Consider the following 47,228-nt stretch of genomic DNA (forward strand, 5'->3'; position numbering starts at 1 on the left):
CATCCCAATCACGCTGGATTTTTATTAATTGCAGGATATTTAGCAGATAAATTAAAGTAAAGGATAGATGATGGCAACATCACAATCTTCCTGCAACCGCCAATACCGAATCAGATAATTTCTTCATAATAGCAGCTCTATCATATTTGGCTATAAAATCGGCACGCGGCTCAAACGAATATTTGATTTTTGACAACGCGGTTATTGCCTGTTGATAATCACAGGGGTGAAATACAGCGGCATTGTCTATTTCACTTTCAATAAAGGATTTGGCATAACCGCTAACACCTGCCAGCAACGGTTTTCCGAGTGCCGCATACTCAAACACTTTTGATGGTAAAACCTTGAGGAAAGCGTTATGAGCATTCAAATGCAAAAACAGGATGTCTGCTTTTTGGTAATAGTTAATCAATTCCTGGCGAGTTACCGGGTTCATTAACGTAACATTTTTCACGCCCTGTCTGTTTAGCTCCTCTTCCAGCACCTTACGGCGTCCGCCATCTCCGATAACAATAAAATCATATTGCTCTTCTACAGCCCGTGCCAAATCCGGAATAATTTTTTCCAATCCCTGCCCTTCACCAATATTACCCGCATAGAGCACTGTCTTTTTTCCTTCTCCTGATACCGCATTTCTATCCATTTTTTCTCTGGCGTCAAGAAACACCGCATCAATGCCATTGGTAAAAAAATCAAATTTTTCGCCGGAATAATCTTTCTGGAAATAGGGCAAAAAGCCTGGTGAGACAAGATTAATACGGGCGGCAGAAGAAAAAGTAAATTTCTCAATGCCAGATAATACCGGCAGAAAAAATTTCGACCATTTTTTCGGCATTACATCACCGATCGTGTCAACAAAAATATCTCGTATATCCATATACACCGGTGCTTTTTGTTGCTTTGAGGCAATAGCGCCCAGAAATGCAGTAAATAATCTTGAAGAAGTTGCATATACCAAATCATATTTTTGTTTTCTGAGGATTTTTAACACCCCCATAAAATAAACAAAAAAAGAACGTACCTGTCCTAACATTCCGCTTTTATGAGCAGGAATGGGAATACGGGTAATTCGTACTATTCCATCCTCTTCGTTTTCTGCCGCGGCGACATTATGAGAATGATAGCGATTAGGCATGCTTGTAATAACATGAATTCGGGCATCTGGCGGTAATTTTGCTTTCAACTCTTCAACGAGGCTTGTAGTGCGGAAAGAACCCGCGCACAAATCAGGCTTATAATAAAAACTCAAGACAAGTACATTTAATTTATTCACTTAATACCACTCTATATTTGTTTCCAAATGGGAAGAAAAATTCACTTTAACCAGTTTGTTGTTTATCTTCACTCCAAATTCAGGGCACCAATACCCCTCTTCCAGGCAGATTTCAGAATCTGAAAAAGTCATTTTAACTTTTACTTTGTCTGATACGATTTGAAGTGATTTGTTATTTAATTGTTCTATCTGTAAATCAGGATGAAGATGAAAAAAAGCGGTCGCAATACATGTTGGAGCATTAACCTTGTCATCTATTTTTAGTTTATTGTTGCTAAAAAGCCATTCTCGCCGATGAACAATTTTATTTTTTAAGCGCATATAGCCATTATGTGAGCAAGCAACATGAATAGCTTGAGGTTCCTGGACAATATTCAAATCGAATGGTCTTGCCCTTCTTGCAACCCGAAAACCGCCCCATATTTCGGACGAATTTAGATTATTGATTGCAACAGTATTATGGGCGCTGGTTGACCGCTGCCAATCCCTTTCAACCCCCAGGCCATATTGTGAAGTTCCGGTATTAACAAATACTCGCTGTTTTCCTACCGAGAGCTCAAACGATAAAGTATCTGCGTGAGCGTGTCCTGGTTGATAATCTGGCCCCACGCAACCGACATCGAGAATTGCAACAGCAGTGTCTGATTGAAATCGAATGTATCCGCTATCGGGCATATGGACATACGACAGCTCATTTGGTTCTTTGAAAATGGCTGGGACATCAATCGCGAGTAATGCAGCATACTCTTTTATCAGCGCCAACTCAGGCGCGTTTGAGAAAGCGGCATCATTAAAAAAAGAAATCCGGTCATCGGGATGCATCATTAATTCCAGCCATCCTATGCCCTTTTTCACCACCGCTTTAAGCTGCTCCACTTTAGATAATAAAAAGTTATTCTGGCTGCAATAAGCCAGATTAATGACATCAAGCACATTAAGCAGTAAATTGGCATGATACATAGGACTTAATTCAAAATGCGCCCCATCCGGCAAAAATTGCTCTTTGACTTCACGTACAAAAAGTCTAATCCCTTTTTTTAGCCATCTGTCGGCATCCTTACTTGATAACCAGCAACCGGCAAAAATCAACGCTTGTGCATTAACAAATAAATGATTTGCCAATAAATGATATTCAAGTTTTTGCTCCAGAACTCTTGCTTGTAATGCAAGGCTTTCATCAATAACTGGTGAACTGCAGGTATTTTTAGATAACCATTTAACCCAATTAACAATCCGCAGTGAAGTGGGATAGGGTTCCCAGCCATTGCCAGATGCTGGCGGGTTTTGGTTGATCCATTGCAGAATCCAGGATATGGCTAATTCAACTCGATTTTCCGCGCCAAGCGAGTCAAGATCATCAAAATAGTGTAAATTATAAAGCCACAATTTATCTTGACTGGAATCGTTCCAGCTGCTGGCTTTGTCAATCACTGACTCATGATTTAAAAAAGAGCATTTTTGATTTTCAAATAATGACTGCGTTTTATAAACCGGAGCATTCCAATGATGTGTCCAATGACGCCTAGCCAGTGATTTACCAATATTTAACCGTATAGGACAAAACGCTTTGTAAGCACGAAAATAAAACTGTTCCCAACGCAGATAACGTGCGGTATGAAAGTATTTTGATAATCTGTTTAATTTCACTTTGAGTTATGCTCTAGCCAAAAGTTAAAATACATTAATTGCCAGATTTTATAAGTTTCGTTACGGTTGCCTGAAAAGTGATTATTCACTATTTCCTTAACTACGTTCATATCGCAGATTGAAGACACTGGACCGCTATTTAATGTATTTAAAATTAAATCTTTTCCCAAATTGTTAATTTTACCATCCAAAGGCGGATTAAACCCAACTTTTTTTCTGTTAATCAACTCGGCAGGCAAACCTGCAAGCAGCATTTGCTTTAAAGGTTTTTTGCCTGTGTTTCTGTCAATAAGTTGAGAATCCTTGCTGTGAAAACCAAAATCAGCTAACTCATTGGACATTAAAGGAACCCGTACTTCAATACTTTGAAGCATGCTGGCTTTATCGGTTACCATCAGGTTATGCGGTAAAAAACCCAGACGATCGAAATACATCGCTTTTTTAAGCGGCGACAGGTTTTTTAAACGGGCAAGCTGCTTCTTCCCCCACTGCCACAATGCATCACAGGCATGATTGTCTTTTAACAGCCTGTTAACTTCGGAAGGAGAAAAATAGCCAATTAAACTGGTATAAGCCTTGAAAAAATCAGTTTGCGTTGAAAATCTCAGCAGCCGATCGGCTTTTTTAGCGAGAGCAGGAATTTTTCGCAACACCGGTGAAAATAACTTAATCAAAAAACCCAACGACATTACAAGTCGTCTGTTTTTAACGACTTGATAGCGTGGATAGCCGGCAAATAATTCATCTCCTCCCATACCGCTTAACATTACCTTATAGCCGTTTTCCCGGGCTTTGGCGGCTATACGTTCTGTGGCCAAAAAAGTAAAATCCGAAATCGGCTCTTCGGTGTTAGCTGCCACTCGTCTGAAATCGTCCAGAATTGCTGCCGGATTATCTTTGCCGGTTTCTATCCGAATTGTTTCAACCGGCATATTAATGTTAGAAGCAATTTCCAATGCGTATACTGAGTCATCCTGGCCTTCCGCATCATCATATTTAACAAATAGCCCATCGATTTGTCCTTTGGAAGCCAATGCTAAAACAGATGAATCAACACCGCCGCTAAAAAATAACCCTAGTCTGACATCGGCCAGCGATTGCAGCTTAAGCGATTCGGAAATTAAAAATTCAATCTCTTTATTCGGGGCAATACTGGTTAAAGGATTGTAGTATTCGATTTTTTCCACACGACCATTATCCAAATCATAGACAAAACAATATCCTGGCGGCACTTTCTCTACGTCCTTGAAACCAGTTTTGGGTTCGTACAACCAACCATTTAACAGAAACTCAGCATACTGGCTTTGATCCAGGGCAAGCTTTTCCTGTTTAACAGGGGACAGACCTCGAATCTCAGAGGAAAAAATAAACTCATCCTGATCATGATAGTAATAAAGTGGTTTTATCCCCAGCCGATCGCGGGCAAGTATAACCTGCTTTTTTTCAAGGTCTGCAATTGCAAAGGCAAACATCCCTTCAAATCTTGGAATGCAGTCAAGCCCCCACACTTTATAGGATTGTAAAATAACCTCTGTATCGGATTTGGTTTTAAATTGGAGTCCCAACTCTTCCAGCTCAGTTCGGATCTCCTGATAATTATATATTTCACCATTAAAAATCAGAGAATATCCAGTATCCAGGAAAGGCTGATTCGATTCATCTGTTAAATCAAGAATACTCAATCTTACATGCCCAAACCCCAAGTAAAATGCGCCCTCTTTTGTTCGCCATATACCGGAGGCATCTGGCCCACGATGACTAAGCGCCTCAAGTGATTGCTCTAAATTTTTATCACTCGTTTTACTGATATAACCACTTAAACCACACATCCCCTGGTATCCCCCATAGCAGAATCAAAACGTACACGGCTTGATTCAACAAACAGTTCTTGACTTGCCAATTTCTCATTTTGTCGAAGACAAAAACTTATTCCCCAAATAATGGCAAAGATCAGATTAAAAGTTAATAACCGAAAAACTGCAAAAAATAAAGAATAAAAAGTCATAGTCAACATAATCGAAACAACAAGAACTTTCAATTTCCAGGCTTCAGACGGCAATCGGGTTACATAGTACAAAGGGATAATAATAAAGCTGGAATAAAGAATAACACCAGCCAATCCTCCAACCATTAGCCAATAAAATATCCAGTTATGAATATACCCTACTTTTTTATGTATATACTGGCCATTGGATAATGGAAAATTGATATCATGTCGTGCACCTATACCAGCTCCAAACAAAGGTTTTTTGGAGAACTGAGACCAGGCTATTTTGTATTCCACTATTCGACTTAACAAATTATCATCTTTATTAGAATTATCGGAAGGTAAATAAACACTCCTGTCATTTACATGATAGATAGTTTTAAAAAATACCGATATCCGACCTAACCATACTGAATTAGTATCTAATGTACTAACAAATGTTAAACTTAACATGACTAATACAGTACATATTTTCAGATAAGCATTAATTAAGTCTCGTTTGTAAAAAAATAACCAAAGCCCAACCAGGCCAAGTACTATGATAGAGGATAACAGCATACTACGAGTGTAGGTTTCTAATATTGCAAACAAAGATAGCGCTGCACATCCCATGCTGGCTATTTTTATATTGGGCTTTTTTGTAAATAATGAAACCAGTGTAAAAACCACCAGACCAAGCGGAAGTAACTCGGAAGTCGCTTGTTGTATAGTTAATGTAATACGATCTAAAAATGGTCCTGAGAGTGTATCTGAATTCCATACCTCAGAATTATAAACTTTAAAACCATCCTCGTTCAGCCAATATATTTTATAAAAACCTTGGACAAAAAATACGCTATTTATATATCCAAGAATTAATAAAGTTAAAACGGCACAAGCGATAAGTACCCATTTTATTCGAAATGAAAAATCTTCTTTTAATGTTATTGATATTGGAATACTCAAATATAAAAGCAGAAAAGGAAAAATCCCGCGCATCCAATCCGCGAAAGATACACCTTGATTAGTTGCATAATAGCAAGATGCCAAAACAAGAGACGAAAATATGACACTGCTTATTAAAGGCGATTTCAATGCCTTAATATTACCTTTATAAATTTCATTAGTATAGGTAGCTAGTACATACAAAACCGCCATTACTGCTATAATAATTTCACTTGCTCCCACATCTTTAGGCGTAGGCTCAATACTAAAAAGCGATACAATTAAAGACAATAACAAGAGCCATGGCCTGAATACACCATACATAACAAGTACAGCAGAAAGTAAAAATGCCAGATTCCTCATATGACCAATTTCAAAACGAAGATTTAACGCAATAATAGCTGTCACTAAAATAAATATGCCAGGAAGCCAATTTTCTGATCTTAATTTTAGAAAGTTCAACATAAAGTCCCTCTTGTCTTTATCTAATTGCCAAATAATCCATTTCGGTGGATTTAACTATTTTTGCAGGGCTTCCCACTAAAACGGAGTTATCTGGGGCGCTTGATAATACCGTAGCGCCTGCTGCAATAATACAGTTATTACCAATTTTTATATCCCCAAGAATCTTGGCGCCTGCAGCAATATAACAATTATCGCCGATAACTGGCGCCGGGTTCACTTCTTTAGAAAAATATCCTTCTTTCGCTCCAATGGTTACCCCTTGACCTATTACACAATTGCGGCCTATTTTGGAATCTGAATGCAAAACTACGCCAATTGCCCCATAGGCAAAAACGGTTCCTTCCCCTATTTCCGCACTAACGGGAATATAGGAGTTATAAAGTAAAAACATACAATTTCTTATGAGAGTAGGAAAAAAAGGTATTTTCCGCTTGTAAAACATTCTGCCAAGCCGATAGAGTTTAATCGCATTCATTCTATTACTTCCTCAAAAGAGAGATGGCATTCTTATCAATTGGGCTAAGCGCAAATACTGAAAAGATACATGCTGTCAGCATCAGACAACCAAGAGAAACCGAATTCATAGCTACAAAAACTGAGAGTGGCGCGGATAAAGCAATTAAAGCAATCATCCGTTTTAGCCTGAATGATATTGTTGTCAGCATGAGCATCAAATAGGCGGCAATCCCGGATGCGTAAAGCAAAATCATTTGCGGTAATGTATCAACTTTCAGGACAGCAATACAAGCAAATATTGAAACGATAACATTAATCGTAATCAGCTGTTGTCTTCTTTTTATACCTAATAAATAGCGCTCAAGGATAACAGAAAGATGTAGTACAGGTAAAATGAAAAAAACCTGAGCAAATTCTTGATAGCCCTTATAAAGACCTATAAACAGGTAAGCAACAAACGCTAGTAAATAAAAATAATTCAGCGATAGCCTTGTCATTTTTTCAAGCAAGAACTCATCGCTTTCAGCCTGTACAAAATGGGCGGAAATTGCCTTTACATTCACCGGGAAGATTGCGACGACTGATTGCACTATCGATACCTGAACCCGAAATAATCCCAGTACTTGTGGTGGGAAAATGAACGATAAATAAAAAGGCAGGATATTGGTAAACAAATTACTAACTAACGTTAAAGAAAATAAAGTGGGTATAATTCTCAGCATGCTGGCAACAGAATGCCAGATTCCATTAAAAGAGACTTCAATTTTTTTGTTCAATAAAAGAAAAAGCAACCAAGCTGTTGCCGGTAAAGAATTGGTAATTCCAATTATTTCAGTAATTGTAATATTATAGAGGTTAAAATAAGCAACACTTAGAAGAATTATAAAAATAGCAATGAAAACGGATAAATAAGTCACTATTGCCATTTGGAGCCTTTGTGCATACATGACCAGCAATACGCTGCTGCTATATACCATTGAGGCTAAAAGCCATGGACTACCTGCTGAAAAAAAAATGTTGGTGCAAGAAAACAATACCAAAACAAACGCGCCGACTGCAAAAGATACAGGCAGCAATGCTTTTTTGTCAACATTGCTAATCAAAGGCTCACTGATAACATCAGTAAATTTATGAAACAGAAAAACCAGAATATTTGCTTTAATAAATAAACCATATTTTTCCAAACCAAATAATAGCGGTATGAAAAAATTGATCAGGAGCCCCGATCCTAATGTTAAGGCCTGAATAAGGATATTTAGCATATTATTTACTTAGAGCAAATTCCTCGAACATCAATCAATGCATGCTCGCCGATAAAACTACTGGCCATTTCCTTAAACGGACGATGATCAACCAACAATACCACAACATCAGCTTCAGCCAATGCATGCTCCCCACTAGTGAGCTCAACATGTTGCGATAATTCTGCCGGCAAAACACTAATATTGGGCTCTACTGCAACTATGCGTCCCGGATGGCTTAACGCAATTCTCTTTACAATTTCAACAGCAGGACTTTCACGTAAATCATCAATATCGGCTTTAAAAGCCAGACCAAAACAGGCAACCGTAATCTCTTTGGCTTTTTTCTCTGGTTTTTTGGCCAGACAATCCATAATTGCAGTATTTATTTTATCCAATACCCATTCCGGTTTACTGTCATTAACCTGTCTTGCTGTTGTAATCAGGCGCGCCAGATCAGGAGCGCTGCTTACAATAAACCACGGATCAACAGCAATACAATGGCCGCCGACACCAGGTCCAGGTTGCAAGATATTAACACGGGGATGGCGGTTAGCCAGCTTGATAAGCTCCCAGGCATTAATATTTAATCGATCACAAAGGATAGAAAGTTCATTGGCAAATGCAATATTAACATCACGAAAACTGTTTTCGGTCAGTTTGCACATTTCTGCTGTACGGGAGTTAGTAACCAGGCAGTCACCCTCAACAAAAATTTTATAAAGTTGTAAGGCCTGCTCTGAACATTTCGAACTCATTCCCCCAATTACTCTATCGTTATGTACCAGCTCCCGCAGCACATGGCCTGGCAAAACTCTCTCTGGGCAATAGGCAATTTGAATATCAGCCTGATCACCGTGGGTTTGGGGGAAACGTAAGTCCGGGCGTTCATGTGCTAACCAATCAGCCATCTGTTCAGTAGCGCCTACAGGAGAAGTAGACTCCAGAATAACCAGGTCGCCTTTTTTTAAAACGGGTGCAATAGCATAACTGGCAGATTGAATGTAGCTTAAATCAGGTTGATGATCATCTTTAAATGGTGTTGGTACCGCAATCAGGAAAGCATCCGCCGGCTCCACTTTAGTAGTAGCTTTCAGGTACCCTTCGGTTACCGCTGCCCGTACTATGATATCCAGCTCTGGCTCTACAATGTGGATCCGTCCCTGGTTAATGGTATCAACGGCATGCTGATTAATATCCACACCAATCACATTCACTTTTCTTGAAGCAATTACTGCGGCTGTTGGCAAGCCAATATAACCCAGACCAATAACTGAAACTTTGGAGAACCGACATTTTTCCTGATTAAAACCTGACATTTTTTTTCCCATAATTTCTAACAAATAACCAAATTTCAAACAGGCTCTGCTGCTCCGCTTCTTGAATCTTCAGCAGCCTGAAGATGAGACATAAATCTGGTAATAATATTAATAATTCGACTTGTTGCCTGACCATCGCCGTAGGGATTTCGTACGTGACTCATCTCCCAATAGCGTTTTTCATTGGTTAATAACTCGGTTATTTCTGTTACAATCCGCTGCGTATCAGTACCAACCAAACGAACAGCACCTGCTTTCACAGCCTCCGGTCGCTCTGTTGTATCACGCATAACAAGCACTGGCTTGCCAAGCGACGGCGCTTCTTCCTGTATTCCGCCCGAATCAGTCAAAATCAGGTAAGCAGATTTCATTAAATAGACAAAAGACAGGTACTCAACCGGTTCAATAAGATGAATATTGCTAAAACCAGCTAATTTGCGATTCACTGGCTCACGCACTGATGGGTTAAGATGAACAGGATAAACGATATCAACCTCAGGAAAACACTTGGCAGTTTCTATTAAAGCATTGCATATTCGCTCAAAACCGTCGCCAAAATTCTCTCGCCTGTGACCTGTTACCAAAATCAATCGGCGTTCACACGTTAAAAAAGGAAATTGCTTCTGCAGATCTGATGCAAGCTCCGGATTAGCATCAATTTGATGTGATATATCAAGAAGCGCGTCAATAACTGTATTTCCTGTGATGTGAACGGATTCCATGGAGACGTTTTCATTCAGTAAGTTATTATAAGCCAATTCCGTAGGCGCAAAATGGACCGCTGCCAATTTACCAATCAGGCTACGGTTTATTTCTTCGGGCCAAGGAGAGTAGATATTACCCGTGCGTAGGCCTGCTTCCACATGCGCGACTGGAATTTGATGATAATAAGCTGTCAATGCGGAAGCCATTGCTGTTGTTGTATCGCCATGAACGAGAATCAGGTCAGGTTTGTATGCGCCAGAAAGGAGAGTATTAAAACCGGTCATTATCTTTGCTGAAAGATCTGCCAGGCTTTGATTTGCAGCCATAACCTCCAGATTATAGTCAGGCGTTATATTAAAAAGGTCCAGCATGGAATCAAGCATTTGTCTATGCTGACCCGTAACGCAAACTTTATTACGAATTACAGGGTGACGCTCTAATCCCTTGATTATTGGAGCCATTTTAATTGCTTCGGGACGTGTTCCAAAAACGCAGAGCGTATGAATCGACATTGATTACTCTCACAAAACTATATTCAATTATTCATCTGTCCTAAGGGTCTCGATTATAGACACAAATCGTTTAAACCACAACAAAGAAAACAACTATCGCCAAAGCACCCCATTTAACGTTATACTGACCCAACGTTTATTCACAACTGGATAGCTGCATGTCCTTAAAGGCCATGTATAACGAATTAGCAAACCGCTATGCGACAGCTGATCGTTTCGGCTCCATCAGCCAAAGTCACAATGTGGCTATTGAACAAATAGAAGAAGAAAAACTGGGTACTCGGGCAGGTTATAAGGTTCTCGATTTCGGCGTAGGCAACGGTGCTTTTTTAAGTAAGCTCAAAGAAATTATGCCTGATGCTGATTTCACGGGTATTGATATATCCAGCGAGATGCTGGCAAGGGCACGTCAGCTTTTACCGTTGACCACTATTGAGGCCAGTGCCACAGAAGCCAGCCATTATTTGCCTCATAACAGCCAGGATTTGGTGCTTGCGCATTTTATTAATGCCTATATTCCAATTAATACCCTGTTTAATGAGGCGAATCTGCTAACGCGTGCCAATGGTTATTTTTCCATGATCACAACCACGTATGAATCCTTTCCGGTTGCCCAGCAGCATCTGGCTAATTTTATCGCGGAAGACACTCTGGTCAGTAGTGTTGTCGGTCATTACTATAAAGCCATGGTACGGAATACCACGGTTGCCACAGGTCAGGATCAGCTGCTGCATGCCTTTGCCGAACATCAGTTTGAAGTTGTTCACCATACCCGGCTGGAAATACCGGTTACATTGAATGATATTGAAGAACTGGCACGCTTTGGAATTGAGGGCACGTGGTTTTTAAACAGTATTTCGATGCGTATGCTGCCTAAAAATTTTCTGATTGAACGGTTAAAGCGTTTGTTTAGTAAGATATTTACCTTTCCATATCATGATACGCATATAATTGATGTGGTGTTGGCGAGAAAATAGGCTGGGCTGTGAAGCCCCCTTGTCAAGACTACCCAAAAAATGTAATTCTGATTAATCCGATAGCGTACACAAGGAGTTGTGTGGTGGAGCAAGCCGTGAATAATTTTTTGCCTCTCAGCAATATTCGGCAGAAGCAATCGAATAATATTGCCCTGATTACCTTCTGGAGCCAGTTTTCGGTTTATGCGCTAAATACCATCCTGATTTTATTTTTAACCCGCCCTTTTCTTGAACATGGTCTCGGATACAGTCAGGCTCAGGCGTACGCTTTTATCGGCGTTACTCAGGCTACTGGTTATTTAATGCCTGTACTCGGTGGTTTTATGGCTGATCAGGTGGTCGGAGTAAGGCGCGCAATTTTGTTTGGCAGCGTTATGCTTGCCTTTGCTTACCTGCTGGTTATGCTCAGCGGTTATACCGTTGGCACGTTCAGCGACAAATTATTTATTGCCGCTTACGCGCTGGTTCCAGCCACCAACTCCTTGCTCATGGGCACCGCTTCCGGGTTGATTTCACGTATTTACAGTGATGATGCCATTCAGGCCAAGTCAGCCATGACCTGGTATTATATGGCAATCAATGTCGGCGCTTTACTCGCTACTTTTATTGCCCCTGCTTTGCTTGACAGTCGGTTTGGCCCGTTATCAGTCCTGACAGTGACCTTTATTGGTAAATCAATCGCAGCCCTGAACTTCGCCCGTAATTATCACTTATACGATAATGTCATCATCGGTAAAGACAAGCTACCCATGACCGCAAAAACAGGGTACAAGCTGCTAGCCTATATTGCAATCATTTATCTCTTTACCTTATTAGCATACTCGCATATTTATCTTGCCAGCATTGTTATCGGAACAGGTTGCGCCCTGGGAATTGTATGGTTTTTTATAAAAACGCTTATCCTGCACGGCGAGCAGCGCACCAAACAGTTAATGGCAATTTTCCTGATACTGGAAGCGATTATTTTCTTTATTATCTATAACCAGATGAATAGTACCATGGTGTTGTTTGCCAAAAACAATTCTGATTTGCAATTAGTGGGTTTTAGTGTTTCATCTGCACACTACCAATTATTAAATCCTTTGTTGATTATTGCATTAAGCTTTTACCTGCCGGGTTTTTATAGCAAATTTCCCCGCTTTACTATTCCATACCAATTCGCTGCCGGAACGCTATTGGCAGGCGCTGCCTTGTTAATTATGGTCTTTGCTGCCAGACACGCCCACTACGGCCTGGTAAATGGCAATTACATCGCGTTGACCTATGTTTTTATCACCCTTGCCGAACTCTGGGTCAGCGCCATCGGTTTAAGTATGATTGGCCTTTATTGTGATCAGAATAATATGGCCTTCGCTATGGGTGTCTGGTATCTCGCAAGCGCATTGTCCAATGCCATCTCTGGCCGATTGGCGGCGCTGGTTGCAATTCCCGAACATATCACTAATCCCGAAGCCAGCTTGCTGATTTATCAACATTATTATTGGTGGATGGGGTTGGGGACTATTGCTATTGGCTGTGTTATGCTGCTGATTGCGAGACTTGTTCAGACAAGACTGGCTCGGAAAGGAATTAATTTAGCTTAAGGAGGAACAATGATTCAAGATAAAGTAGCGGCTCCTGAGGATTCTCAGGCAATTAACGATCCGGTCGCTCTGGTTTTAAAGTGGATTTTATTATTTACTGCGATTGTATGTTTTATAGTCCTGATATGGGGCACTTATAAGACGTACCAATTAGCTCCCCCGCTACCGCAGCAATTTCAAACCCAATCCGGTCAGATCATTATGACGGAAGCGGATATTTTTGAGGGTAAAGCAGGATTTCAACGGGCTGACTTGATGGATTACGGCAGTCTTTATGGAATGGGCTCCTATTTTGGTGAAGACTACACTGCCAAATATTTAGTGCGTTTAGGCCGCCTCATTGAAGATAATATGGCACAAAAAAATTATGGCAGCATTTATGCGGCTTTACCGGAAGAGAAACAATATTTAGTTCGAAAAAATATGCAGCAGGCGTTGCAACAAATTCAATTAACTGAAACCACCAGTATTTTGCCTGATCCGGTTGCCGAATCAATTTTACAACTGAAACAGGAAATTGCCCATACGTTGTTAAATCATGATCCGGAAACTGGCTGGACAAAGGCATATAGCCTGGATGAGCGAAGCGCTTTGCAAACTGCCGATTTTCTGATTTATTCCTCTCTGACAACGATTGCTCATCGTCCCGGTCAAAATAGCTCGTACACAAACAACTGGCCTTACGAGCCAACAATGGGAAATAATCCAACGCCCGGCACTTTTTACTGGACCTGGGTTTCTTTTTGTTTTGTGTTCCTGGGATTTGGCGCAATTCTGTACATTTATCATCGCTACCTGAGTGTACCAGATGATTCCCCAAAGACACCGATATTTACCCACTTTAAACCGCTTACTTCAAGTCAGCGTAAAGCAGGTCAGTACTTTATTGTTGTTGCGGCGGTTTTGCTGGTGCAGATAACCGTCGGCGCAATTATGGCCCATTATTATTCTGAACGTGAAGGTTTTTACGGTATCCCGATTAATGATTATTTACCGTTTAATTTTTTACGTGATGTTCATATCCAAACGCCAATCGTCTGGATTGCTCTTTCCTGGGTAAGTGCAGCTGTATTTATGGCGCCTATTATCAGTAAAAAAGAGGCGAAAGGTCAGGGCTTTTTAGTCAGCCTGTTATTTTGGGTAACTCTTTTTGTTGTCGGCGGCGCTATTATTGGCGATTATCTGGGAATAATGGGTTATATCAATCAATACTGGTTTTGGCTGGGCAATCAGGGACTTTCTTATTTGCAACTTGGCCGTTTATGGCAAATAGGGTTTTGTTTGGGATTATTCCTTTGGAGTGTTATCGTTTTTCGCGGCATGTGGCCTGGCTGGGCTACAGCAAAAGAGGCAACAGTCCAATTCTGGACCGGCCGTATTCGGTTAGAACATCTTTTCTGGGCCAGTACAGCAAACGTTGCGGTATTGTATTGTTTTGGAATGATTCCCTTAACCGGTATTGAAAAATCGTTCACTATTACTGATTTCTGGCGCTGGTGGGTTGTCCATCTGTGGGTAGAACAATCATTTGAGTTTTTTGCAGCTTGCGCTACTGCCTATATGCTCATGGGAACAGGCCTAGTGTCGCGTACTCTCGCCGAGCGAACCATGTATTTTGAAACCATTCTGATTTTTTTAGGTGGAGTCATTGGTACAGGTCACCATTGGTATTGGACAGGAACCCCTGATATCTGGGTACCGTTGGGTTCGATGTTTTCATTTATTGAAGTATTACCTTTAGTACTGTTGATTATCGATGCGATTGAACATCGTCAACTTATCAAGCGTCAAGGGGCTTTTACTTATAACCTGGCCTATCTCTATATTTTAGGCGCCTCGTTTTGGAATTTTGTCGGCGCCGGGGTATTTGGCGGCGGAACCCTCAACGCCCCCTTGATTAATTATTATGAGCATGGAACCTTTTTAACGCTTAATCATGCGCATACTGCATTATTCGGCGCTTTTGGTCTGCTTGGCCTTGGCCTGGTCTATTTCTGTTTGCGCTATGCCGCAGGCGACACGATCCAGTGGAGTGATCGTATGGGTACATGGGCATTTTGGCTCTATAACTTCGGGCTTTTATTATGGATTGTACTCAATTTCTTCCCTATAGGATGGGCGCAGTTAATGGATGTTTACGAGCATGGTTTTGCTCACTCCAGAAGTCTTGAGTTTTATAACACGACTTTATTGTGGCAATGGTTACGATTCCCGGGAGATGTGGTTTTTGCTCTGGGCGCGTTGCTTATGGCTTATGATTTTCTGCGGAAGCTGGGTCCATTTTTTCCGAAGGTAGAAGCATATTATTTGAGGAAGTTGGCTTAGCGCAAGTATCGTATTGTTGGGTCAAACGACCCAACCTACAGGCCCAGGTTATCGCGTTTGAAGACTTTGTCAGCGCGGTAGCTTGAGCGAACCATTGGCCCTGAGGCTACTTCATAGAACCCTTTTTCCAATCCGATTTCGCGGAATCTGACAAATTGTTCTGGCGTCACATAGCGGGCGACTGGTAAATGATTTCTGGTTGGCTGTAAGTATTGCCCCAACGTCAGGATATCCACATTAGACGCCCGGATATCATCCATGGCTTTGATAATTTCTTCGTCTGTTTCGCCAAGACCGAGCATGAGGCTGGTTTTTGTCAGCACATCAGGGCGGTATTGTTTGGCAAAGGCAAGAACATTTAACGTCTGCCAGTAACCTGCCCGGTTATCACGTACCGGATGGGTCAAACGTTCTACGGTTTCGACATTCTGGGCAAATACATCAACACCGCTATCGAGCAATGTTGCCACATCCTGCTCTTTTCCCTGAAAATCCGGAGTCAACGCTTCTACTTTGGTCTTCGGGCTGCGTCTTTTGATAGCCTGAATGGCTTTGGCATAATGGCTTGCGCCGCCATCGGCAAGATCATCCCGGTTAACGGATGTCAAGACAATATAATCAAGATTCATCAAGGCCACGGTATTGGCTGCATTTTCAGGTTCATCCTGATCAAGCCAGCCATGTGGATTACCAGTATCGACGGAGCAAAAACGGCAAGCCCGGGTGCATACCGCGCCCATAAGCATAATAGTCGCAGTGCCGTGTGACCAGCATTCAGTGATATTAGGGCATTTGGCTTCTTCACATACTGTTGCCAGACTATGCTGAACGACTTGCTCTTTAACCTGAGAATATTTAGCGGTTGTTTGAGTGCTAATGCGTAACCATTTCGGTTTTGGCAGACGCTCGGCATTCTGGTCCATTGACTTAATACCGTCTTTAATTGCTACTACACCGTTAGCAGTTGTATATTTTCTGCCGCTTTCTATAACAATAGGAATCTCGCTCAACTTGCTCATGCTTACGCCATTAAAATGCTGTTGGCTAATGATCCCAAATCGTTGCAGTCAGATCAATAGATATTTTAATCAGGATGAAAGTTAATGGAGTAAACGCAGCCTCACTGCTATTAAGTTGCTCCAGTCAGTATTTTCACAGCTTTATTTTTCATTGCATTACGCTTCCTGTGGTTATTTGAATCTACTGTTTGCTTTAATGGAAATATCTTACTATAGCATCTTAATTGATTTATTTTTAATCAAAATCCTGTTAAAATCTGGCTTTTATCCGGAATTTAAATGCCTGTAGCTGTTTTAAAATTTACAACGCAACCTGAAAAAAACTTAATTGAATCCACTAAAACTGGAGCAATCGTATATCATCTACCAAAAATTACTGAGCAGGTATTTTTCCCGCGCTGTGAATTTTTTGCGCGATTTGGCAGTATTTATGAAATGGCCAATCCCCACAGCTACGACACCTACCATCGCAGCAATAAAAAAAAACTTGCAGGTGTCAAACAAAAAGACATGGTTTTTGCAGGAAACAACCCTCAAACTCTGAAAGGAATTTATCCTAAAAGCGGGAATTTTTATAATCCATTTCATTTTAAAACCTATCGTCAAGCAGTTACACCGATAAATATAGAGCGTGATAGTTGGAATGACAGTTGCTGGTATGACTATTTGCTCGGTTACCAAAAAAGATGGGCAAAGGATATTGTTGATAAAATTTTAATGGCTGGCATTGAACAAATTAAAATTAATGCTGATAATAATTATCCCTGTGTTTTATTATCATTTCCCAAACCGACAGCAGAAAAAAATCCTTCAGTCTGGACTCAGTTTTATAGTATCTATTTTATTGTTATTGCTAATAAATTAGCTTATGAACGCGGTGTTAATATAGAAATTCATCGCAGGTCGAGCTTTGATGCTTTGCGACCATCAGTTGCTGAGTGCGGAGAAAGTTTGCGAATATCGCTCGGGTTAATTCCTGCTGCTTATGCGGACTGTTTAGTCGATGCGATTATTTTATTACACAGTCTATTGAATCAACAGCAACATTTTGCTATCAAATTTGGTTCAAAAAAACTTGAAAATACCTTACAGCAATACAATACATTAAAATCAAACGAAGCAAAAAAGTGTTCTATTGCCCTTAAAAAAACCTTATGGGAAACGCTTTGGGCGCCAGGTGATTCGAGTAATCGTTCATTTGCTACTCAAATTTTTCGTTCTCCTTATACAGTTGAATACTTAATTAATCAAATAACGATATTAAGCCTACAAAAGCCCATAGCAGAAATTATAGCGAACCAAACTGATTTCAGTGCAACATTTGTTAAGCCATTACAAAATCTCTTTGAGCATTTTACCTTATCGGGCAAATCACTTTCACTCGCAGTACCCCAAGAGTCTTTGCGTACCTTTTCCTGGAAACATCAAAATTCATTGGATGATCCGGATTATTGGAAGATAGTGAAAAGATTTGCCACTATGCTAGGTGGGGATGATGCAGTTATTGAGCAGATAATAACTAACAAAGTCCAAACCCATTTACATTGCGTTTTTGAATACTGGATTAAAGAGTTTTTCTTTCACCCATTCTCATTCCCTGATGAGCAGATTGACGATGGTTATGGTTCTGATTCAGACGAAGAGACTGAATTTAGCTTATCTTCCTCTAAAGCAATAACCATTTCAGCTAAAAAATTGATTACAGCAACCGGGATGCGTGCTATTCAATTATGTTATGCTGCGGCCAAATGTTATTTAGCTGATATGCATCAAATTGATACATTAAATATCATTTATCATACACAGTTTATGTATTATGAAACCAATGAAGCGATTAGCCGATTTTCTATTCCGCTAGAAATTGATAATGATCCGCCAAAGAATAAAAAACAGCAGGACATTACTTTTTTTGATCTTAATTTTTGTAATAACAGCCAATTTGAGCAAAAATCTCTATTAAGTCAAATAAAAAAATCTGCATACATTGCAATCATTGATACAACCAGCTCAACAACGAAAGAAATGCGTTCTGCTCTAAAGCAATTGTTTTCAAAAAGACCTAAACTTGAAATCATTTGCCTGATAAGTAGCGGTCTGAAAAATGAGCAAGGAATGAGTGATTATAATCCTTACGGCACAATTCGAATTTTTGCGCAATCAAAGATAAATAAAGATAAATTTTATAAGTTTATTGTAGAGCTTGAGAAAAATGCCGGTTACCAACATCCAGCTTATAGCCATTTACTAAGGAAAAACGCTAAACAACATGGGTTAACACCGACTAATAGCTCAATTTTAGGGATTGCACCTGCATAATATTCAATTATTTCTTAACTGAATGCAGTGAAACATAGCCTGGGTGCAGGTTCACAGAACCGGAACCCGGGCTTCATTCCATAGCTATTTTCCAGTTTTACCAGAGCAGGTAGCAGCCACGCCATTGACTGCATCATTAAACTGTTTGTCTGTCATATCACCTGATTTTGTAGCCAGATCAAGCAGTTTAGGTTCAGCGCAGGCGCAATAGGCCTCGGCAGACTGTTTAACTGTTTCATTCATGTCAGGATAAACTAATGCCCAGCTATCCTGGCAATATTCCATAATATTGTCTTTAGTCGCTTTATCCAGCCCTTCGTCATCATCCAGTTTGTTCATGGCGTCAACCAGCAGTGTACGCGACATGCAAACCTGTGAAGCATGATTAATCGCTTCACTGTCATTTAAGGGCTGTTGTAATGCAGCGCAATCGCAATATTGCTCGCCAAAATTTTGAAAATCAACTTTATCTTTTATTTCCCCGGCACGCTCCATCCAGGCTTTCAGACAAACAGATTGAAAAGTTTGTGCTGGCTCGGCTTTGGTTTGCGCCTCGTCAGCAAAGCAGGAAAAGGCACAAGAACCCGCCAATATTATTCCAACCAGTATTTTCACGGCTTTATTTTTCATTGCATTGTGCTCCCTGCGGTTATTTTATTTTAATTTAATTTAATTTCACGGCCTTGTTCATTTTTAGGCTCAGGTTTTGGATCTTGTACGACTCTCAAATCAGCAAGCTGCGCTTTATAAAAACTTGTAGTTTCTTTTGCTCTGGTTGATTTGCTTTTTTGAAGTGAAGCATCCACCGTCGCGTCAATCTTATTCAGTAGTTCTTGTACTTTCTTTGGATCAGGAGTCGTACCTCGATGCTCAGCTTTAAATTCCGCGATCATCTTCCGAACTTCTTTCACAGTCTCAGGGGTTTTCCTGCCGAACCAGCCTTTACCCAGTTTATTCAGGCGAGGATCATTAAATTTTGCTTCCAATTGATCAAGTTTCTGCAACTCTGGACTTTTAGTCTGACTGATTACATTAGTGAACGCTTTTTCTTCTCTGGAATTTAAATCTGTACCAGGGGTCACCGGCAAGCCAAAATTTCTTTCAACTACATTCTTGTAAGCCGAGGGATTTAATCCATTACTGTTTAAAACTGCCGTAGTCGATACGCCAATAAATTCTTCACCGACAAATCCTGCCCCCCTGCCATTTTTCCAATATTCACCGACATCATAAACTCCGTAAACCACATCAGCATCTGAAGGATTATGAAATGCACATTTAATACCTTGTTGTGCAAGTTCATCAGCAATATACATCACGTCTTTGCTGGCTCTTATCACATTTGGCGGCTCTCCCGCCTGTTTCATTGCTTCATTAAAAAATGGAATATTGTTTGGATGTCCCGGATGATAAATAACGTTTAAGTTCGGATATTGTCTGGCAACATCCATTAATATTTTGAAATAAACCTCGGGTTCCCCCCCAAAAACTCCCAAACCGGCAGCAGGCATAGTAATATGAGTCGCCCCCTCAGCCACAGCGGCGGAAAATATATTGTGATACATACCAGTAAGTAATTGCGAAGTCTGCTCCTGCGAGAGCGCTCTTCCCTTGGTCATAAAATTTAAGGCCGGACTGGAAAGCAGCAGAATTCCTGGATCATCAACACCAATTTTACCTTCTTTAGGGACTGAAATTGCTTTGCCGTCAACGACTTGTTGCTTTACCAATAAATCAATCTCCTGAACATGACAAACACCCACAGCCATATTCAACCAATGCAGATTGGCATCTTCGGATATTTGGTCATCCTGTGCCTTTACCTGTTTTCCCTGAACCGCCTGGTTGTAAAGTCCTGGTTTAATAATATCGGTATTAACATAAACCTTGGCGCTATTAAGCAATCTGTCCAGTCGCGCGCCGGGGATAGTTAACGTGCCCGGTTTATCCTGATCAAAACTTTGAATAGTTATATCTTTGTTATTTTCTTGTGCCAGCGGTTTACCATCTGCCGTAGACGATAGCGGCATATTACGTGCATTATCACCCTGGTTACAACCAAGCCCGCTTAATAATTGCTGTGCAGGTTTTTTGTCGAAAGGAATGCTTTCACCTTTGCCGGTACTACATGTATACATTGAAAAATTCCCGACCTTATTTTCAACTTGCTCGAGCAATCCTCTCAATTGTTCTGAAGGCATTTCTGAACTACCATTAGTTGAATTAATTTAAGTATAGAACAATTATCTGGTAAGCCATCCTGAACCAGCGGGAGATTGCCGCGTTACGCTCGGAATAACATAACTGGGAGTCATTTTTCTTTTAAATACAAATCGATATGGGAACCATCACAAAAAGGAGCCTGTTGGGTTTGCCCGCAGGTGCACAGGCATGCGCTTTCACTGATATCAGCCGTGAATACCACTGATTTATCAGGGCAACAGGCTTTATTACCAGTACACCATGGCAAGTCATCTGATTCTGTGCAGCCGCACCAGCGATATTCTTTTCCAGCTTTGACATCGCATAATACAGGAAAATTTCGTCGTTTTTGCTCCATAATCAGGGCATATCCTTATTTGCTTTTTTTTGATAATAAGACTGAACCCAGGCAATTAGCGCCGATAGCGTAACAATCACGATGAAACTCAGATAATTTGCCAGTACATAAGGATAAATTACCAACATAGCTCCTGTAAGCGCCAGAAAAACATTGGCAAATATAAACAAGTAACGGCTGCCTTCCGCTTTAAAGTAATAATAGATAACATAAAATAGACCCGCTATTGCGCTAATGACGGTCAGATAAATCAGATGATAAATAATCAGATATCGTATCTGAACCGCTAAAGTAAGGTTTTGGACTGTTAGCCATTGTTGAAACATTAACGAAAAATTGGGCAGGGTGAGTTGCGGATAAAATTGCAAGGGCAGCGACAATAAGGTGAATAATAAAATCCAGCCATCACTTGGCATAGTCCGCCAATTATATTTCCTCACCGCGCAAATGATCACAGCACTGCAAACAGCTAAGCCAATCAGGGCGGCCGGAAGCCGGATATAGGGCAATAATTGATAAAGTAACTGGTTATTCACTTGCTGCAGGCAATGACTTAGTGCAGTACCAGCCAAAAACAGAACGGCCCCTATCCACTTTGCTGTTCCGGGTATCAGAACCAACAGCGATAACAAGGCAATAAGAGTAAACACCGTTCCTGAACTCACTGCATCGACAGCTGACATGGTCGGAATAAACCGCAGCGCTGAAACCGGCTTTTTCTCTGCCGAGAGACTGACATCATACCAGTTTGACGCCGACATTCGGGCAATGGCATCGACAGTTCCCTGTTTCAGTTCGCCCTGTTTGGCAATTTGCTGGCGACAGAACTGCAGCGCTTTCAATAATTGTTTACCCGTACTGCCGTCATCTGCAAAGCCTACCCACCGGGTATTACAGAAAAATATTGAAGGTACGGCAAAATCTGTCGCTTTAATCTGTTCAAGATAGTGATTAAAAGTAATCAGATCGGCTTTTTGATCATTAATATAATAGCGTTTAACAGCAAGCCATTTTTCCGTTTGTTCCAATTCGGTAAAAAACTGATTGGTTTTCTGGCAATGCGGACAGGTTGAGCTTAGGAACAGATTAACATTCAGGGTTACCTGCCGCCCGGGTTCATAGTTATACCAGGTAATTGCCGGGTCTGCCGCATGGTTAAAAGTTGACCATAAGCCAAGCATGATAAGGAGGATGAATCCTGAAAACCGCATTGTTCTTCTCGTGTAGCAAGGAAATAAGCTTATGATCACCTTAAATCAGGGGAATTATCAAGCCTTAAACGTCGGTTCTCTGCCATTAAGTTATGAAATTAGTTATTCCAGCGAAGGCGGAAATTTGATCCATCACACAAGGTAAACTGCCAACTTGAGAAATAGATTCCCGCCTTCGCGGGAATGACAGTATCTGGATGGCTATGGTGTAAAACGTCGTTTCGGATTATCATTTCTCTAATATCACAACGAGGTAACACCATTGGACAGGCGTAATTCATTTTCGGCGACAGGCATGATTTTTCTCTTCCTGGCGCAAACCATGGTTGGTATCAATATTGTCTCATCCAAATTGCTGGTTTCTGAAATTCCTGTGCTGTTACTATTAACAATACGCTTTAGCCTTGCCACCTTTATCCTGCTTCCCCTGCACTGGCTGACACCCGATAAGAAGCTCACTCTGAAAAATCACTTCGCGAGCCTCCAGACTAAGGATTACATTTTTCTGCTAGCCCAGGCTCTTACTGCCGGAGTTATGTTTAATACCCTGATGCTATCAGGACTTAACTATACCGATGCCAATATTGCCGGCATTATTACCAGTACCCTTCCTGCTATTATTGCGGTGATGGCATGGATTGTATTGAAGGAAAAATTTACCGGCAAACAAAGTCTTTGTATTGTATTTGCAACAGCAGGCTTAATTGTAATTGCTACCGATAAAGTCAGTTCTGTGACCGATAATAATTCTTTTTTTGGCGATCTTCTGGTTTTTTTATCTCTATTTCCTGAAGCGACCTACTATATATTGTGCAAATTACACCCTAACAAGCTTCCGGTTTTTATCGTTTCCGCCCTTATGAACGGCATTAATGCGCTTCTGGTTTTTCCATCCTTGTTGTTTATTAATTGGAATCTGACCGGAATAAGCCTGATTGACTGGGCGATTTTATTTATTCTCGGATTAAGTTCCGGTTTATTCTATGTTTTCTGGTATTTTGGCTGTCAGCGCGTCGATGGGCTGCTGACGTCTTTATCTACGGCAGTGATGCCGATCGCAACTGTTATATTCGCCTGGATAATCCTTGGCGAGAAATTGACCATACTTGAGTGTCTTGGTATGGGATTAGTCATTTTTTCGATTGTTTTATACGCTAAACGCTAGGGCGTGTTTTTAAAGTTTTTCTGGAAGCGAAAAAGCAAGAAAATGAGGCTGAATTTTTGGTCGATTGAGGCGAATAGCCGGCTCTATTTAACGAAATCGAGCATAAATTCAGACCATTTTATTGCTTTTGGAGCCCAGAAATAACTTTAAAAACACGCCCTAGGGCCGCTTAAGTATGAATATAATTTTCGAGATGTTTTATCTCTTGTTGTTTACTTTCCAAAATATGAAACAGCAAGTCGCCAATTGATAAAACCGCGATCAATATACCATTTTCTTCAATCAGGACATGTCTGCGTTTTGTTTTAGTAATCACTTCCATGGCCGCTTCAACAGGCATATCAACCGTCAATATACTGACATCGGTATAGGCAATATCACCTGCGGTAGCGACATCTGGATCAAGGTGCTGGTTAATACACGAGCGTACAATATCCCTTTCAGTCACCATACCCAACAAACGCTTGTCATCATGCACAACCAGCGCGCCAACGTCTTGACGGATCATCAGGTTAACACAATGGGTTACGCTGAGTTGCGGATCAACATACACAATTGGCCGCCTTGGGTTTGACAGTGCAGAGTAAATTAATTCAGCCATAATACACTTCCTTAGCCTGCAATATCGAGAGAGGATATGTATAAATATAGCACAAAACAAGGTCTTGAGGGAGTAGGTTGGGTCGTTTGACCCAACATTTCCGATTTAAATAAACGACAGGTTTTTAGTTAACTATACGCCATGAGCCATCAGCCTGACGGCATGCTTTGCCGTAAACTTCCTGCGTTTTACCGCCGATGATTGCACGGGTGGTGTATTCGCGGCATGGTTGTTGGTTAGTGTAATATGTTCTGGTTGAACGGACAGTATAGCTATTGCCGGTATCCGGATTACGCCAGTTTACTGCTTTGCCAGTAGGCGCAGTTTCCAAAGCCTGTTGCATTTCGAGGCGATCGAGTTTATCCATTGACCGGCCAATATTACCGCCCAGATATGCTCCTAATAACGCACCGCCAGCAGCTGCTGCAACGCGCCCTGAACCACCGCCGAACTGGCTGCCTATCAATCCGCCAACGACACCGCCAGTTACTGTTCCAACGCCTTCATTAGTCACTGGAGCACAACCGCTCAGCATGAATGACAAGGCTAAAGACGCCAAAAGTACTTTTTTCATAAACATTCACCTATCTGTTTTTTTAAGCCCATAAGCGCTGATTTTACCATTATGGTTTTATATTATCCATATCAAGGTCTCCCTTTCCGATCTCCGAAGTAAGTCCATCTGTTTTAACTCTTTTCGCAAACCCTCAGATGCCATGGATGGCATCTGGGAGCGTCAGGATGACTTCATGCGTGTTTGCGAAAAGAGTTAAAACAGATGGGCTTACTCGCACCGAACCTGCAAAGATTGCAGTTCCCTACAGAGTTTTATCCTGCCTGACCCGAGGCGAGAATTGGCAAAGCAACTCATAAGCTATAGTACCTGCCGACATGGCAATATTTTCAACCGGCACATACTGCCCCCACAATTCAACCGCATCGCCTATGGCAACCCCCGGGCAATTAGTCAAATTGACAGTCAACATATCCATAGACACCCTGCCGACAACAGGCGCCAGATAACCATTAACCCAGACCGGCGTATTCTGTGCAATGTGGCGGGGATAACCATCCCCATAACCGGCAGCAACCACACCTATCACTGACGGTTTACTGGTTTGCCAGGTACCGCCGTATCCTATTCGCGCCGCGGCAGGATAATGATGAATAGCGCTGATTGCTGAAACAAAACGCATAACCGGAATCAGCCCTAACTGCAAACCAGTCTGATTATTAAAGGGTGAAACGCCATAAAGCATAATACCCGGACGCACGACATCAGCATGAGTATCGGGCAAGGCAATAATCGCTGCTGAATTGGCAATACTGCAGGTATACCCTGCGCCGCCTAAATCCAGACTACGATAAGCGCGAAGTTGGGTCTGATTGGCCGGATGTTCAGGTTCATCGGCACAGGCCAGATGCGTCATAATGCCAATATCGTCATCCACCCAAGGGCAATTTTCCAGAGCGCCGACTACTTCAGCCACATCTTGCGGCTGAAAACCAAGGCGATTCATTCCGGTATTAACTTTCACCCAGACTTTGATTTTATGAGGCAATCGTTTTTCCAGCAGCCACTGTAATTGATAAGGCTGATGGAGAACACATTGCAAATTATGGGCAGCAACGACATCCAGCTCATCAGCGCTGAAGACTCCCTGGAATAAAACACATTCCGCCGACGATCCCAACGCCCTGATTTTCATTGCCTCCTCAAGGCAGGCAACGCCAAACGCATAGACTTCATTTTCCAGAACAGGTACGACTGATTGCAACCCGCAGCCATAGGCATTGGCTTTGACCATAGCAATAATTTTCCGCCCTGGCGCGTAATGCCTGACCTGTTTGAGGTTATGTAAAAGCGCCGTTTCATCGATTTGAACGCGCGTTGGTCTTGTCACGTTAATCTACCCCTTGATAACCACTATATGCCAAATCTTCGAAACGGGTGTATTTACCCAGGAACGCAACTCTTACCTTACCAATCGGACCATTACGCTGCTTGGCGATAATAATTTCCGCCACCCCTTTATCCGGGCTGTCCTCATTGTAAACTTCATCACGATAAATAAAACAGATTAAATCCGCGTCCTGCTCAATCGCACCAGACTCCCGCAGGTCAGACATCACGGGCCGCTTATCGGTGCGCTGCTCAAGGCTTCGGTTAAGCTGCGACAAAGCAATTACCGGCACTTTTAATTCTTTTGCCAGCGACTTAAGGCTCCGGGAAATTTCCGAAATCTCGGCAGTACGGTTTTCCGCCTTAAAACCCGGCACTTTCATCAACTGCAAATAGTCTACGACAATCAGGCCGAGCTGGCCATTTTCCTTGGCGAGCCGCCGAGCCCTTGCGCGCATCTCTGCCGGACTTAAACCTGCTGTATCATCAATAAACAACGGCGCTTCCGACAACATATGAACAGCTGAAGTGACTCGCGGCCAATCATCATCTTCAAGTTTACCAGTACGGATACGGTGCTGATCAATACGGCCCAGCGACGACAGCATCCTCATTGCCAGCGAATCCGAGGGCATCTCCATTGAGAAAACCAGTACTGGCTTACCGCCATTGATAGCGGCATGCTCGGCCATATTCATAACCAGAGTGGTTTTACCCATAGACGGACGCCCGGCGACAATGACCAGATCCGAGGGCTGCAGACCGGAGGTCATGCTGTCAAGATCGGACAAGCCAGTCGCCATACCGGTAAGGGCATCCGAATTGTGATAAAGCATATCAATTTTTTCCACAGTCTTTACCAGAATGGATTTGATGCTTTCCGGCCCTCCGTCACCCGCAGTCTGCTCGGCAATGGCAAACACTCTGGTTTCTGCCAGGTCAAGCAGCTCCGGCACTTCCCTGCCCGCAGGGTTATAGGCTGAATCCGCAATTTCACCGGCAATGGCAATTAACTGCCTTTGTACTGATTTTTCGCGGACAATATCCGCGTAAGCCGCAACGTTTGCAACGCTGGGCGTATTATTGGCCAGCTCAAATAAATAGGTTTCGCCGCCGCTGTCATCCAGTTCATCATTTGATTTCAAGGAGTCCAGCAAAGTCACCACATCAAAGGGCTGATCTTTTCTGGCAAGTTCGGCAATGGTGCGGAACAGGATACGGTGCTCGGTACGATAAAAATCCGCTTCACACAGTTTCGAGCTGATTTTATCCCACGCCTGATTATCCAGCATCAAGCCGCCAATAATAGCTTGCTCTGCTTCAGCAGAATGAGGCGGCCGCTTTAACAGGTCTACGGATGAGGTATTCTTTTTTGACTGAACGTCTGCCATAACTTGGTACTAGCTTCGTATTAAAGCAGTTATTTTAATCCGCTACAAAAAAAAAGACACACTTTCGTGTGTCTTTTTTATAAAAAATTCTGCTTATCTTACCCAAACCTGAGTACGGCCCAGTGCAGAAATACCAACATAGCCGCGAACATAGAGCTTGTTGCCTTCCATAGTCACTTTGGCACGGTAAACTTTACCCGATTTTGGATCAAGGATATTACCGCCATCCCAGACGCCGTTACCTTTGTCTTTCAGACCCCACATGATTTGCAGACCTTTAATTGGTTTGTTTTTGAAACCGCCTGGGCATTTTGAGCAAATGCCAGTATCGCCTGGTTGTGGAATAATGTTAACAATAGTACCGCTTAATGTGTTGCCAGATACTGAAACTCGAACGATCGCACGTTTTTTACCAGTTTTATCATCAATTGTTGTCCAGGTACCAGCGGGCGATCCAGCAGCCAGAGCGGCAGGAACAAATAATACCATTAACACAGCAGCAAAAAATGATTTCATTGTTGTCATGAAGTTTCTCCATAAATTTCATCATTGAAAGCATAGGCTATGAATAACAGCTTTGCAATTGAAATCACGGATTTATTGTATATTGGCTTTGTGCCGGACAATTTTTGTAGGTTGGGCCGTTTTGACCCAACAAGCCTTTTTATCAAGCACTCTACATCTGAAAAGTGATTGAAGATTGGTAATGTTGGGTCGGAACGACCCAACCTACATGTAATACAAAAAAATTGTCCGGCACAAAGGTATATTGGAATTATTAATGGGTGGAATGAAAACCTTGATTACGCTACGCTGCATCAAGGCTACACCTTTTTATAGGTTGGGTCCGTTTGACCCAACAAGGATTTTATCAACCGCTCCAGTTCAATTCATGGTTCAAAATTGGAATGTTGGGTCAACGACCCAACCTACATTTAACGTGGCCCGAAACACTTATCAGCATGACGTGACAGCGTATGTCCATCAATCTCAACTTTGTTATTCACTAATTCAACCTGATCTTTTAATAAACTTGCAACGAGCTTATGCACTGACAAAGTCTGGTTCGAATACTTTTCCTGGCGGAAAAAATGCCGTTCCGTTTTTAGAATATGAGTGGGATTATTTAAGATAGACAGCGCTAAATCTTTTTTGAAATCAGCTGGTTTATTCTGGACCTGCAGAGCAACCAATTCCAAATAGCGTTCCTTGCGGGATTTCAGGTTAGTAATTACCTCATTGCTAATCATACGGTCTATTCGAGACTGAAACGCGGCTATTGTTTCATTTTGCTGCTCAGTAACTACTGGTACAGCGACTCCAGGATTAAAGTTCTTCACTTTCGGCAGCTCTATTGCCTGGTCATATAATGTATCAACATCTTCAATAATAGCTTTTAGTTCATATCTGCCATTATCAATTTTCTGCCCCAGAATTTTCTTTTTAACATCGGGCTGGCGAAGGTGGTCTGGCGTCAGATTATTCACTTCGAGGTATTCACACAAGATATCGGCAATTTCAGCCTGATTGATGCTTAAATTCATCAAGTGAACAGCGCCAATCTTGGCTGCAACTTCAAAAGCGTCGATTGGTTTATCCAGGGAATTAATGCCAAAATGTTGCACATCTTTAACAAATCTATCCGCTACTGCTTGTCGTGCCCGTGGTTGTGCTAGAGAGCGAGGATTCAGATAAAGTGCGCGATAGTGTTCAGTGAATTTCAACCTGTCCCGCTCGTTAATATCCTGATCAAGTAAAAGTTTGGTCAGAATTAGTTTTAATTCATAGGCATGACTCAACTGATTTTCAGGACCATTATTACCTATTATGGTACGACATGGATCATATGCACTAAGACTAATGGGCAACAAATGTTCAAATTTAATCGGGGTGAACCTTGGAACATTCAAATTCAGAAAGGTACTTAATTGATTATTATGACGATCAATAAGTTTTATAGTCAGCTCAAAACTGTCTTTACCGCCAGGTTGGAACTCAAGATACAGCTTTCCAATTTTAGCTTTTACCTTCTCTCGACCCGTCACCGCTGGGGGAATCACAAAATCATCCTCTCCAAACAACCTGGCTGTTAATTCGCTTTCATCAATCCGATCAAGCTGATTGATATCATAGACAACAGTTTCTCGGGGAACATAATCTGTGCCGATTCTTTGATAACTATGGGTAAAAACATCATTATTCCGGGTTGTCTGGCTTAACTTTCTGAACATTGCTGCACTCCTGCTGAATTAGTTTATGTATTATACAAAATTAACATTAAGTGATTATTAATTGGCTGGAGAAAATGCCGGGCTTTTTATTTGTTGGGTCAAACGACCCAACCTACGGGAACCATCTCAAGCTGGCGACGGGGTTGCTCTTACAGAGTTCATGTACATATGTATTACAGCTCTGTCAAATAAAACACCGATATCCTGAAACTCTTCTTGTAACGGCTTTTGATTGAGAAGATTTGTCATAAGCCGCCACTTGACAGCTCCCCAGTTAACTTTATCCACGTGTTTGTCATTAACATCGAGAAATTCATTTAAGACCTCAATGATCTCTGTTTCACCAATACTTAAATCTCTCAATTGTATTGCAACAATTTTTTCCGCTACCTCAAAGGCTGAAGCAGGCTTTACCTGCGGATTGCTGCAAAAATATTCTGTATCTCTAATAAAACGGCCTTGTTTTGCCCTTCGCGGCTCTCGAACATTTAATTTAAGCGCCAGATAATGCTCAAAAAAATTCCGTTTTTCGTCCTCAGAAATATCTTCATCAAGCATAAGTTTTGTGATGGTTTGTTTTAAGGCGAAGGCATGGCATAAGTGTTCCATACCTATATCACTAATGCTTTGCCCTGACATGGTGCGATCAGGGTAAAACAGATTAAGCGAGATGGGCAGCAGATTTTCAAATTTGATCGCCGGGAACTTTAAGGCCTCCAAATTCAAAAAAAGTTTTAACTGCCTGTTCTGTCGATCAATGTAGTTGATTCTCAAGAGAAAACTGTCTTTACTGCCAGGGAGGTATACGATATAAAGTTTGCCGACTTTTATTTGTATAGGCTCGAATTCGTGGACATCAGGAGGAATAATAAAATCTTCCCTGCAAAATAACTTCTCTTCCAGCTTATCCCCGGTAATCCGTTCAAGCTTACTCAAATCATAGGTATTTGTTTCCCTCAGGGCAAATTTACCCCCTTTTTTCTCATAACTTTTAATATACTTGCATTCAGAGGCTGTTATTTCTTTTAACGTTTTTACAGAAGTCATGGCAACAATAATTAATTGAGGTTTAAAAGCTGCAAATTGTATAAAATAAAAATTAACAAATTATTAACGGGATCGTTTGATTATGCTTTCGTGTACTCCCCTGACGCAATCAATTACAATAGAGAAAGGTAGTCGATTTTTTATTGCTGCCTGTAAAAAGAATAACGCTCCTCATTCCTTTATCTGCCTGGGGATTGAAAACAAAGGGGAAATTTTAAGCAGCATCGGGAAATATATTGATGGCGATAAGCTTTTTTCATCCTGTGTCTCTGATGATAACCCTGCTGGTAAAACGATAAAAAAATTTCTTTTCAGTCTTTTTGCACCTTGTGTATTTATGCGCACACAACCGGCTCATCTTTCAAATGAAGCAATTCATTTCAGGTATCCGCATGACAAGGACGTTATTGCTGTCTCTTACAAGGCATTTTCACTTACTTACTTTCAATATGTCGATTTCCTCTACTATTTAAAGGCATTGAATCCTCGTTTACGGGCTTTTATACCTGTTCGTGAAAGAGGTAATTCTGTGCTCGCAAGCTGGCGTTCTTTAAGCGTACTTCCAGAGCGGCGAAGCAACAATCAGACTGAGCCCGCAGACTCATGCAAAACCCTTGGACTTGACAACACTTGCCGCCATACGTCGATTAACCTTATCCAGAAAGCCCGTGGTACAAGTAACACCGGCCATGGCGTCTCAACCAGTTTTCTTAAGAGTTATACTCTACAGGCCAATATTGCCAACGGCAAATTTGACAGACTATTTATTCTTCCATTACCGCCTGAAACCTTTAAATCCCTATCTGTGCCCCGGCTAAAAGTTATAGAGAAGCTCTATAACTGCATGGAAGCGATTCTCGCCAATCCTTATGCCAGAACGCTCAGCCATAAGAAATTACTGATGTTAAGGCGGCTGTATGAAAATATTACCAGCAATGAGGAACAAACCTTAGATGAGTTCTTTGGGAGAATATCAGCCAGTTTTAATCAGAATAAAAAGCTCATTCAGGCACACCGCGGGTTTCATTTCCCGGGTGCAGCTACCGATACCGAAAAAATGTTCAGAGAGATCATGAGAAAGTAGGTTGGGTCGTTTCGACCCAACAGGAAAGAAATCTGTACTGAAAAGCTAGCTCATTGCATCGGCTGCTTTCCAGTGAAAATAAATTCTAATTACCTAAAATACTTGAACTTGAATCAGAATCAAACTGAACTAGCTCAAGATTACTGCCAAAATATTTCTGACAACACGTTTGAAGAGCTTCAGTAATATTAGATTGATTGCCAATGCTAGTAATTTCTGCCATAAATTCTTTTCCAGCTTGCGCTTCGCAGCCTATAAAGCTAGAGGCAGATTGATTAACCTTATCTGTAAAATGGCCAGGGGAAAAAGTTTGCAATCCTTTTTGTCTTGGGGAATTTTTATCAATTATCAATTTTTTTATAAAGCTACCCTCTTCTTTGCTAAATCCTTCATGATAAATAACAGTTTGACTGTCATTTAATTTAACAATACCAACTACCCCTTGTTGCTCATTAATAAGATGTGAGGGAGATAGCAGGGAGCGATACGCCTTAGTGGTGGTTGCTGTTGCTGATGGTAGCTCTCGTCTACGATGAGTAAATCCGCCTGGTAAAGTTTCTGCTATGGATTGAGCGCTCGTATGGCTTTCACTATTTACATTGCCAGCCTGATTGAACTTCTGTCTAAATAAAGCCAATCCTTCAACTCCATAAGGAGTGGGAAGCAAGCTGCTGCAATTATAATTAAAATAACCTACCAATGCATTAATCTCGGATTGATATTTAGCTTTTACTGCGTCCATATCACTGAAAGTGCCAGGGTATTTAATTTTAAAGGCAAGAACTGCTTGACTGAATTTTTTACTGTCCTTTACTTCAAGGTAATTCTCTAAACCTAATACAAATGCCTGAATAACTTCTTTTTGAAAGCTATCATTTTGATACTCATTTAATTTAGCAAGGTCTGATTTGACAGCCTCGGCAATATTATGATGAGTATTTTTGATAAGGCGGTAATTTTGCATATAATCATCACAAATTTTGATTAATTCGTTTCTGATAGCATTGGTTTCTGCTGATACTGCTTCAAGCGGAACAAGAGGCTGGGTAGCGACATTTCTTCTGTTGAAATACATTTGCAAGCTCACTTTAGAAAGATAAACAGGTAAATTGTAGCACAATATGATCATAAATTTCAATTACCAGGCTAAACATAAAGAGTTCCGCAGTTCAACAGTAATGTAAGATTATAAATGAGTAATGTTGGGTCAGGCGACCCATGGCCGTGTACAAAATTCCTTAACTGACTGCTATGGGTTTTTACAGCACATATTCGTTCGGCCTGAGGAAAATGCGGAGCATTTGTCTCGAAGGCTTGGCACTGTACCACAGGCTTCGAGACAGCGCTAAAGCGCTTCCTCAGCCCGAACGATATTGTGAAATGTAGAAATTTAATTCCTTAGCTTGACGGATATGGGTCAGGCGACCCAACCGTTTAATCTGAAAAAGAAGACACCTGTTTTTTCAGAACCAATTGATAAGCATTCAGGTTCATGATTAATTCTGCTTCGGCATTCGATAGGTGGCAGCTTTCCATAATTTCCTCTTTGGTGCCGCCCATCTCCAGAATACGTATTGCATGCTGGTAACCGCCATCGTTTTGGCGTTTATTTTCCAGGGATTGTAATTGATTATCCATGCTAATCAGTTGCCGATTAATTTCATTTAACTGCTTTGAAAAAATCAGGTCGGCATGAACTAAAGCGGATTGCTCCATTTCATATTGTTTTTGGGATTTACCTAGTTCACCTAGCTTTGACGCCAATTCGCTGATCTGTTTTCTTTGATAAAAAAAAGCATAACTCAGTACAAGACTGGCAACAATGCTGCAAAATACAGCAATAATCATTGTGACTCCTTGTTAATCGGTTCAACCACACTTGTCTCCGGCGCAGGAGTTTGTAAACTTTCATCCTGATCCATTAAACTCTTCTCAGGATTGAGCAGTCTTGGCACATTCCTGTCGCGGGCAATAATCAGGTTCACCCGTCGGTTTTTAGCACGTCCCTCTTCTGTTTCATTCGTTGCAACTGGAAATTGTGCGCCATAACCAGTTACCGAAATCCGGCCCGGATCTACACCATAGTTTGTTAACACCCTGGCCAATGCCGAAGCCCGTGCAGAAGATAACTCCCAGTTTGAGGGATATTGCGGAGTATTGATCGGTACATCATCCGTATACCCCTCTAATGCAACAGGATAAGGCAATTCTTTAATAATTTCAGCGACTTTTATTAATTTAATAATCGCTAATGGTTTTAATTCGGCACTACCGCTGTCAAAGAGCGCTCCAGCTTTAATATCCAGCTCAATCCAGCCCTCTTGCCTATCCATTCGGTAATCCGCATCCTGCAATTGCGCCAATGCCTGATCAAGCATATCGAATGGATCGTCTTCGTCGTGCTCGCCATCTGATTTCGAAGCGCTTTGCCCTAACAACGTAGAAGGATTATCTACCGGTGCACGGTTTTTTTCCACTTTGTTAAAAGCCGTATGCATACCTTGCGCCAATGACTTGTATTTTGCAACATTCACTGACGAGATAGCATACATCACTACAAAGAAGGCAAAAAGCAAAGTAATAAAATCGGCATAAGACACCATCCAGCGATGGGTATCTTCATGAGGAATATGCTTACTCTTTCTTCCGCGCATTTTGATGATGGATTCCGTAGTTACTTAATTTTAAGCTTAGCATATTCGGGCTTTCCCCGCTGGCCATCGCCACAATCCCTTCAATAATCATCTCGTCATGATGAACCTGCATTGCCACACAGCTTTTCAGTTTATTAGCCACAGGCAGGAAAACCAGATTGGCAAATCCAACCCCGTAAATGGTTGCTACGAAGGCCACGGCAATCCCTGCACCCAACTCTCCTGGTTCCGAGAGATTACGCATTACCTGAATTAATCCAAGTACCGCCCCTAAAATTCCGATAGTCGGGCTATAACCGCCCATACTTTCAAACATGCTGGCCGCCCGCATGTCCTGATCCTCAATCCGATCCACCTCAGCCTCTAATACATGTCGAATTGCAGTTTTCTCAACACCAACCACCAATAACTCCAAGCCCTGCCGGATCAAGGGGTTAGGCTCACGCTCCAGCTGTTCTTCCAGACTCAATACGCCAAATTGACGGGCAATTTTAGCTAAATCCAGCAAACGGTCACGGCTGCGGTTAAAAGAAAAATCCGGGGGACGGAAAATCCAGGGTAAAATCCTGAAAGCCCGCAGGAAAGTGCGAAACGGCGTCTGTACCATTACCGCGCCAAAGGTTCCCCCCATAACAATCATAAATGCAGCCGGGTTAACCAGCGACATAATTGAGCCGCCTTCAACAATCTGGCCAACAATAATAGCCAAAAATCCGACTACCAATCCTAATAAGGTCAATCCGTCCATATGGGCTTATCGCTCCTGTAAGCGTGATTTTATTCTTAATGTCGCCTGAGTATGGATTTGCGATACCCGAGACTCACTTACACCCAATACCTCGCCAATTTCCTTTAAATTTAAGTCCTGTTCATAATATAACGATAGCACAAGCCTTTCTTTTTCGGGCAAATTTTGAATAATCTGTGACAGAAAACTCATAAAATCGTCACGCATAACCTGCTCTTGCGGCTCGCTTGTCGGCGAATCCTCACCGCCCTTTAATACATCCTCTGTTACGCCAAGGTCATCAAAACCATATAATTGGCTGCCGGCGGAATCTTTCAGTAATTCGTAATACTCCTCCAGTTTCAAATTGAGTTCAGCGGCTATTTCGGCATCTTTGGCTACCCGCCCCAGCCGGTTTTCTACTTTTTTCACCGCCTCTGACACCATGCGGGCATTACGGTAAACAGAACGCGGAACCCAGTCGTTACGGCGCACTTCATCAAGCATATGCCCGCGTATCCTGATTCCGGCATACGTTTCAAAGGATGCGCCTTTCGTTGCGTCATAATTACGCGCAGCATCCAATAGCCCCATCATACCAGCCTGAATTAAATCATCCAGCTGCACAGACTGCGGCAGCCTGACCAATAAGTGATGGGCTATACGTTTCACCATTAGCGCATGGGTTTTAACCAGCGCTTCCTGGGTCTGTTGATTTATTTTGCCGTATGCTGCCAAAGCATCCACGACATTCTCCTTTCGCATAGTGTTCTAAAAACTTTTAGTTAATACTGTCCTGCAAGCAATCGTTCCAGGAAAAAGCTGGTGTTTCCTTTGAATGCCCGATTAAACGGCCAATCCCCTACACTCTCTCCCAGTTGCTCAAAGGCTTTTGCCGCATTACTATCCGGATAGAGTTCCAACACCGGTTTTTGTCTTTTTACCGCTTCATGTACCCGCTCATCAAACGGGATAGCTCCCAGATAATCCAGATTAACATCAAGGAACTGATCAGCAACCTGGAATAACCTGTTAAACAGCTCTTTCCCTTCCTGCAGCGAACGCGCCATATTCACCAGAACCCGGAAATGATTCCAGTTGTAACGTTTGCTCATTACTTTAATTAAAGCATATGCATCGGTTAATGAGGTAGGTTCATCGCAAACAACGACAATTACTTCCTGAGAGGATCGAGTAAAACTCAAGACGGTATCTGAGATTCCAGCGGCGGTATCGATAATCATATAATCAAAATCATCAGTTAATTCATTGAAAGAATCAATTATCCCCGCATGTTCCACAGCCTTTAACTGAGCCATGTATTCAGTACCTGATGACGCTGGGATTACTGATATGCCATACGGTCCGGTAAGCATAATATCGGCTATGTGGCAATTTCCTTGAATGACATGCGATAAATTATATTTGGAATACAGGCCCAGCATGATATCTATATTTCCAAGCCCTAAATCTGCGTCCATTAACAGAATTTTATTCCCTTTACGGGCTAGAGATACCGCAAGATTAACTGATACATTGCTCTTGCCGACTCCGCCCTTGCCTGCCGATACTGCAATAACCTTAACCGGCTTTATTTGTCCGATTCTACGCAGACCGGCTGCCTGATCGAAAGCGCCATGGTTAATTTTCGACATAATCTCTCCCTACAACAGTTTCTTTCTTATACGTTTGCTCAGGCTGGTGCATATTCCGCTCCTGCTGTGCCAATTGTTCGATAAGCTGGTAACGTGAAGCCATTTTGATATCTTCAGGAACCCGTTGCCCATGCGTCAAATAACTGACAGCAATACCTGTTTCACAAAGCGCACTCAAAATACCGCCAATTGCCATCGATTCATCCACCTTGGTAATAATGCACTGATGAACAGGGCTATTGGCCTGATAACTCTTTATTGCATTCATCACAACCTCATAATGGCTGGTAGCCTGCAGAACCAGAGAGATTGAGACAGAATGTAATTGATTGCTCAATAAACGCATTTGCATCGCTACCCGCTCATCAGATGGATTCATGCCTGCGGTATCGATTAAAATCAATTTTTTATCGTTGAGTTGCCGGATAACCCGCACGAGCGATACTTCATCCTGGGCAACACAGACTTTAACGCCGAGAATTTTTCCATAGAGCATCAATTGTTCCTGAGCCGCGATACGATAAGTATCCATCGTAACCAGGCCAAGGTGTTCAGCCCCAAAACGCAAGGCAAACCTTGCGGCAATTTTGGCAATCGTTGTTGTTTTACCAACACCGGTTGGTCCAACGAAAGCAAAAATCCCGCCTTCTTCAATTCGGCGCGAGTCATAAATTGGTAAACTGGAAGCAAAAGAATCAATAACCTGCTTCCATCCCTGCTGCTGATTCATACCGGGATTAATCGGCCTGACCAGAGAGGAGGCCGTACTTTGGCTTACTCCCAGATAAAGCAATTTCTGGATTAACACATTATGCAGGGGGTCGCTATGAGCAATCTGCCCCCGAAATTGCGCTTCCATCATCTGACGCAGAGTCTGAATTTCCTGGCGCATATCATCCAGCGGCGATATCACCTGATTCGGCGGCAAAACTGACGTGTTTGCCACAACAGCCTCAGCAATGGATGCCGGCGCAGGCTCAGCAGAGGCAATTGCTGCCTTGGGAGCCAATACTGTCTCATCGTAATCAATAGCTGCAACAACTTCTACCCCGCCGTCAACCTTACTGCTTGACAGGATTACAGCGTCAGGACCAAATTCAGCCTTAATCTGCTGCATGGCAGTACGGCTATCTGCTGCCACAAATCGTTTTAATTTCATCAAGCCTCCAGCTTAATTATCCTACAGTGCCAATAATTCGTATTTGTTTGTTATCAGGAATTTCCTGATAGGATAAAACATGTAAGTTACTGGCAATATTACGAACAAAACGCGCCAGAACAGATCTAATCCCTGGCTGTACTACCAGCACAGCCAATTCATTTTTTGCCTGCTGCTGGGCAGCAAGCTGTGACAATGAATTCTGAATTTTATCAGCCATACCTGGTTCAAAGCTGATCCCATTACTCCCTGCATTCTGAATGCTTCCTTGCAATAATTGTTCCAACTCGGGTTTCAAAGTAATAATCGGTAACTCTTCATGCAACCCGCTTATTTTCTGAGTGATAAGCCGTGATAACGCAACCCGTACCTGGCCAATTAAAAAGTCTGTATCTTTCGATTTGGGTGCGGCCTCTGCCAGGGTTTCAACAATAGTACGAATATCCGTCAGCGGGATTTTCTCAACCAACAAGCCTTGCAGCACTTTAGTGACTGCGCCCAACGATAACAGGTCAGGAACCAGCTCTTTGACCAGTTTCGGCGATCCAGCCGCCAATTTGTCAAGCAATTGCTGAGTTTCTTCATAGCCAAGTAATTGCTGGCTATTTTGCTCCAGAATCTGGCTTAAATGAGTTGCAACGACTGTTGAAGCATCTACTACGGTGTAACCAAACGTACTGGCCAGATCTTTCTGGCTTTCATTAATCCATACTGCATCCAGACCAAACGCCGGATCGATCGTTTTTTGCCCCTCCAGCTCGCCAAAAACCTGACCGGGATTTATCGCCATCCATTTGTCGGGATAGATTGTCGCCTCTCCCATAATGACTCCAGCCAGACTGACCCGGTAATTATTCGGTTTTAAATCGAGATTATCCCTAATATGAACGGTTGGAATTAAAAAGCCCAGTTCCTGAGAAATCTTCTTGCGCACGCCCTTAATCCGTGACAATAGCAAGCCGCCCTGCGCACTATCCACTAACGGGATTAAACGATACCCGACTTCAAGTCCGATGACATCAACCGGATTGACATCATCCCAAGATAATTCGGTAGTTACCGGCTCTGTTTTCGCAGCCGCAGCCGCTTCAGCAACAGCCGCTTCTTTCTCTTTTTCACCGCCCTGCACGTATAACAAATAGGCCATACCGGCTAATCCAGCCGCGAGCAGAATAAACGCAATATGAGGCATACCGGGAATTAACCCCAGAATACCGATAATGGCCGCGGTAATAATTAATGTTTTGGGTCTGCCGAATACCTGAGCAACAACCGCCTGGCCCATATCCTGCGCGCTGGAAACGCGGGTTACCATAATCGCTGCGGCGGTTGATAGTACCAGCGAAGGGACCTGAGCCACCAGGCCGTCCCCGATACTCAATAAAATGTAGTTGTGGAGGGCATCGGCAAAGGTCATATCATGTTGCATAATACCAATAATCAAACCGCCAATCATGTTAATAAACAAGATCAGAATTCCGGCAATCGCATCCCCGCGTACGAATTTGCTGGCACCGTCCATAGAGCCGTAAAAATCAGCTTCCTGCGCTACTTCCGCGCGTCGCGTAATGGCCTGTTCCTGAGTAATAATGCCTGCGTTCAAGTCGGCATCAATTGCCATCTGTTTACCGGGTAACGAATCCAGAGTAAAACGGGCGCTTACTTCCGAAACCCGTCCCGCACCCTTGGTAACTACTACAAAGTTAATTACAACTAAAATCGCGAAAACAATTATACCCACTGCGTAGTTACCGCCGATTACCACTTCACCAAACGATTTGATTACCTCGCCTGCTGCATCCGTTCCGGTGTGGCCATGTAACAATACTACGCGGGTAGACGCCACGTTAAGCGCAAGCCTTAACAAGGTAGCGATCAGGATAACGGTCGGGAAAACAGCAAAATCCAGCGGCCTGTCACTATAAATTACCGCAAGCAGCACAACCAGCGATAAGGCAATATTGAACGTAAACAGAACATCAAGAAAAAATGGCGGTAAAGGCAGTATCATCATGCTGAGCATGACGACCAACATCAGGGGTGTACCTAGCCCCTGGTTCATCCATTGTTTGAATGTTTGTAATAGCGCGTCCATCAACTACTCTCCTCTGCATCACGCTTTAAATCATCCGGGATAGGCACATTTTGCAGAAACTCCGGCTGATGCTCATAAGTATGCTTGTTTTTTAACTGAAAGATATAAGCCAGTACCTGCGCAACAGCTATATACAATCCCCTTGGGATTTCGGCATTCAGTTTGGTTGAATAATAAATTGCCCGCGCAAGCGGCGGTACGGAAATAATCGGAACATTATGAGCCTGTGCTATGCGATTAATTTGCAAAGCAACCAAATCCCGGCCTTTCGCCACAATAACCGGTGCCTTTTTACCCTTTTCCTCATAGCGGATAGCTACGGCATAATGCGTTGGGTTCGTCACCACCACATTGGCCTTGGGTACCTCGCTCATCATACGGCGTCTGGCCATTTCATGCTGAGTGCGGCGGATCTGGGCTTTTACTTCGGGCTTTCCTTCTGTTTCCTTATATTCGTCCCTGACTTCCTGCTTGGTCATTTTCAATTGCTTTTTATGTTCATGGATCTGAAACGGTACGTCAATAGCTGCAATCAGAATCAGGCTCGCGCTAATCAGAATAAAACACCAGGCAATAATATCTATCCCGTTGATAATGGCTGATTCAATGGGGTAATCAGCTAACACGATAAGCCGGGGTATCTTCCACCATAAAATAAAAAGCGATACGCTTGCCACCAGAGCAAACTTGGCAAATGATTTAATCATTTCAACAAAACTTTTAAGCGATACCATACGCTTAAGGCCTTTCATCAGGCTCAGGCGTGAAAATTTGGGCTGAATAGACTGACTACTGAATACCCAACCGCCGGTTAATAGCGGAGCCACTATCGACAGAATTAAAATGACAATCAGCAGGGGAAAACATGACCAGAAACCGGAAATCCCCAAGTCAAACAGTTTATACATCACTGCTGAAGAGGTAACCAGAACATCGGTATTAAATTCGAAGGCATGGCGCATCATCTGCAATAGCTGATTGGAAAGGCTGCCGCCAAAAATCAGAAACGCAGCACCGGAAAACATGAGAATCACAGTGGCATTAAAATCTTTTGAACGAGCGATCTGCCCCTTATCGCGCGATTCTTTTAATCGTTTCGCCGAGGGTTCTTCGGTACGTTCTTGTGACTGTTCACTATCTTCTTCAGCCATTAGCCCAATAATTCCTTAATCAGCAACAATCCTTGTTCCAGACTTCCTTCAATCTGTGAAGAAATCCCTGGCAGGCCTACTCGAACAATAATCATACCCATTAGCAATGTAATGGGAAATCCCAATGAAAAAATATTTAACTGCGGCGCAACACGGGTCATCACCCCAAACGACAAGGTTACCAGCAGCATTGATAAAATAGCCGGCAACGAGACTAGCACCGATTCTTTAATCATCCAGCTTGAAAAAGTAATCACTGCACCGATAAGCGAAAACTCGTTATACATTTCTCCCACCGGCATTTTCTCAAAGCTGAATAATAACGCTTCCAGAATTGCCAGGTGGCCATCCAAAGCCAAAAAAGTCAGCCCAACCATCAACTGATACATCTGGCTCATTAACGGTACACTGGCACGGCTAGCCGGGTCAACCATAATGGCAAATCCCAGACCGGCCTGCATCGCAACAATCTGCCCGCCAATAATAAATATCTGGAATACCATCTGCAAAATAAACCCCATGGTCAACCCAAGCAGGATCTCTTCGGCAATATAATACACATAGGTTCCAGTAAAATTTAAAAAGGACAACCGTTCGGGAATATGGGGTGCAATCAGGAATGCCAGCGCGAATGCAAATATAATCCGAATTCTTGGCGATACCAATGAGGTTGAGATAAGCGGCATGGTCAGGAACAAACCGCTCACTCGCATCAGCGGCCAGACCAGTTGGCTTAAGTAGGCAATCATCCCTGAGTAAGTGGCGGTCATAGCTATCCAATCATGTAAGGAATGTTTGATATTAACGAGTCGGTATAATCGACCATGACTTTCAACAGCCATGGTCCCGCATACATCATTATCAGAAAAGTTATAAACAGCTTGGGAATAAAGCTTAAGCTCGATTCGTTAATCTGGGTTGCCGCCTGAAACATCGCAATCAGCAGACCAGCTAATAATCCGGGCACAATCAGCACAGTAAGGAGTAATATAATCATATAAAAACAGTCGCTGAAGATAGTCAGTACTGATTCTGGAGTCATCCTGGTTGTTCTCCTTAACCTACCGCAAAGCTTGACGCAAGCGATCCTAATACCAGTGTCCAACCGTCCACCATTACAAACAACATGATTTTAAACGGCAACGAAATAATTAACGGCGACAGCATCATCATACCCATTGCCATCAGGACACTCGCCACCACTAAATCAATAATCAAAAACGGTAAGAACAGAATAAATCCTATCTGAAAAGCGGTTTTTAACTCACTGGTTACAAAAGCGGGAATAACCACTACCAGTGGAATATCATTCAGGGTTTTATAATCCTTGTTGTTAAATTTTTCAAAAAGAGCAAGATCGTTTTTTCGGGTCTGGTTTAGCATAAATGTTTTTAAGGGCGCCTGCGCTTTTAGCATGGCCTGGGGGAAATCGAGTTTGTCGGCCAGGTAGGGTTGGATGGCCTGCTCATTAACCTGGTTGAAAACCGGCGCCATAATAAAAAACGTCAGAAATAGCGCAATGCCGATCAGGATTTGATTGGTTGGCGTCTGGCCAAGCCCGATTGCCTGTCTTAAAATTGATAGTACAATAATTATTCTGGTGAATGCCGTCATTGCCATCATGAGTCCTGGCAACACGCTGAGCAGAGTCATAAACAGCAAGACTTGCAGGGTCATACTGTAAGTCTGGCCGCCATTGGGAGCGGGGCCTATTGTAATTGCCGGAATAGCCAACGGCGCAGCCTGCAGTAACAGAGGGAATAACATCATCAGCATGGTAGCAGCAGAAAGCGCAAGTCTTTTCATCTCAGGATTTCCTTAATGCTGCTTTGAAAAAATCGGCGAAACCGGCATTGTTCTGACTATCAGCGAACCCTTCGGGCAACACGTCTCCAAAATCATGCAAAGTAGCGATATTGCCTGAAGCCACTCCTAATAGAAGATACCGCGGCCCGGCCTTAACCAGCATGACTTTTTCCCGCGTGCCCAAACTAAGGCATGCGACTACCGTAAATCCTTTACTCACGCCAATTCCTGCCTTATTCAGCTTCTTTAATAGCCACGACAAAAAAACAATCACTGCCAGCACAAACAGCAATCCTGTCGTTACCCGAATTAATTCAGTTCCGCTGATATTGTTCTGAACAACAGCTGATGCGGCATGCACCTGGGTAACCGTCAGCCAGCTCCAGAGCAGGTTTGTCCAAAATCTCATCATCGCAAACGCTTAATCCGCTCCGCTTTACTAACGATATCAGTTAACCTGACGCCGAATTTATCATTCACGACTACAACCTCGCCATGCGCAACCAGCGTACCGTTTACCAAGACATCAAGCGGCTCACTCGCCAGCCTGTCCAGAGCAACAATGCCGCCCTGGTTAAGTTGCAACAAGTTGCGGATTGTCATTTTTGTACGGCCAATCTCTACAGTTACTGCTACCGGGATATCAAGAACTAACTCAATTTTGTCGCTGTCAGCTTCTGTTGATGCAATATTTTCCGTTGCGATTGAACCACTGTCTTTATTGTCAGCCATCATGCTCCCCTAATAACTGATATCTTTGATTATCTTAACTGCACGCTTATCATTGGCAGTGCCAACCGTTGCAGTAAAGCTAGGCGTACCCTCAATATCAAGGGTTACAATTTCTTTCATTTCCATTGGCAGAAAATCACCAACTTGCCAGTTCACAATTTTATCGAGTGTGCTCGTGGTTTCTGCCATGACTGAAGTGACTGTCAATTCGACATCCATCAACTCTTCTTTCAACGACATAACCCAGTTCGGATCGATTTCATCGTCAGGCCGTGCGGCTCCAAGTTCCAGCTGCTGCTTGATTGGCTCAACCATTGAGTAAGGTATGACAAAGGAAAAAGTCCCGCTTTCACGGCCAAACTCAACACTGAAACGAGTTACTAACAGTAATTCATTCGGTTCGGCAATATGGACAAGCTGAGGGTTGGTTTCTTCGTTTACCTTGACGATATCGAGCTTCATAATCGGCGCCCAGGCGTGTTCAATATTGCGTGCCAGCTTACCCAGCACAATATTCATTACCCTTAATTCTGCCACCGTATAGTCAGTGCGGGTCTGAGCCAGGAATTGCGAACTGCCGCCAAAATAATAATTAACCAAATCAAACACAAAAATACTGTCAAACATGATGAGCGCTTTACCGCGTAGTGGTTTGAAGCGATAAATCGCCATAAATGTCGGGTTGGGCAGTGCGCTTAAAAACTCGAGATGTTTCACAACAGACATGGCTTCCTGCTTCATCTGCAGATCTTTGGCCATCAACAGATAAATATCGTTCGCAAAAAATCGGGCTGTCCTGTCATAGATTTTATCCAATACCGGCAATTCACCACGAACTATCCTTTCCTGGCTACTAAAATTGACAATATGGACATCTTCCTGGTTAATCGCGTGGATAGCGGCTGGATCGCCCAGGCCGGTAACAGTAACTTTCTGATAATCAGCCTCGGCTTCCGGTGCTTTTTCTTCTTTTTGATAGTTAAGCTCCTGCTTCTCAGCAGCCTCAGCTTTCTGATAAACAGGCTCGTCAGCCGGAGTTTCTTCCGCATTTACTGACTCCAGCAGAGCATCAATCTCTTCCTGGGATAAGACTTCTTTATCTGTCATATACGCCCTGTATCCTAACTAACCTGTTATTATCCCTAAAACCGAATTCTAAGCTATTCCTGAATTCTTTGGAAGATCAATGAGATAACATCTTTAATCCATGAGCGTTGGGCTTTATAATAAATGCGCTGCTAATCCCCTTCCTCTGCTTCCTGACACTTGTCTTGTGCATCCTGGTTACAATTTTCCTGGCAATTGGTATCTTCAGAATTCATACAAATGTTATTAATACAATCATCAATTGTTTTATTGAGGCATTCACTCTGGCTATATTGCTCTGAACCAATCACCACTGTTGGATTATCAACAGCATTGGCCAAAGTTGAAAAACATATCATGACAGCAGCGAGCATCTTGTTCATTGCAATCTCGGGTGGTGGTTTTTAGTAATTATAGTCAATAATACGTGTAGGTTGGGTCGTTCTGACCCAACAAAACGTACGGGCATATTAAAAACTGCCGTTTATTTAAAATCGGAAATGTTGGGCAAACGACCCATAACCGTTCGGCCTGAGGAAAATGCGGAGCATTTGTCTCGAAGGCTTGGCACTGTACCACAGGCTTCGAGACAGCGCTAAAGCGCTTCCTCAGCCCGAACGATATTGTGAAATGTAGAAATCTAATTCCTTAACCTGACGGCCATGGGTCAAACGACCTAACCTACGGTTAAATCCCAGCTGTTGGCTGGCTGATTCTGTCATTCACCTCTGCCACATCAATAACATTCTTGCCAGTCTTGCCTTGAATATAAGCAATTCGTCGAGCCAGACTACCTTCCGGATTGATCGGTTCTTTAGCCTCAATAAGCGCTTGCTTTAATGCTTTCAGCAATCCATCAACATCTTTAGGGCTCTCAGCCTTATTGGAATAACAACCATCCAGCATATCCCTGACAGTAGTGATATGGTGCCGATTCCAATGCCCGGTGAATACCCGTGTAAAAAAGGATGTTATTCTGTAAGTTTGAGGTGAAGGCGCTTTGATATAATCTTTGAATAAATGTATTGCCGAATTAAAATCGCTTCCAGACGCCCAAAGTTCATGGTACGTTTCCGGGTAACCTGCCAGTGATTTAACATTATTGGCTATTTTTCTGGCTCTGACTTTTATTTCTGGCGCATTCAAGCCCTGTAATAATTCATTAACCCCTTGTCCCGTCTTTGCCGAGGTAATGTAATATTTTAGTTTTAATTCCTCAGCCAGCGCTTTAAATGCTTCAATCTGCCCTGCTCCCTCATCTGCTTTAGTTGCAATCAGTTTGATTTTTGCATCATTTGGGTTTGGCAGCGCCAGAATTTCTTCTTTAAGGTTATCAGTTACAGGCGCTGTCAAATCAATCACATAAAGTATCAAGGCTTCTTTAGCATTTATATTTTTAAACGCTTTAAATTTTTCATCTCCCGACATATCCCAGATTTGAAAGAAAGCCTGTTTACTGAGAATGGACGCATATTGTACCTCGTCATTTTCATCATGGTCTTTATTTAAGAAGCGGGCCATTAATGCCGATTTGCCTGCGCCCTTTTTGCCTGCCAGCTTAATATTCTCAGGGGCATTTAATCTATCCAGCAATCCTTCAACATTCTCGCCGGTTTTTGCAGAAGTAAAATCGTATTCTAATTGTAACTCTGTAGCCGCTGCTTTAAATGCTTCTCTGTTTTTATTAAATTCTTCGATATTCGTGGTTCCCACATCTATCTTGGTTCCAACCAATTTGATCTTTGCCTTATTGCGATTAGGCAATGCCGCAAGTTCAGCTTTAAGCGCATCAGCAGAAGGCATAGGCACTGACAGATCGATAGCATAAAGAATTAAGGCGTCATCGCTATTTGTCTCGCTTTGATTTTCACTATCGTCCTCGACGCCAGAGATATCTCTAATGTGATAATAACCACATATTGACTCATATCGGATGCCTTGAGTAGGCAGCGTGTTTTCATTAAAGGCTCTATTTTGGAGCCGATCAACCAAAGCAGATTTACCAGCGCTTTTTTTACCAAACAGCCTAACTACGATTATTTTTCTCTCTTCCCCAGCCATTAGAGCTCCTGATATAAGTTATTTCACTCGCGGATTATAAGAATCAAAAATTAAGAGAATATTAATGTAGTAAAAAATTTAAAAAAAGCTCTTTGTGCCGGACAATTTTTTTAAAAGCTGGTCTCCGGTTTATCAAAGAGAATCCAATTAGCCAATTTAA

At 42.3% G+C, this 47,228-nt stretch carries 44 protein-coding genes (1 of these 44 running past the window's edge); 7 read left to right on the forward strand and 37 right to left on the reverse strand.

Annotated features, from left to right (window positions below; genetic code table 11):
- On the forward strand, positions 1–60 hold the end of the coding sequence (locus ACFORL_RS02485; RefSeq protein ID WP_382340749.1) for an SGNH/GDSL hydrolase family protein. Its footprint begins 915 nt before the window's first position; 60 of the gene's 975 nt are visible here — the last part of the coding sequence; its start codon lies beyond the left edge, outside the window; it ends in the stop codon at positions 58–60.
- A 19-nt stretch (positions 61–79) separates the two neighbouring features.
- Here the strand turns inward: ACFORL_RS02485 and ACFORL_RS02490 are convergent, their stop codons facing one another.
- From ACFORL_RS02490 to wecB, 8 genes are read right to left on the reverse strand one after another with little or no spacing between them, the layout of a single operon-like run.
- A complete protein-coding gene (locus ACFORL_RS02490) occupies positions 80–1,273 on the reverse strand; it encodes a glycosyltransferase family 4 protein (RefSeq protein WP_382340750.1) in 1,194 nt (397 codons plus the stop codon).
- A complete protein-coding gene (locus tag ACFORL_RS02495; RefSeq protein ID WP_382340752.1) occupies positions 1,274–2,920 on the reverse strand; it encodes a heparinase II/III family protein in 1,647 nt (548 codons plus the stop codon).
- Entirely contained in the window at positions 2,917–4,749 is a 1,833-nt protein-coding gene (asnB, locus tag ACFORL_RS02500) for an asparagine synthase (glutamine-hydrolyzing) (RefSeq protein WP_382340753.1), read from the reverse strand. Before asnB ends, ACFORL_RS02495 begins: the two co-directional genes overlap by 4 nt.
- On the reverse strand, positions 4,737–6,296 hold the full coding sequence (locus ACFORL_RS02505) for an O-antigen ligase family protein (protein WP_382340754.1): 1,560 nt from the start codon (positions 6,294–6,296) through the stop codon (positions 4,737–4,739). Before ACFORL_RS02505 ends, asnB begins: the two co-directional genes overlap by 13 nt.
- A gap of 16 nt (positions 6,297–6,312) precedes the next feature.
- On the reverse strand, positions 6,313–6,771 hold the full coding sequence (locus tag ACFORL_RS02510; RefSeq protein ID WP_382340756.1) for a serine O-acetyltransferase: 459 nt from the start codon (positions 6,769–6,771) through the stop codon (positions 6,313–6,315).
- 4 nt (positions 6,772–6,775) lie between these two features.
- On the reverse strand, positions 6,776–8,014 hold the full coding sequence (locus tag ACFORL_RS02515; RefSeq protein WP_382340758.1) for a hypothetical protein: 1,239 nt from the start codon (positions 8,012–8,014) through the stop codon (positions 6,776–6,778).
- Between the two features lie 5 nt (positions 8,015–8,019).
- Positions 8,020–9,312, reverse strand: coding sequence for a UDP-N-acetyl-D-mannosamine dehydrogenase (gene wecC, locus ACFORL_RS02520; protein ID WP_382340760.1), 1,293 nt, complete (start codon positions 9,310–9,312; stop codon positions 8,020–8,022).
- A 35-nt stretch (positions 9,313–9,347) separates the two neighbouring features.
- Complete coding sequence (wecB, locus tag ACFORL_RS02525; RefSeq protein ID WP_382340762.1) at positions 9,348–10,529, reverse strand: non-hydrolyzing UDP-N-acetylglucosamine 2-epimerase; 1,182 nt, start codon at positions 10,527–10,529, stop codon at positions 9,348–9,350.
- A gap of 158 nt (positions 10,530–10,687) precedes the next feature.
- Here wecB and ACFORL_RS02530 point away from each other — a divergent pair, with 158 nt between their 5' ends.
- The 3 genes from ACFORL_RS02530 (at position 10,688) to ACFORL_RS02540 (ending at position 15,414) form a co-directional block, all read left to right on the forward strand.
- On the forward strand, positions 10,688–11,506 hold the full coding sequence (locus ACFORL_RS02530; RefSeq protein WP_382340764.1) for a class I SAM-dependent methyltransferase: 819 nt from the start codon (positions 10,688–10,690) through the stop codon (positions 11,504–11,506).
- Between the two features lie 80 nt (positions 11,507–11,586).
- A complete protein-coding gene (locus ACFORL_RS02535) occupies positions 11,587–13,089 on the forward strand; it encodes a peptide MFS transporter (protein WP_382340766.1) in 1,503 nt (500 codons plus the stop codon).
- A gap of 9 nt (positions 13,090–13,098) precedes the next feature.
- Positions 13,099–15,414: a nitric-oxide reductase large subunit gene (locus ACFORL_RS02540; protein ID WP_382340767.1), complete on the forward strand. Its 2,316-nt coding sequence runs from the start codon at positions 13,099–13,101 to the stop codon at positions 15,412–15,414.
- A 35-nt stretch (positions 15,415–15,449) separates the two neighbouring features.
- On the opposite strand, the gene lipA is transcribed toward ACFORL_RS02540, so the two are convergent.
- The gene (lipA, locus tag ACFORL_RS02545) at positions 15,450–16,433 is read right to left on the reverse strand and encodes a lipoyl synthase (RefSeq protein WP_382340769.1); all 984 of its coding nucleotides are present in this window, start codon (positions 16,431–16,433) and stop codon (positions 15,450–15,452) included.
- A 279-nt stretch (positions 16,434–16,712) separates the two neighbouring features.
- On the opposite strand from lipA, the gene ACFORL_RS02550 reads away from it, so the two are divergent.
- The gene (locus ACFORL_RS02550) at positions 16,713–18,749 is read left to right on the forward strand and encodes a hypothetical protein (RefSeq protein ID WP_382340771.1); all 2,037 of its coding nucleotides are present in this window, start codon (positions 16,713–16,715) and stop codon (positions 18,747–18,749) included.
- Between the two features lie 84 nt (positions 18,750–18,833).
- Here the strand turns inward: ACFORL_RS02550 and ACFORL_RS02555 are convergent, their stop codons facing one another.
- The 4 genes from ACFORL_RS02555 to ACFORL_RS02570 all read right to left on the reverse strand — a co-directional run bounded on the left by ACFORL_RS02555 (position 18,834) and on the right by ACFORL_RS02570 (position 22,520).
- A complete protein-coding gene (locus tag ACFORL_RS02555) occupies positions 18,834–19,379 on the reverse strand; it encodes a hypothetical protein (RefSeq protein WP_382340772.1) in 546 nt (181 codons plus the stop codon).
- A 29-nt stretch (positions 19,380–19,408) separates the two neighbouring features.
- Entirely contained in the window at positions 19,409–20,887 is a 1,479-nt protein-coding gene (locus ACFORL_RS02560; protein WP_382340774.1) for a hypothetical protein, read from the reverse strand.
- A 173-nt stretch (positions 20,888–21,060) separates the two neighbouring features.
- Complete coding sequence (locus ACFORL_RS02565; protein ID WP_382340776.1) at positions 21,061–21,309, reverse strand: CDGSH iron-sulfur domain-containing protein; 249 nt, start codon at positions 21,307–21,309, stop codon at positions 21,061–21,063.
- A 2-nt stretch (positions 21,310–21,311) separates the two neighbouring features.
- Positions 21,312–22,520 carry a hypothetical protein gene (locus ACFORL_RS02570; RefSeq protein WP_382340778.1) on the reverse strand — a complete coding sequence of 403 codons (1,209 nt, stop codon included), beginning with the start codon at positions 22,518–22,520 and terminating at the stop codon, positions 21,312–21,314.
- Between the two features lie 295 nt (positions 22,521–22,815).
- On the opposite strand from ACFORL_RS02570, the gene ACFORL_RS02575 reads away from it, so the two are divergent.
- Positions 22,816–23,685: a DMT family transporter gene (locus tag ACFORL_RS02575; protein WP_382340780.1), complete on the forward strand. Its 870-nt coding sequence runs from the start codon at positions 22,816–22,818 to the stop codon at positions 23,683–23,685.
- Positions 23,686–23,854: 169 nt separating this feature from the next.
- On the opposite strand, the gene ACFORL_RS02580 is transcribed toward ACFORL_RS02575, so the two are convergent.
- The 7 genes from ACFORL_RS02580 to ACFORL_RS02610 form a co-directional block, all read right to left on the reverse strand.
- Positions 23,855–24,286: a CBS domain-containing protein gene (locus tag ACFORL_RS02580; protein WP_382340782.1), complete on the reverse strand. Its 432-nt coding sequence runs from the start codon at positions 24,284–24,286 to the stop codon at positions 23,855–23,857.
- Positions 24,287–24,410: 124 nt separating this feature from the next.
- A complete protein-coding gene (locus ACFORL_RS02585; RefSeq protein ID WP_382340784.1) occupies positions 24,411–24,860 on the reverse strand; it encodes an RT0821/Lpp0805 family surface protein in 450 nt (149 codons plus the stop codon).
- Between the two features lie 244 nt (positions 24,861–25,104).
- Positions 25,105–26,190 (reverse strand): alanine racemase, encoded by a 1,086-nt coding sequence (gene alr / locus ACFORL_RS02590; RefSeq protein WP_382340786.1) that lies wholly within the window; start codon positions 26,188–26,190, stop codon positions 25,105–25,107.
- Between the two features lies 1 nt (position 26,191).
- Positions 26,192–27,580, reverse strand: coding sequence for a replicative DNA helicase (gene dnaB, locus ACFORL_RS02595; RefSeq protein ID WP_382340788.1), 1,389 nt, complete (start codon positions 27,578–27,580; stop codon positions 26,192–26,194).
- A gap of 93 nt (positions 27,581–27,673) precedes the next feature.
- On the reverse strand, positions 27,674–28,105 hold the full coding sequence (locus ACFORL_RS02600) for a DUF2147 domain-containing protein (RefSeq protein WP_382340791.1): 432 nt from the start codon (positions 28,103–28,105) through the stop codon (positions 27,674–27,676).
- 410 nt (positions 28,106–28,515) lie between these two features.
- Positions 28,516–29,811: a hypothetical protein gene (locus ACFORL_RS02605; protein ID WP_382340793.1), complete on the reverse strand. Its 1,296-nt coding sequence runs from the start codon at positions 29,809–29,811 to the stop codon at positions 28,516–28,518.
- A 126-nt stretch (positions 29,812–29,937) separates the two neighbouring features.
- A complete protein-coding gene (locus ACFORL_RS02610; RefSeq protein ID WP_382340795.1) occupies positions 29,938–30,858 on the reverse strand; it encodes a hypothetical protein in 921 nt (306 codons plus the stop codon).
- A gap of 82 nt (positions 30,859–30,940) precedes the next feature.
- Between ACFORL_RS02610 and ACFORL_RS02615 the strand changes: the two genes are divergently transcribed.
- Complete coding sequence (locus ACFORL_RS02615) at positions 30,941–31,942, forward strand: hypothetical protein (protein ID WP_382340798.1); 1,002 nt, start codon at positions 30,941–30,943, stop codon at positions 31,940–31,942.
- 85 nt (positions 31,943–32,027) lie between these two features.
- Here ACFORL_RS02615 and ACFORL_RS02620 read toward each other — a convergent pair whose 3' ends face one another.
- From ACFORL_RS02620 to ACFORL_RS02700, 17 genes are all read right to left on the reverse strand, one after another.
- Positions 32,028–33,017 (reverse strand): hypothetical protein, encoded by a 990-nt coding sequence (locus ACFORL_RS02620; RefSeq protein WP_382340800.1) that lies wholly within the window; start codon positions 33,015–33,017, stop codon positions 32,028–32,030.
- A gap of 359 nt (positions 33,018–33,376) precedes the next feature.
- Positions 33,377–33,790: a DUF2802 domain-containing protein gene (locus tag ACFORL_RS02625; RefSeq protein ID WP_382340802.1), complete on the reverse strand. Its 414-nt coding sequence runs from the start codon at positions 33,788–33,790 to the stop codon at positions 33,377–33,379.
- Positions 33,787–34,596 (reverse strand): flagellar motor protein MotB, encoded by an 810-nt coding sequence (locus ACFORL_RS02630; protein ID WP_382340804.1) that lies wholly within the window; start codon positions 34,594–34,596, stop codon positions 33,787–33,789. Before ACFORL_RS02630 ends, ACFORL_RS02625 begins: the two co-directional genes overlap by 4 nt.
- The gene (locus tag ACFORL_RS02635) at positions 34,577–35,344 is read right to left on the reverse strand and encodes a flagellar motor protein (RefSeq protein WP_382340807.1); all 768 of its coding nucleotides are present in this window, start codon (positions 35,342–35,344) and stop codon (positions 34,577–34,579) included. Before ACFORL_RS02635 ends, ACFORL_RS02630 begins: the two co-directional genes overlap by 20 nt.
- A gap of 6 nt (positions 35,345–35,350) precedes the next feature.
- Positions 35,351–36,070 carry an RNA polymerase sigma factor FliA gene (locus tag ACFORL_RS02640; RefSeq protein ID WP_449280253.1) on the reverse strand — a complete coding sequence of 240 codons (720 nt, stop codon included), beginning with the start codon at positions 36,068–36,070 and terminating at the stop codon, positions 35,351–35,353.
- Positions 36,071–36,108: 38 nt separating this feature from the next.
- Positions 36,109–36,978: a MinD/ParA family protein gene (locus ACFORL_RS02645; protein ID WP_382340811.1), complete on the reverse strand. Its 870-nt coding sequence runs from the start codon at positions 36,976–36,978 to the stop codon at positions 36,109–36,111.
- Positions 36,965–38,137, reverse strand: coding sequence for a flagellar biosynthesis protein FlhF (flhF, locus tag ACFORL_RS02650; protein ID WP_382340813.1), 1,173 nt, complete (start codon positions 38,135–38,137; stop codon positions 36,965–36,967). Before flhF ends, ACFORL_RS02645 begins: the two co-directional genes overlap by 14 nt.
- 16 nt (positions 38,138–38,153) lie before the next feature.
- On the reverse strand, positions 38,154–40,232 hold the full coding sequence (gene flhA, locus ACFORL_RS02655; RefSeq protein WP_382340814.1) for a flagellar biosynthesis protein FlhA: 2,079 nt from the start codon (positions 40,230–40,232) through the stop codon (positions 38,154–38,156).
- Positions 40,232–41,383 carry a flagellar biosynthesis protein FlhB gene (flhB, locus tag ACFORL_RS02660; protein ID WP_382340816.1) on the reverse strand — a complete coding sequence of 384 codons (1,152 nt, stop codon included), beginning with the start codon at positions 41,381–41,383 and terminating at the stop codon, positions 40,232–40,234. The genes flhA and flhB overlap by 1 nt, the downstream gene beginning before the upstream one ends.
- On the reverse strand, positions 41,383–42,153 hold the full coding sequence (gene fliR / locus ACFORL_RS02665) for a flagellar biosynthetic protein FliR (protein WP_382340818.1): 771 nt from the start codon (positions 42,151–42,153) through the stop codon (positions 41,383–41,385). The genes flhB and fliR overlap by 1 nt, the downstream gene beginning before the upstream one ends.
- A 2-nt stretch (positions 42,154–42,155) precedes the next feature.
- Entirely contained in the window at positions 42,156–42,425 is a 270-nt protein-coding gene (locus ACFORL_RS02670; RefSeq protein ID WP_382340820.1) for a flagellar biosynthetic protein FliQ, read from the reverse strand.
- A gap of 14 nt (positions 42,426–42,439) precedes the next feature.
- Positions 42,440–43,189 carry a flagellar type III secretion system pore protein FliP gene (gene fliP, locus ACFORL_RS02675; RefSeq protein WP_382340822.1) on the reverse strand — a complete coding sequence of 250 codons (750 nt, stop codon included), beginning with the start codon at positions 43,187–43,189 and terminating at the stop codon, positions 42,440–42,442.
- Between the two features lies 1 nt (position 43,190).
- The gene (fliO, locus tag ACFORL_RS02680; protein WP_382340824.1) at positions 43,191–43,601 is read right to left on the reverse strand and encodes a flagellar biosynthetic protein FliO; all 411 of its coding nucleotides are present in this window, start codon (positions 43,599–43,601) and stop codon (positions 43,191–43,193) included.
- On the reverse strand, positions 43,598–43,921 hold the full coding sequence (gene fliN / locus ACFORL_RS02685; RefSeq protein WP_382340826.1) for a flagellar motor switch protein FliN: 324 nt from the start codon (positions 43,919–43,921) through the stop codon (positions 43,598–43,600). Before fliN ends, fliO begins: the two co-directional genes overlap by 4 nt.
- Before the next feature lie 9 nt (positions 43,922–43,930).
- Entirely contained in the window at positions 43,931–45,028 is a 1,098-nt protein-coding gene (gene fliM, locus ACFORL_RS02690; protein ID WP_382340828.1) for a flagellar motor switch protein FliM, read from the reverse strand.
- 131 nt (positions 45,029–45,159) lie between these two features.
- Positions 45,160–45,390, reverse strand: coding sequence for a hypothetical protein (locus tag ACFORL_RS02695; RefSeq protein WP_382340830.1), 231 nt, complete (start codon positions 45,388–45,390; stop codon positions 45,160–45,162).
- A gap of 304 nt (positions 45,391–45,694) precedes the next feature.
- Complete coding sequence (locus tag ACFORL_RS02700) at positions 45,695–47,068, reverse strand: DUF5617 domain-containing protein (RefSeq protein ID WP_382340832.1); 1,374 nt, start codon at positions 47,066–47,068, stop codon at positions 45,695–45,697.
- Positions 47,069–47,228: the final 160 nt, after the last annotated feature.

The sequence above is a fragment of the Legionella dresdenensis genome (assembly GCF_042649825.1).
Classification (GTDB): domain Bacteria; phylum Pseudomonadota; class Gammaproteobacteria; order Legionellales; family Legionellaceae; genus Legionella_C; species Legionella_C dresdenensis.

Excerpts from the sequence above, each read along its gene's own strand:
- ACFORL_RS02600 (WP_382340791.1), bottom strand. The coding sequence starts at position 28,105 with ATGACAACAATGAAATCATTTTTTGCTGCTGTGTTAATGGTATTATTT.
- fliM (WP_382340828.1), bottom strand. The coding sequence starts at position 45,028 with ATGACAGATAAAGAAGTCTTATCCCAGGAAGAGATTGATGCTCTGCTG.
- ACFORL_RS02615 (WP_382340798.1), top strand. The coding sequence starts at position 30,941 with ATGCTTTCGTGTACTCCCCTGACGCAATCAATTACAATAGAGAAAGGT.
- flhB (WP_382340816.1), bottom strand. The coding sequence starts at position 41,383 with ATGGCTGAAGAAGATAGTGAACAGTCACAAGAACGTACCGAAGAACCC.
- ACFORL_RS02700 (WP_382340832.1), bottom strand. The coding sequence starts at position 47,068 with ATGGCTGGGGAAGAGAGAAAAATAATCGTAGTTAGGCTGTTTGGTAAA.
- ACFORL_RS02645 (WP_382340811.1), bottom strand. The coding sequence starts at position 36,978 with ATGTCGAAAATTAACCATGGCGCTTTCGATCAGGCAGCCGGTCTGCGT.
- wecB (WP_382340762.1), bottom strand. The coding sequence starts at position 10,529 with ATGTCGATTCATACGCTCTGCGTTTTTGGAACACGTCCCGAAGCAATT.
- ACFORL_RS02550 (WP_382340771.1), top strand. The coding sequence starts at position 16,713 with ATGCCTGTAGCTGTTTTAAAATTTACAACGCAACCTGAAAAAAACTTA.
- ACFORL_RS02605 (WP_382340793.1), bottom strand. The coding sequence starts at position 29,811 with ATGTTCAGAAAGTTAAGCCAGACAACCCGGAATAATGATGTTTTTACC.
- ACFORL_RS02610 (WP_382340795.1), bottom strand. The coding sequence starts at position 30,858 with ATGACTTCTGTAAAAACGTTAAAAGAAATAACAGCCTCTGAATGCAAG.
- ACFORL_RS02670 (WP_382340820.1), bottom strand. The coding sequence starts at position 42,425 with ATGACTCCAGAATCAGTACTGACTATCTTCAGCGACTGTTTTTATATG.
- ACFORL_RS02505 (WP_382340754.1), bottom strand. The coding sequence starts at position 6,296 with ATGTTGAACTTTCTAAAATTAAGATCAGAAAATTGGCTTCCTGGCATA.
- lipA (WP_382340769.1), bottom strand. The coding sequence starts at position 16,433 with ATGAGCAAGTTGAGCGAGATTCCTATTGTTATAGAAAGCGGCAGAAAA.
- fliP (WP_382340822.1), bottom strand. The coding sequence starts at position 43,189 with ATGAAAAGACTTGCGCTTTCTGCTGCTACCATGCTGATGATGTTATTC.
- ACFORL_RS02585 (WP_382340784.1), bottom strand. The coding sequence starts at position 24,860 with ATGAAAAAAGTACTTTTGGCGTCTTTAGCCTTGTCATTCATGCTGAGC.
- ACFORL_RS02625 (WP_382340802.1), bottom strand. The coding sequence starts at position 33,790 with ATGATTATTGCTGTATTTTGCAGCATTGTTGCCAGTCTTGTACTGAGT.
- fliO (WP_382340824.1), bottom strand. The coding sequence starts at position 43,601 with ATGATGAGATTTTGGACAAACCTGCTCTGGAGCTGGCTGACGGTTACC.
- wecC (WP_382340760.1), bottom strand. The coding sequence starts at position 9,312 with ATGTCAGGTTTTAATCAGGAAAAATGTCGGTTCTCCAAAGTTTCAGTT.
- ACFORL_RS02565 (WP_382340776.1), bottom strand. The coding sequence starts at position 21,309 with ATGGAGCAAAAACGACGAAATTTTCCTGTATTATGCGATGTCAAAGCT.
- ACFORL_RS02575 (WP_382340780.1), top strand. The coding sequence starts at position 22,816 with ATGATTTTTCTCTTCCTGGCGCAAACCATGGTTGGTATCAATATTGTC.
- ACFORL_RS02510 (WP_382340756.1), bottom strand. The coding sequence starts at position 6,771 with ATGAATGCGATTAAACTCTATCGGCTTGGCAGAATGTTTTACAAGCGG.
- ACFORL_RS02580 (WP_382340782.1), bottom strand. The coding sequence starts at position 24,286 with ATGGCTGAATTAATTTACTCTGCACTGTCAAACCCAAGGCGGCCAATT.
- ACFORL_RS02630 (WP_382340804.1), bottom strand. The coding sequence starts at position 34,596 with ATGCGCGGAAGAAAGAGTAAGCATATTCCTCATGAAGATACCCATCGC.
- ACFORL_RS02560 (WP_382340774.1), bottom strand. The coding sequence starts at position 20,887 with ATGTATACATGTAGTACCGGCAAAGGTGAAAGCATTCCTTTCGACAAA.
- ACFORL_RS02555 (WP_382340772.1), bottom strand. The coding sequence starts at position 19,379 with ATGAAAAATAAAGCCGTGAAAATACTGGTTGGAATAATATTGGCGGGT.
- fliR (WP_382340818.1), bottom strand. The coding sequence starts at position 42,153 with ATGACCGCCACTTACTCAGGGATGATTGCCTACTTAAGCCAACTGGTC.
- ACFORL_RS02540 (WP_382340767.1), top strand. The coding sequence starts at position 13,099 with ATGATTCAAGATAAAGTAGCGGCTCCTGAGGATTCTCAGGCAATTAAC.
- ACFORL_RS02620 (WP_382340800.1), bottom strand. The coding sequence starts at position 33,017 with ATGTATTTCAACAGAAGAAATGTCGCTACCCAGCCTCTTGTTCCGCTT.
- ACFORL_RS02530 (WP_382340764.1), top strand. The coding sequence starts at position 10,688 with ATGTCCTTAAAGGCCATGTATAACGAATTAGCAAACCGCTATGCGACA.
- asnB (WP_382340753.1), bottom strand. The coding sequence starts at position 4,749 with ATGTGTGGTTTAAGTGGTTATATCAGTAAAACGAGTGATAAAAATTTA.
- dnaB (WP_382340788.1), bottom strand. The coding sequence starts at position 27,580 with ATGGCAGACGTTCAGTCAAAAAAGAATACCTCATCCGTAGACCTGTTA.
- ACFORL_RS02515 (WP_382340758.1), bottom strand. The coding sequence starts at position 8,014 with ATGCTAAATATCCTTATTCAGGCCTTAACATTAGGATCGGGGCTCCTG.
- flhA (WP_382340814.1), bottom strand. The coding sequence starts at position 40,232 with ATGGACGCGCTATTACAAACATTCAAACAATGGATGAACCAGGGGCTA.
- ACFORL_RS02570 (WP_382340778.1), bottom strand. The coding sequence starts at position 22,520 with ATGCGGTTTTCAGGATTCATCCTCCTTATCATGCTTGGCTTATGGTCA.
- ACFORL_RS02695 (WP_382340830.1), bottom strand. The coding sequence starts at position 45,390 with ATGAACAAGATGCTCGCTGCTGTCATGATATGTTTTTCAACTTTGGCC.
- flhF (WP_382340813.1), bottom strand. The coding sequence starts at position 38,137 with ATGAAATTAAAACGATTTGTGGCAGCAGATAGCCGTACTGCCATGCAG.
- fliN (WP_382340826.1), bottom strand. The coding sequence starts at position 43,921 with ATGGCTGACAATAAAGACAGTGGTTCAATCGCAACGGAAAATATTGCA.
- ACFORL_RS02635 (WP_382340807.1), bottom strand. The coding sequence starts at position 35,344 with ATGGACGGATTGACCTTATTAGGATTGGTAGTCGGATTTTTGGCTATT.